The following is a 55874-nucleotide window of genomic DNA, read 5'->3' as shown; positions in this document are numbered from 1 at the left end:
GGCCTCGTCTCCTGGCAGAAAGGCAGCGCGTCCTATGTCGTGGTCGGCCCCTCGGCCGATCCGGCGCTGGAGCGCATCGCCGAAGCGGTTTCCTCGACGATCTGAGCATTCCCGCAGCGGGTGCACCCACGGTTTTCCGGCATCGAAAAAGCCCGACAGCGTCGCTGTCGGGCTTTTTCCGTTCCAGAATTGCCAACGCTTAGCCGCGAACGGCGAGCACGCGGTTGGCGGCCGAGACGATGGCTTCGAGCGAGGCCGTCACGATGTTCGTGTTGATGCCGACGCCGAACAGCTTGCCGCCGGGATGCTCGACCTCGACATAGGCGATGGCCGCCGCGTTCGAGCCATGCTGGAGCGAGTGCTCGGAATAGTCGGCCACCGACATCGGGATGCCCAGATAGATCGAGAGGGCATTGATGAACCCGTCGATCGGGCCGGTGCCCTTGCCTTCGATGCGCTTCGTCTCGCCGCCATCGGTGATCTCGGCGGCAACGATGCGCGTGCCCTTCTGGCCGGCATCATCGGGATAGGTGTGGTGATCGACGAAGCGCAGGCGCGTGCCCGGCTGCGTGACATAGCGCTGCATGAAGCTCTCATGGATGCGCTTCGACGGCAGCTCCACGCCCTCTTCGTCGGTAATGCGCTGGATCTCCTCGCGGAACTCCACCTGCAGGTTGCGCGGCAGGTTGATGCCGTAGTCTTCCTGCAGGATGTAGGCGATGCCACCCTTGCCGGACTGCGAGTTGATGCGGATGATCGCCTCGTAGGAGCGGCCGACGTCCTGCGGGTCGATCGGCAGATAGGGCACTTCCCAGATCGGCTTGTTGGCCTTCTTGATGGCCTTCATGCCCTTGTTGATAGCGTCCTGGTGCGAGCCAGAGAAGGCCGTATAGACCAGTTCGCCGACATAGGGATGGCGCTCGGGAATGGCCATCTCGTTGGAATATTCGTAGACGGCCTTGATGCGCTCGATGTCGGAGCAGTCGAGCTTGGGATCGACGCCCTGCGTGTACATGTTCAAGGCCAGCGTGACGACGTCGACATTGCCCGTGCGCTCGCCATTGCCGAACAGCGTGCCTTCGACGCGGTCGGCGCCGGCCATCAGCGCCAGTTCGGTCGCGGCGATGCCGGTGCCGCGGTCGTTGTGCGGGTGCAGCGAGATGATGACGTTCTCGCGGTTGTCGATGTTGCGGCACATCCATTCGATCTGGTCGGCATAGATATTCGGCGTCGCCATCTCGACCGTGGACGGCAGGTTGAGGATCAGCTTGTTGTCCGCCGTCGGCTTGACGATCTCCACGACCGCGTTGCAGATCTCCAGCGCCACTTCCAGCTCGGTGCCGGTAAAACTCTCCGGGGAATATTCGAAACGGTAGCCGCCGCCGGCCTTGGCGGCCATGTCGGTGATCATCTTGGCGGCATCGGTGGCGATCTGCTTGATGCCAGGAACGTCCTTGGCGAACACGACGCGGCGCTGCAATTCACTCGTCGAATTGTAGAAATGGATGATCGGCTTGTGGGCGCCTTCCAGGGCTTCAAAGGTGCGGGTGATCAGCTCCGGGCGGCACTGCACCAGCACCTGGAGGGAGACATCCTGAGGCACATTGCCCTCTTCGACACACCAGCGGGCGAAGTCGAAATCGGTCTGCGAAGCGGAGGGGAAACCGATCTCGATTTCCTTGAAACCCATATCCAGCAGCAGCTGGAACATGCGGGCCTTGCGGTCGTGGCCCATCGGGTTGACCAGCGACTGGTTCCCGTCGCGCAGGTCCACCGAACACCAGATCGGCGCCTCGGTAATGGTCTTGCCGGGCCAGGTGCGGTCCGCAATGTTGATCGTCGGGTAGGCCTGATACTTGGTTACGGCCTCGGGCATGCCCTGCTTGGGGGAATGGGTCTTCAAAATCATCGTCTTCGTCTCTTCGTCGTCCCGGCATTCGCGAGAACGTCTTAGCGCAAGCACACGGGCTTGGCGACGGCGAATGCAGCGGAATTCATGCATTGGGGGTGAAACGAGGAGCTATTGCCGGACGGGCTTTTCGGCCGCCGGGCGCTCCTCAGCGAACCCGGCAACCGCGCGTAAGGCCGAGAAGAAGAAGCGAGGAGAAGCCGCGCGAACGCTCACGGACAGCTGCGCTGCCGCGAGAAACCCGTTCGATGATCTGTGCGCTGGTCTTCAACATGAGGCGGCTTATAGCGGGGGAGAGACGAAAGGGCAAGCGGGGCGCAGGATTTTTGCCGAAGCGCCCCTCACCTGCCTGCCGGCATCTTCTCCCCGCAAGCGGGGAGAAGAGCGATGGGCTCTCCGTTCTGCCCCTTCTCCCCGCTTGCGGGGAGAAGGTCCCGGCAGGGGGATGAGGGGCAAGGGCGGATCAGATATCCGCCTGCGACGTCACGATGCGCGAGACGAGGCCATAACCCTTGGCTTCTTCGGCCGAGAGCCAGTAGTCGCGGTCCGTGTCCTTGGCGATCTTCTCGATCGGCTGGCCGGTCGCTTCGGCGAAGATCTTGTTGAGGCGCTCGTTCATCTTGATGATCTCGCGCGCCTGGATCTCGATGTCAGACGCCATGCCGCGGGTGCCGCCCGACGGTTGGTGCAGGAGGAAGCGGGTGTTCGGCAGGCAAAGACGCTGTTCCTTCGGTGCGGCGACATAGATCAGTGCACCGGCGGAAGCGACCCAGCCCGTGCCGATCATCCAGACCTTCGGCTTGATGAACTTGATCATGTCATGGATCGAATCGCCCGATTCGACGTGACCGCCCGGCGAATTCACATAGATGCGGATGTCTTCGTCGCTGGCGGCGGCAAGCGCCACGAGCTGCGAGCAGACCTTCTGCGCCAGTTCCTGGTTGATCGGCCCATAGATAAAGATCGAACGCGACTTGAAAAGGTTCGCCTCCGTTTCCTTGCCCAGGGGCAGTTCCGTCTTCTTGTCGTCTTCGTCGCTCATCCAAAGTCTCCGGATTGCTCGTCAATAGTCCTGTCGCTGTCAGATAATGCGACTCACTGGCCAAGACAATGCAACAAAACCAATAGGTGGCGATAGAGCCTCACCGCGCCACCGGAAAACAGGGTAAATACGCCCGGCAAGGTGCGCACTTTGCGTATGGACCCGGCGCCGGCACTGCTCCTACGATCCTTGCCTTACCGACACAGGCGCCGGTCATTCCCCAGACCGGCGGAACAGGGGACACCATGATCAGACGCATCCCGCTGGCGCTGGCTGCGCTCGCCGTCACGGCCGTACCGGCCTTCGCTCATCTCAATCCGGAAGAGCACGGCTCCTTCATGGCCGGCTTCTCGCATCCGCTCTTCGGCCTCGACCATATCCTCGTCATGGTCGCCGTCGGCCTCTGGGCGGCACAGATCGGCGGCAAGGCGCTCTGGGGCGTGCCGGTGGCCTTCGTTACAACGATGGCGGTCGGCTTCGGCCTTGCACTGGCAGGTATCGATCTGCCCTTCGTCGAGCCGGCGATCCTTGCCTCGGTCGTCGCCCTCGGCCTGCTCGTGGCCATGGCGGTGAAACTCGACACGGCGGCCTCGGCCGCGATCGTCGCCACCTTCGCGCTCTTCCACGGCCATGCCCATGGCGGCGAGCTCGGCAGCGCCGGCGCCTTCGAATTCGGCGTCGGCTTCGTCGTCGCGACCGCGCTGCTCCACATTGCCGGCATCGGTTTCGGCCTCGGCATCGCGCGCCTTTCGGGTGGCGCCATCGCGGCCCGCATCCTCGGGGCCATTACGGCGCTCACCGGCCTGGTTCTCGCCTTCGGCTGATGCCTGACGGGCGGCGGGACAAACCGCTGCCCCCCTTCACCCCCGGCCACGATAGGGCTGGACGCCCTGATCCGGGATCCACACACCCTTCGGCGCGTCGCCCGTCTGCCAGAACACATCGATCGGAATGCCGCCGCGCGGATACCAGTAGGCGCCGATACGCAGCCATTTCGGCTCCAGCAGGCCGACGAGGCGCTTGGCGATGTCGATGGTGCAGTCCTCGTGGAAGGCGCCGTGGTTGCGGAAGGAATGCAAATAGAGCTTCAGCGACTTCGATTCGACCAGCCAGCCATCCGGTATGTAGTCGATGACGATATGCGCGAAATCCGGCTGGCCGGTCATCGGGCAGAGCGAGGTGAATTCCGGCGCGGTGAAACGCACCACGAAATCCGTGCCGGCGTGGCTGCTCGGCACCTTTTCCAGAACGGCGGTGTCCGGGTTGGACGGCAGATCAACCGGCTGGCCGAGCTGCGACAGTCCCGATACGTCAGTCTTGCTCATTGTGAACCTCTTCGATCTTCACTCTGATCCCATGCGCCTTTTCCGTCTCCGGCTCGACATGGATGGCGATCTGCGCGCCCGGCTGCACGGCGCGGATGGCATCCTCCAGCCGGTCGCAGATGTCGTGCGCCTCGCCGACGGGCATCCGCGCCGGCACGACGAGGTGGAAATCAACGAAGGTCGCCGCCCCCGCCCTGCGCGTCTTCAGGTCATGCACGCCGAGCGAGCCCGCGCCGTGCGCGGCAATCGCCGCCTGGATGGCCTCCGCTTCCTCCGGCTCCACCGCATGGTCCATCAGGCCATCGACCGAATGGGCGATGACCTTCCAGCCCTGGTAAAGGATGTTCAGCGCCACAAGCACGGCCAGCAGCGGATCCAGCACCGCATAGCCGGTGGCGATGGCGAGAACGAGGCCGACGAGCACGCCGATCGAAGTCACGACGTCGGAGAGGATGTGCTGTCCGTCCGCCGACAGGGCGGGCGAGCGATAGCGTTTCCCTGCACGGATGAGCGTGTAGGCCCAGACCGCGTTGATCACGCCCGCAAGGAAGTTGATGGCAAGGCCCAGCGCCGGCGCCTCCATCTGTGTGGGTGCAAGCACCGCCGGCAACGCCTCGGCAACGATCAGCAACGCCGCCACGACGATCAGCACGCCCTCCAGGACCGCCGACAGATACTCCGCCTTGTGGTGGCCGAAGGGATGCGTCTTGTCCGCCGGTTTCGCCGCATAGGTGATCGCGGCGAAAGCGACGATGGCCGCCACCACATTGACGCTCGATTCCAGCCCGTCCGACAGGAGCGCCACGGACCCCGTCACCCACCAGGCGACGAGCTTCAGCCCCATGACGAAAAGCGAAAGCGGGATGCCCCAGAGCGCCAGCCGCTTGACCCTGTCAGAATTTCCCATGCCACTCTCCATGCGCATGCAACCGAGTTGCAAAAAGCCTGGTCCATCAACGCAAAACCGCGCGCACGGGGTCGTGCACGCGGTTTTCTCTTGGGGTCGATATCGGCCAGTTCGGCCGTTTTGTCAAAGCCTCAGGCGGCTTTTACCTTCGCTTTTTTCGAAAGGTGCGCCACCACGTTCTCGATCATGCGCATACCGGCATCCTGGCCGAGCGTCATGATCGATTCCGGGTGGAATTGCACCGCCGCCACCGGCTCGCTGGCATGTTCGATACCCATGATCGTGCCGTCCTCGCTTTCCGCCGTGATGATGAAATCACGCGGCAGCGTGGCCGGATCGGCGAAGATCGAATGGTAGCGGCCGACCGTCACCTCGCGGCCGAGACCGGAGAAGACGACGCCCGGCTCCAGCACGCGGATGCGCGACGGCTTGCCGTGCATGGGGATGGCGAGCTGGCGCAGTTCCCCGCCATAGGCCTCGGCAAGCGCCTGCAGGCCGAGGCAGACCCCGAAGATCGGCAGGTTGCGCGCCCGCGCCTTCTTGATCGTCGCCTTGCAGTCGAAATCCTTCGGCGTGCCCGGTCCAGGCGAAAGCACGACGAGATCGGGCTTGATGCGATCGAACACCTCCTCGGGAACCGGCGTGCGAACGGTCGTCACCGTCGCACCCGTCTGGCGGAAGTAGTTGGCGAGCGTGTGGACGAAGCTGTCCTCGTGGTCGACGAGCAGGATATTGACACCAGCGCCGACGGCCGCGACGTCGCGCTGGACTTTTGCGGAATTGCCGGACCTGGCGTCGCGGATGGCGGAGATCATGGCGGAGGCCTTCAGTTCGGTTTCGGCTTCTTCTTCCTCGGGGTTGGAATCGTAGAGCAGCGTGGCACCGGCACGCACCTCCGCGATGCCATCCTTGATGCGGATGGTGCGCAGCGTCAGGCCCGTGTTCATGTCACCGTTGAAGCCGACCATACCGATCGCCCCACCATACCACGCCCGCGGGCTCTTCTCATGCGCCTCGATGAAGCGCATCGCCCAGAGTTTCGGCGCTCCTGTGACCGTGACGGCCCAGGCATGCGAGAGGAAGCCGTCGAAGGCATCCATGTCATCGCGCAGGCGCCCCTCGATATGGTCGACCGTGTGGATGAGGCGCGAATACATCTCGATCTGCCGACGGCCGATGACCTTGACCGAACCCGGCTCGCAGACGCGGCTCTTGTCGTTACGGTCGACGTCCGAGCACATGGTCAGTTCGGATTCGTCCTTCTTGGAGTTGAGCAGTTTCAGGATCTGTTCCGAATCGGCAATCGGATCGTCGCCGCGCTTGATCGTGCCCGAGATCGGGCAGGTCTCGATGCGGCGGCCGGACACGCGCACGAACATTTCCGGCGAGGCGCCGACGAGATATTCCTGGTTGCCGAGATTGATGAAGAAGGAATAGGGCGACGGGTTGATCGCCTTGAGCCGACGGGAGATTTCCGACGGCTTGCTTTCGCAGCGCTCGAAGAATTTCTGGCCCGGAACCACTTCGAACAGGTCGCCGCGCCGAAAACTCTCCTTCGCCTTGACGACGAGCTCGGCATATTCGCCGGGGCGATGATCACCATGCGGCGGGATCACGTCAACGGTCTGGAACGGCTCGGGTGCGATCGCCTCGCCCTTGCCTTCCGTCGAAGTGCCGTCCTTGGCAAAATCATAGCGGTCGATCCAGGCCTTGGCGGCGTAGTGGTCGACGACGAGGATCTCGTCAGGCAGGAAGAGTACCATGTCGCGCTGGTCATCCGGCCGCTTGAGCTTCAGGTCGATTGCATCGAACTGGAAGGCGAGATCGTAGCCGAAGGCGCCGTAAAGGCCGAGGCTCGCGTCCTGGTCCGAATGGAAGAGATCGGTGACGGCGCGCAGCACGGTGAAGACCGTCGGCATCTTGGAACGCTCTTCCTCGGTGAAGACCCGGTCGGGCAGCTTCACCTCGAGATCGAGACGGTTTTCCGTACGGGCGCCGAGCGCCAGTTCCGGCACCTCCGCCAGACGGTCGGCGATGAAGGCGAGCAGTATGGTACCGCGGGCGTTGTAGGCCTCGATCCAGACCGCACGGCCGAAAGAGGAGATGCCGAGCGGCGGATCGACGACGGCGGTGTCCCAGCGGGTATAGCGACCGGGATATTCGTAGTTCGACGAGAAAACCGCGCCGCGCCGTTCGTCAAGCTTGTCGACATAGGCGGAAATCGCATGGGCATAGTCGGCGGCGCGGCGACGACGTGTGACGGTGACCCCGCCCCTCGTCTCGTAGGCTTCGGCACCATCTTCCAGAATTTTCGTGGCCATTCCCCAACTCCGTTTCAGGCCCGGTCCCGTGACGGCGGCCCAAAAAGAAAAAGCCGCCTCGAAGGTTCCGGGCGGCTTGTCGTCTCAATCACGCATGACTGGTCAAGGCCGCCTCAGCGAGCCCACCACCAACCAGCGATGTTGATCATCTTTTCCATGAGCGGAGTGTTAGCGTGAAGTGCCGGCGCACGCAAGGCCGATTGCAGCCCGCGCGACACGGTATTCCGGATGTTGCGCCCTCGCATCACCCGGCATCGCACTTGCTGCGCATCGGACTAGGGCGGCGAAACAATCCGTCAATATGGCGAGAATTCGCCATGCCTGGAGGTTTGCCCCTTCCGTGAGCATATGCTAATGGCGCACGATAAACCATCGACATCAAGGCAAGAACCCATGGTCTCCATCATGGTGGAACAGTTCCGCGAAATGCAGATCCTGCTCGCGGAAACGATCGCGGACTATGAAACACCGGAGTTCACAAGGCTGGACGGCAGGATCGCCCGTGCCTTCGACACCCTCTACCGGTACGAACCGCGCAATGCCGACGAGGCCCACACCCTGGTCGGCCTTTTCCTCGACCTCATCGAAGACAACGACGGCGGCGACAGTGTTCACCTCATTCAGCGGGTGCGCACGATCATCGGCGACTATACCGCCCAGTCCCGTCCGCTGATGGAAATCACAAACGGCGCGGGCATCTAACCGCTCCGCCGGCAACCAAATCCGGTTTCCGGCGTTTCCCCGCTGATCTTGTCAGCCGGGAAACGGAACCATCGTCACGCTCCACCGACCAGCCATGCTCGCCGCCCTCCTCATTCTGGCCGGCGCCGCCGACCTGCCGAAGGACGGCCCCCTGCCCGTAGCAAGGCCGGAACAGAAATCCGAAGAAGGCTCCGGAAAGACTTCGGCAGAAGCCGAGCGCAAGGCGGAAGACGATGCGGAGAAGGCAAAGGAACGCCCCCGGGAGGACGACACAGAGGAAGCCGCCTGCCTGGCGGCACTGAAGACCGTCGGGGCCGGTTTCAAGGCGGTGCCCACCGTCAACGACGGCAAGGCCTGCGGCATCGACAGGCCCGTCCTGCTCGAGACCCTGCCGGGCGGCATCAAGGTCGAGCCCGCAGCGACGATCCGCTGTGAGGCTGCGCTACAGCTCGCCCGTTGGATGGAGGGATCGGTGAAACCGTCCCTCGAAGCCGCCATGCCCGGCGAAACCGTCACCATGCTCTCCCAGGCCTCGGCCTATGTCTGCCGCAACCGCAACAACGCCGAGGACGGCAAGATCTCCGAACACGCCTTCGGCAACGCCGTGGACATTGCCGGCTTTACGCTGAAAAGCGGCAAGACCGTCACGATCCGCCCGGCGGACAAGGAGCCGACCCTCGAAGGCGCGTTCCAGCGCACCATCACGGAGGCAGCCTGCCTCTACTTCACCACGGTGCTCGACCCCGGCAGCGACGCGGCGCACCAGAACCACCTGCATCTCGACGTGAAGGACCGGCGCGGCGGCTACCGCTATTGCTGGTAGGAGGATTATATTTCAGCCGGCTCCTGAAAAACCCGGGTGGCAGCCCTATTTCAGGCGGGGCCTTCCGGCCTTTCGTCCTTTCTGCCCAACAAGGTTCCCGCCATGTCCATCACCCCCTACGATCTCTCCATCCCAGCCTTCCAGCGTGGCTTTACCGTGCTCGCCAAGCTGCTCGACAAGGCCGAGGCCTTCGCTGAAGACAAGAAGATCAAACCGGAAATTCTGGTCAATGCCCGCCTAGCACCGGACATGCTTTCGCTTGCCGGCCAGATCCAGCGCATGAGCGACACCGCAAAGGGCGCCGCCGCGCGCCTGACCGGCACGGCGGCACCGAGCTTTGCCGATGACGAAACCACAGTGGCTGATCTGCGCGCCCGCATCGAGAAGACCACGGCCTATCTCGCCAGCGTGCCGGAAGCCGCCTTCGAAGGCGCAGAGGACCGCACCGTCGTGGTAAAGACACGCGGCGGAGAGCTGAGCTCCTCCGGCAGGGACTATCTCCTCACCTTCGCCCTGCCGAACTTCTACTTCCACCTGACGGCCGCCTACGCGATCCTGCGCCACAATGGCGTCGCAGTGGGCAAGCTGGATTATCTTGGGCGGGCGTAGGGCCTTCTGGACCTTCAGATATCCGGTTCTCCCCTCCGTCATCCTCGGGCTTGACCCGAGGATCCATGCAGCGGGTGTAGCGTGGATGGTCGGGTCAAGCCCGACCATGACGGAACAGAGGTGTGCGAGAGCGCCAACACGCCCGCCTCAGAACAGCCCCTCGATAAAACCTTCCTCGTTGAGGAAGATCTTTTCCGACGACGGCACCTTCGGCAGGCCCGGCATGGTCATGATCTCGCCGGTGATGACGACGACGAAACCGGCACCGGCCGAAAGGCGCACTTCGCGCACCGGCACCGTATGGCCCGAGGGCGCGCCACGCAGGTTCGGGTCGGTCGAGAAGGAATATTGCGTCTTGGCCATGCAGACCGGCAGGTTGCCGTAGCCCTGCTCCTCCCAGATACGCAACTGGTCGCGCACCGACTTGTCCGCGATCACCTCGCCGGCATGGTAGATGTCCTTGGCGATGGTCTCGATCTTCTGGAACAGCGGCATCTCGTCGGGATAGAGCGGCGAGAACTGCGACAATCCGGATTCGGCCAGCTCCACCACCTTGCGCGCAAGGTTCTCGATGCCGGCCGAGCCGAGCGCCCAGTGCCGGCAGAGGATCGCCTCCGCGCCGAGCGTCGCGACATAGTCCTTCACCGCCTGGATTTCCGCATCCGTGTCCGAGATGAAATGGTTGATGGCGACGACAACGGGCACGCCGAACTTCTTGACGTTCTGCACATGACGGCCGAGATTCGCGCAGCCCTTTTTCACCGCATCGATGTTTTCCCGGCCAAGATCGTCCTTCTTCACGCCCCCGTTCATCTTCATGGCGCGCACGGTAGCGACGATCACCGCCGCGTCCGGCTTCAGCCCGGCCTTGCGGCACTTGATGTCGAAGAATTTTTCCGCCCCGAGATCGGCGCCGAAACCGGCTTCCGTCACCACATAGTCGGCGAGTTTCAGCGCCGTCGTGGTTGCGACAACCGAATTGCAGCCGTGCGCGATGTTGGCGAAGGGGCCGCCATGCACGAAGGCCGGATTGTTCTCCAGCGTCTGCACGAGGTTCGGCTGCATGGCATCCTTCAGCAGCACCGTCATCGCGCCGTCCGCCTTGATGTCCCGGGCAAAGACCGGCGACTTGTCTCGGCGATAGCCGACGATGATGCTGCCCAGACGTTTTTCGAGATCCTTCAGGTCCGTCGCAAGGCAGAGGATCGCCATGACCTCCGAGGCAACCGTGATGTCGAAACCCGTCTCGCGCGGATAACCGTTGGCGACCCCGCCGAGCGATGCAACGATGTGGCGCAGCGCCCGGTCGTTCATGTCCATGACACGCCGCCAGGCGATGCGGCGGATGTCGATGTTCTGCTCGTTGCCCCAGTAGATGTGGTTGTCGATGAGCGCGGAAAGCAGGTTGTGTGCCGAGGTGATGGCGTGGAAGTCACCGGTGAAGTGAAGGTTCATGTCCTCCATCGGCACGACCTGCGCGTAACCGCCGCCAGCCGCTCCGCCCTTCACGCCGAAGCACGGCCCGAGCGAGGCCTCGCGGATACAGGTGATCGCCTTTTTGCCGATACGGTTGAGGCCGTCGCCGAGGCCGACCGTCGTCGTCGTCTTGCCCTCGCCGGCCGGCGTGGGATTGATCGCGGTGACGAGGATCAGCTTGCCGTTCTTCTTGCCCTTCTGCCCGGCAATGAACTCGGCGCTGATCTTCGCCTTGTCATGGCCATAGGGCAACAGATGCTCGGCGGGAATGCCGAGCTTTTCGCCGATCTCCAGGATCGGCCTCTTCTTTGCGGCGCGGGCTATTTCGATATCGGATTTCACGTCGGCCATGCGGTGTCGCTCCCTTTCGGCACTGCTACCGCAACCGGGCTCCTCCCCCGAAGGCGGCGCTTCCTTCCTTGTCTGGCGCGCCATTTCACCGTGAAGCCCGTGGCGATGCCACACCGGGTTTTGCCGCCCGCTAGACCAGAAGCGACACACGGAGATAAATTTGCGCCTGAAACGAAAGCGGCGCGCGTTATCCGACGCGCGCCACTTTAAAAGCTCTGTCTTATTTATCGCGCCAGCACATCGCGCATTTCGACGAGATTTGAGCGCACGCGCAGAATGTAGAAGCCCATCGTGGCTAGATGCGTCGGCATGATCCACCCGTCTTCGCGGCCGTTCGAAATGATTGCCGGCTGGATGTTCAGCGCGGACCGCAGCTGCTTGATGCTTTCCACCCAGAGCGGCTCGATGCCGCGCGCCTTGATGACGGCGTCGAAATCCGCACCGGCAGCGGCGAGGATGCCATAGTAGCCGTAGAGCTGGCCATAGGCGAACCAGAAACGATCGTCGGCACGCGTATCGAACCAGCCGCCATTGTGGAACTCCGACCGCTCGCGAATGATGGCCGAAGTCGAGCCGATATCGTTGGCGATGCGGTCGAGGAATTCGATCAGGTTGTCCGAGCGGCCGTCGAAGATCGCGTCACAGGCTTCGAGCGAGGCGTTGAACTTGCGCAGGTCCGCCATGGCCGTGCGATAGTAGTTCGGCGTCGGGGTCTTCGGCAGCAGCGAATCCGAGCCGAAATACCAGGTTTCCTCATCGAACTGGATATTGCCGCGGGCGCGCTGGAGATCGGCATTGATGCCCGAAGTGCCGCGCACGCGGCCGAGCGAATCGACGAGCTCCACCGCCGTGCGGCGGACCGCCTGGTTGATGCCGCGCTGGAACGAGGCCTTGTTGTCGAACCAGGGCGTCTTGTCCCAGTCGAGGCCGAAGAGCCCAAGCTTGTAGAGCAGCATGGAGGAGATCCAGGCATTCTGGTCGACATTGTAGTCGATGAGATCGGCCGTTACGTCGACGATCGCCGAGCGCACGCAGGTCTTCGGCTCCGGCTCGGCAACCTCGCCCGTTGCCGGCGTTGTCGCCTGGGCGCCCGAGGCGGCCGTACCGGCATCCTGCTTGCGCTGGGCAAGGTTGTAGCTGTTGACGTAGTCGGGGTTGAAGCCGCTCCACATCTGGGTCTGCCAGATGAAATAGGCGTAGAAGCCGATGAGCACGAGAAGGCCGATGCCGATCGGCCCCTTGATGATCCAGCCCCGCGCCCGATACCAGTTCGTCACCGTCATGAACGGCCAGAGGATCCAGGCGATCACGAGGCCGATGCCCCGGCCGATGGCCGCGAAGATGCGTTGGAAAAACGCGACGATCGGGTCAAGCATGGGCGTCGTCCTCTTTGATACCGAATAGTTTCCTGCGGAAGGCAGCCTTGTCCTGCAGATAGGTCCGCGTCAACGTCGTCACAACATAGGCGCGGAACTTTTCGCTGTATTGTTCGTAGGCGGCGTAGAACCCTTGCTTGTCGAAGACGAAGCGGGAGACGAAGTCGTAGGGAACCATCCGCGAAATCAGGCGGTTGACCAGCCACTGGTCCGGGTGCGCCGGTGCGGCGCGCACCAGCATGAAGCGCCGCTCCGGCGATACCTCGTTGATCTTGATCTCGCCCGTCGACGCGACGGTACGGATCGCCTCCTGCAGGAAGGGGTAGGTCCCGTCGCGCGCCACGAGCTCGGCGTTGCGGTGCATCCAGGTCTGCAGCCAGATGCGGTCGGCCTTTTCGAGATCGGCGGTCGGATCGCCCCGGTTGACGAGGCCGACGACCGTCATCTCCGCGCGATGCTGGAAAAGGCCGGACGGCTCCACCCACGAGGCGCGCGGCAGCTCCAGCCGTTTGGTGGAAGCCAGGAAATCGAAGATGCGCTTGTGATCGTCGAGCGCGATATAGCTCACCTGCCAGGGCCGCGAGCGGCGGAAGCCGGGCACGGAGGGATCGCAGATGACGGTCGTCGTCTTGTCGTCGAGGAAGACATAGACGCCGCCGAAATGATTCGCCCAATAGGCTTCGTGGCGGAAGACGAGCTGGTCCGGCACCAGCGCGTTCTGGCGGATGTCGCCGGTCTGCTTGGCAAGCTCCACCATGCGGTTGAGCATGGCGTCATCCGACCAGGCATTCGGTACGGTCTTCAGCCGATCGACCAGCCCGCGCAGCTCCGCCGCCTTGCCCAGCATGTCCTCGGCAGAGAGCACCTTGAAGCGCACCTCGTTGATCGACAGCAGGTCGTCGATGTCGTTGACGACGGAAACGGAATCCTCGATCTCGCCATAGAGCGCATCGCGGATGGTGATGGCGTTGATCGCCCGCGCATTGGCCGAGAAGAACTCGTGCATCAGGGCGGCGGTGTTGGAAAAGCTCGTATGCACCACCGGCAGGTTCACCTGCTCCGGCGTCATGATGACGAAGCGGCGGTTGACGCGGTTCGGATCGAGGTAGTCCCGGTCGCCGAGTTCGTCGGCGATCTCGGGCGAAAAACCGGTCATGTCGATGCGGAAGCTGGTCAGCGCCGTGCGCTTGATGCCGAAGCCGTCCAGCGCCTTGTTGTAGCGCTCGACCAGATGCGGTTCATCGATCGGCAGGAGCCGGCCATAGATCAATTCGGCTTCGAGGAGGCGTTTCATGGGCGCTCCGCTGCAGGCAGATATGTAAAGTCCGCTGCCGATACGCGCTCGGAAAGACGCCCTTCACACGCTGCCAAAATCGTTTCCAACACAGCCTCGCGCTCTCCTATTACATCAACGTTCCAGAAGCGGGCAACTGACCAGCCATTTATGCGCATGAATTCATTTCGTTTCTGGTCATACTCACTACCGACATGCTGGCTCCCGTCAACCTCGACCACCAGCATTTTCTCCCGGCACGCAAAGTCAGCATAGTATGGCCCGATCGCAAATTGCCGCACAAACTTGAGACCGTTCAGACGACGGCCACGCAAGTCGGACCAAAGCAATGCCTCTGCATCATTGTCGACTTGGCGCAGTCGGCGGGCCTTGACGGTCTTTCGCTCGTTTGCGCCGCGCATTTGCCCCTCACCCTAACCCTCTCCCCGCAAGCGGGGAGAGGGAACATACCCCGCAAAAGGCTGTTGATCGGGAGAACCCATTACCGCAAATCCCTTCTCCCCGCTTGCGGGGAGAAGGTGGCCGGCAGGCCGGATGAGGGGCACTCCCGCGATCACCACCGCCCCTCCGCCTTCATCCTCTCGATCTCGTGGATCGCCTTTTCGCGCTGGCGTTCGCGGCGGATGATGTCCGAAACGGCAGCGTCGTCGGATTTGTCGGTGTAGCGGAATTCGCTGTCGGCGTAGCGGTTGATCTCCTGGAGCACCATCTCCATGGTGATCGGCCCGCGCAGCTCCTCGATCATCGCCTTCTTCTCGTCGTAGCCCTTGTGCATGAAAGCGCCGGCCGTCGCGAACCAGTCGTCCGGTAGCTCCACGTCCATGGCGCGCATCTTGATGGCATCGGTGATGTTCTTGACGGCGCGGCCGGTAAAACGCGGTTCGGCAATCTTGATGCGGTGCAGATAGGCGCCGATATCGGCGAGCGTCTTGATCGCGCCGTGCTCCTTCTCGTGCATCTCCCAGACGGCAAGCAGGCCGTCTTCCTGCGGTTTGGCATGCTGCCCATAGGAGGTGGAGACGGCGCGCTTGATCTCCTGCCCCTCGAAAAGCGTGTGCCCGCCGAGCGGGATCGCATGGTTCTTGCCGACCAGCATGGCGAAGATGTCGATATAGTCGTCCTCGGTCTGCGGCCCGTCGACAAGCCACCGCGCGCCGGCGCGCTGGCGGAGCGCGTCATCGACATTTTCCGGATAGTTGGAGAACATGCCGAAGGTGCAGTTGCCGCGCACCACGGTCGAGGCGCCGGCAAAGCTCTCCATCAAAACGGCGGTGACTTCGTGCTGGCCGGCGGAGGCGCGGTCGTCGGACCGTTTCGCGGCCACCTGGTCGACATCATCGATCGTGCCGAACCCGATCGCCTTGGGATTAATGACGTTGTTGACGAATTCCTTGCAATTCTGGCCGGATTTACCCTGGTAGGACGAGATCTGGTCAACGCCGAAATTCTCGTAGTGGAAGGCATAGCCGGCGGTCTGGCAGTAGCCGTTGACGAGGCCGGCGAGCATCTGGATGAGGATCGTCTTGCCGGTGCCCGGCATGCCGTCACCAATGAAAGTGAAGAGGAAGCCGCCGAGTTCGACGAAAGGGTTGAACTGGCGCTCGAAATCATAGGCGACCAGCATCTTGGCAAGCTTCATCGCCTGGTATTTGGCGATGTGGTTGCCGATGATCTCCTCCGGTTTCTTGAAGGTCATCGTGAGCGGCTTGCGCTTCTGTCCGGGCGCAACGTCGAAACCGGAAAGCGTGAAATCGTCCTGCTCGATGCGGATATGGGCATTCTCGAAGCCGGCAAGGCCGGTGAAGCGCGCGCGACGCCCGATCAGCCCCTCGATGGCAACGCGCGAAAAGGCGCGGGCACGGCTGATGAGCGCCGCATCGTCAGGCGCCCCGGCAAGCGTGCGGTCAAGACCGGCGACCATGCTTTTCAAGGCATCCTGCGGCGTATCGAAGAGATAATCCGGCTCGCCGCCGTCCTCCACCGGCTCCCCCTCGCCCGGCAGCGTCGCGCCGAGATAGGCGGCGAAGGTAAAGGCGGCAATGTAGGCGGAGGCGGAAAGCAGCGCCTTGAACTGGTTGGCCTCTTCGCCCGCCAGCGGCGAAGCGAGATTGCGCGCCTGTAGGCCCTCCAGATTGGTCTGGCGGGAAAACGCATCCGTCACCGCCAGCGCCACCTGCAGCCCACGGCGGGAGCGGAAGAGCACGGCATGCTGCTGCGGCGTCAGCAGCGGATCGGCTGCATGCACGGACTGGATGGTTTTTGCGAGTTCCACCTCACGCGTGCGTCTTGTGCCGGCGGTCGAGACGGTGGAGACGAAACGCCGGCCGGTGCCGGCGAGCGCTGTGCCGCTCTTGCCGTCTTCGCTTTCGAGGATGACGAGCTTTGTGACGAGGCTCTGCGCCGTCGCCTGGTGCTTGGCGATATCGTCTTCGTGGATCGTCGTCAGTCCGGCATTGAGGCTCATCGGTCTCAGTCCTTCCGAAAATTCGGCGACGAAAAGCCACCGAGAGATTTTAGGCTCCGCGGAGCCGTTTGCAGCCGGTGTTCAACAAGGCCGGCGAGGCGAGAGGAGAGCCTAGCCTTCGCTGATCACCTGGTTGCCCGAGATCACGTGCACCTTGTAAGCGCCGAAAATGCCGGCGGTCTCGCCGGCGGCATAGAGCGCCTGATAGGCATCGTGCGGCACCAGCGCGTGTTTCTCGTAGGCGCTGACACCCATGCGGGCGGCCTCGAGATCGTTGGTCTCGATGTGGAACTCCTCCTGCGCCGGGGTGGAACTCCAGAACCCCTTTTGCGCCGGCCGCTCGGCCTTGGAAAAGACCTCCTGCACCGTCCAGGTCAAAAGCCAGGCATTTTCCGGCTTCCTCACCTTGGAAAGGATCTCGTTGACCCGTTCGTTGTTCTCGGTGATTCCGGCCGAATAGAACGGGCCGAGCACGATGCGGCGCAACTGCTTGGGGTGCAGCGTCGGGAAATCCTTGTCGAGATTGGTGGCGATGGTCGCCGGCGTCAGCGAGTAAGCGCTGTTCTTCAGCGCAAAATCGTCGAAGCGGCTGGCAAGCTCGGGATTGAGCAGGCCGCCGACCGGCAGCGGAATGTCCACATCAGGATTGAGCTTGCCGTCTTTCGTCACCAGCATGTTGATGACGTTTTCGCCCGAATCCTCGATGGTCGCCATATAGACCATCGGCAATGTCGCCGTGCCGTCGAAAGCGCCCCAGCACACGACATAGTAGGGCCGCATGGTCTTCGGATTGACCGCCACGCGGATCGTTTCCGGCAGCACGAAGGGCGAGAAGATGTCGCCCTTGCCGATCTGCTCCAGATAGAGCCGTTCGGCCATGCGTGCCTGGAGGTCGCTCGGAAAGACCTTCTGGCGCAGGATGAAATCCGCCATCTCGCCGCGCAGCTGGTCGGCGTTCGGGATCGCAGCAAGCCGTTTTTCCGCGCTCTGCCGGTCGTTTTCCAGCTCCAGCACATTCTGAAACACCGGAAAGCCGCTCTCGGCGCGCGACACGCGGAACTGCTGGACGAAGCCGATGCGGTTTTCCCAGCAGGCGAAGGAGGCCTTCAGCCGGGCAAGATAGGGCACGACGATCTCGCCCACCACGGAATTGCGGTAGAGTGGCGAGTTGCGGTCGGCAAGGAAGATTTCCAGCCCGCCAAGGGCGGCGCGGATGGTGGAGAAATATTGCGCGACGGCGCTGTCGGCGGTGGCGTTCATGGCGCAGCATCCTCGCGGGCGGTCCGCAGTCGCCCCTCATCCGGCCTGCCGGCCACCTTCTCCCCGTAAACGGGGCGAAGGAGATATGCCGCACGCCTTTCCCCAGCCAACAGCCGTTCATGGGGCAAGTCCCCTCTCCCCACTCGCGGGGAGAGGGTTAGGGTGAGGGGCCATGGCATGCCTGCGACCATCACTGCTTCACGTAGTTCGCGGTGTTGTGCTTGTCCATCACGGCCTGGAAGCGCCGCGCGAAAGCATCGTCGGCGAGCTTCTTGCGGCGCTGGATGTCCTGGGTCGACAGCATGTTCTTCTCGTGCATTTCGAGAAGGTCGCCGATATGGCGCTGGGCGGCCGAGCCGATGCCGGCCATGGTCTCTTCCGCTGCGGTATCGACCTGCGAACCGAGCGTGTTGATCTTGTGCGCCACATCCTGCTGGGCGGCCGTCTTCAACGAATCCTCAAGCGCCTTGTAGAGCACGATGCGCTGCTCGGTATCGATGGTCAGCTTGTTGATCAGCGTGTTCTGCGCGGCGATCTGGTTGTTGAGCGAATCGACGAAGGTCTGGAACATCGAGGTGTAGCGTTCCAGCGTCTGGCTTTCGGCAAGCAGCTCCTGCTCCTTCGCCTGCATCATGTTGTACTCGGTCGCGAGCGCCGAGCGTTCGCCTTCCAGTTCCGTGCGGCTCTTCTGGTCGGTCGAGGCGGCGATGCGGTTTTCGAGGTCCATGAGCAGCGGGTTCAGCTCCTCGATACGCTTCTGGGTCGCCTCAAGGTTCACCATCGTGCCCTTGCGACGCTCGATCACCTGCACGAGGCTGGCTTCGGATGTCTTATAGCGCTGGTCCAGGATCGACTTCTGCTCCTTGAGGATGCCGACGATCGTGTCGGACTTGGAGAGCAGTTCCTGCAGGTTGCCGGCGAGCGACATGTTGCGGACACGGTCGGTGCGCATGCGCTGCATCTTCTGCTTGGAGAAGATGCCGATGAACTTTTCGTAGCCCGTATAGCTCTTCATGCTCTCGAATTCGGTGCCGAAGATGTTCGTCGCATCCTCCAGCCCGATGATGAGATCGGCGATATTGCCCTCCATCACCTTCTGCTGGTTGATGACATCGGAAATGCGGGCGTTCTCGATATCGAAATTGACGTCGCCGAGCTTGGTATCCGCCTTAGCGAACTGGTCGAGCACGGCACTCGACTGCTCCATCTTGCCGCGCATCTGGTTGACGACGCTGCGGGTCTTCTCGATTTCCGCATCGAAGTTCTGAAGTGTGGCCATGCTTGTCCCCTTGAAACTCTCCACGGCAGACGTCTGCGCCGCCCGATTTATTCCATCGCGGCAACACTATACGAATTCAGGCAGATAGGAACCTGCCCGCCGCTTTTACCGAACAACATGTGGGACAGCGCAGACGGCCCGCAAGACCGGTGCCGAAAAATTTCGGCACGCGCCTAGTAGCCTGCCGGTGCCTTCAGATAGGCGATGAGGTTGGCAATGTCCTCGATCTTCTTGAGACCTGCGAAGGTCATGCGGGTGCCCGGCACCATCGCCTTGGGCGACAGCAGATATTCGGCGATCAAGGCCTCGTTCCACACCCTGCCGCCCTCGGCGAAGGCTCGCATCCTTGCAGAATATTCATAGTCTGCAACGGAGGCGACCGGCCGCCCGACGATACCGGCGAGCGTTGGCCCGACGCGGTTGACCGGCTCGACGGAATGGCAGGGCGCACATTTCTTGAAGACCATCTTCCCCGCAACCGCATCGCCCTCCGCAGACGCGGGGGCGGCAAGACAGAGGAAGGCGGTCGTCAGGGCAGAAAGATGCTTCATCGTTTATCCCCTCACCGCCCCTTTCGCCGTCAATCGGCGTTCATGATGTCGTCCCAGTGGCGGCGGCAATAGGAAACGTACTTGTCATTGCCGCCGATTTCCACCTGTGCGCCTTCCCGGGCCACCTTGCCGTCGGCGCCGAGCCGGACGACCATCGTCGCCTTGCGTCCGCAATGGCAGATGGTGCGCACCTCGCGCAACTCGTCGGCGATGGCGAGCAGCGCCTGCGAACCGGGGAAAAGCTTGCCCTGGAAATCGGTGCGCAGACCATAGGCCATGACGGGTATGTGCAGCCGGTCGGCGACGCGGGCAAGCTGCCAGACCTGCTCTTCGGAAAGGAACTGCGCCTCGTCGACGAAGACGCAGGCGATCTCGCCCCCGCCATCGCCGTTCAGGTCCTCGACATGTTTGTAGAGGTCGTCGGCATGGTCGAAGGCGATGGCTTCCGAGGTCAGGCCGATGCGCGAGGAGATCCGCCCCTGGCCGGCGCGGTCGTCGAAGGAGGCGATCAGGATCGCCGTGCGCATGCCGCGTTCGCGGTAGTTGTAGGACGCCTGCAGGAGCAGCGTCGACTTGCCCGCGTTCATCGTCGCGTAACTGAAATAGAGCTTGGCCATGATTTTCTCCGTCCTTGCCTCATGACCCGGCAGGGCACGATTTTCCAGTCGAAAAGGCCGGAAAACCACAGAAAACCGCGCGGCCCGCCTTCTGCGACATCCATGTGCAAAATTGCGAACAGGCGCGAAATTTATTGGACCTTTCAGGGGCTTCCAGCTACGCCAAGGTGCTTGAAAGCATGTCGTTTTGATGATTGGCTAAACCACCAGTTATAAGGGGAGCAATAAAATGAAGTCTGCATCACCATTCAAGACCCTTCTTGCCGCAGCCGTATCCGTCCTCGCGCTTGGCGCCGCCAATGTCTCGGCCGCCGAAGCCGAAAGCTGTGGCAAGGTTCGTTTCTCGGACGTGGGCTGGACGGACGTCACCGCCACGACCGCAACCGCAAGCGTCATCCTGAAGGGTCTCGGCTACGAGACGGAAGTAACGGTCCTTTCCGTTCCCGTCACCTATACCTCGCTCAGCAACAAGGACATCGACGTCTTCCTCGGCAACTGGATGCCGACCCAGGAAGCCGACATCAAGCCGTTCCGCGAGAACGGCACGGTCGAGACCGTGCGCGAGAACCTGGAGGGCGCGAAGTACACGCTCGCGACCAACGCCAAGGGCGCCGAACTCGGCATCAAGGATTTCGCCGACATCGCCAAGCAGAAGGATGCACTGGGCTCGAAGATCTACGGCATCGAGCCGGGCAATGACGGCAACCGCCTGATCATCGACATGGTCTCGGCCAACAAGTTCGAGCTGACCGGCTTCGAAGTCGTCGAATCCTCCGAACAGGGCATGCTGGCGGAAGTCGCCCGCGCCGAGCAGGAAGGCACACCGGTCGTCTTCCTCGGCTGGGAACCGCACCCGATGAACGCCAACTTCAAGCTGACCTACCTCACCGGCGGCGACGACATCTTCGGCCCGAACTTCGGCGGCGCGACGGTCTACACCAACGTGCGCAAGGGCTATGTCGCCGAATGCCCGAATGTTGGCAAATTCCTGCAGAACCTCAGTTTCTCGCTGGAAATGGAAAACCAGATCATGGGCAAGATCCTGAACGACGGACAGGATCCGGAAACGGCCGCCACCGAGTGGCTGAAGGCCAACCCGGCCGCCATCGAGCCGTGGCTTGCCGGCGTGACGACCAAGGACGGCAGCGGCGAGGCTCTGCCGGCCGCAAAAACGGCACTCGGTCTCTAACGGACCAGAATAGGGCGGGAAGGAAACTTTCCCGCCCTTCTTGCCTCCGGATACTGCAATTCCCGTAAAGGCGCGCGAGCGGTTTTGCGTTGCGGATTGCGCAGACGTTCCGGCTGCGCATCGTCAACCTCAAGACGAAGGCTTACTGCCGTGGATTGGCTCACCGTCTCAAAAATTCCGATCGGCCCGATCGCCAAGGATGCCGTCAGCTGGCTGACGACGAATGGCAAGGGATTGTTCGACTTCCTGAAAGTCTTCCTGCAAGCCGGCATCGATGCGGTGCTCTTCCTGTTGCAGGGGCCGTTCTCCAGCGCCGGCGGCAAGTTCGGCTATGCGCTGTTCCTCATCGCACTCGTGACAGGTCTCAGCTGGTGGTTCCGCCGTTCGATCGGCGTCGCCGCCTTCACCTTCCTTGGTCTGCTTCTCATCGTGAACCAGGGCTACTGGAAGGAGACGACGGAGACGCTGGCGCTCGTTCTGGCGGCAACCGGCGTCAGCATGGTGGTCGGCGTGCCGCTCGGCATCGCGGCGGCGCGGCGGCCGTGGTTCTATTCGATCCTCCGGCCGATCCTCGACCTCATGCAGACGATCCCGACCTTCGTCTACCTCATCCCGGCGCTGATCCTCTTCGGCCTCGGCATGGTGCCGGGCCTCATCGCCACTGTGATCTTCGCGATCCCGGCGCCGATCCGCCTCACCCGCCTCGGCATCATCTCGACGCCGCCCTCACTGGTGGAGGCCGCCCAGGCCTTCGGCGCAACGCCGGGCCAGGTGCTGCGCAAGGTGGAGCTGCCTTATGCCACGCCGCAGATCATGGCCGGTCTTACCCAGACCATCATGCTGTCGCTGTCGATGGTGGTCATCGCCGCGCTCGTCGGCGCAAAGGGGCTCGGCGTTCCCGTGGTGCGCGCACTCAACACCGTGAACATCTCCATGGGCTTCGAGGCGGGCCTGTGCATCGTGATCCTTGCGATCATCCTCGACCGTCTCTTCCGCGCCGCCGATGATGGAGACGCCAAATGACCGATTCCGTCGTCTTCAAGAACGTTTCCATCATCTTCGGCGACAGCCCGCAGAAGGCGCTCGCCATGGTCGATGCGGGCAAGACCCGCGACGAGATCGGCGCGGAGACCGGCCTGGTGCTCGGCGTGGCGGATGCCACGCTGTCGATCACCGAGGGCGAGATCCTGGTGCTGATGGGCCTTTCCGGCTCCGGCAAGTCGACGCTGCTGCGTGCCGTCAACGGGCTTGCGCCCGTGGTGCGCGGCGATGTGCAGGTGAAGGCCGGTAATGGTGCGGTGAACCCCTACACCGCAACCCCGAAGGCGCTGCGCGATTTCCGCATGCACACCGTCTCGATGGTGTTCCAGCAGTTCGCGCTCTTGCCCTGGCGCACGGTCGCGGACAATGTCGGCTTCGGCCTCGAGCTTGCCGGCGTACCGGATCGGGAGCGCAAGGCACGCGTCGCCGAGCAGCTTGAACTCGTCAACCTCGCCAAATGGGCGGGCCGCAAGGTCAACGAGCTGTCGGGCGGCATGCAGCAGCGCGTCGGACTGGCCCGCGCCTTCGCCACCGGCGCGCCGATCCTGCTCATGGACGAGCCCTTCTCCGCACTCGACCCGCTGATCCGCACGCGCCTTCAGGACGAATTGCTGGAGTTCCAGCGCCGGCTGAAGAAAACCATCCTCTTCGTCAGCCACGACCTCGACGAGGCCTTCCGCATCGGCAACCGCATTGCCATCATGGAAGGCGGGCGCATCATCCAGTGCGGCACACCGCAGGACATCGTCAAGAACCCGGCGAACCAGTATGTCGCGGACTTCGTGCAGAACATGAACCCGATCAACATGCTGACGGCCGGCGACGTGATGCAGCAGGGCGCCTCCAGCGATGCCGGCGTGACGGCAACCGCCACGCCGCAGACCCCGCTTGTCGATATCCTCGATGCCATGGCCCGCACGCCCGGCAATGTCGGCGTCGTCGACAACGGCACGGTCGTCGGCACGATCAACGCGCAGGACATCGTGAACGGATTGACGCGGCACCGCCGGCGCGGCTGACAGGCCTTCGTGAAAGGACTAGATAGAGCAGCGCCCCCCGCGGGCGCTGCTTTTTTCTTGGAAGGACGGGAGCGAGATCATGACCGAGAAGGACAAGCCGAGCGTTCTGCGCGAGACGGACGACGACGCCCGCCGCCTTGCCCGCACGCTCCTGCGCTCCGCCCGCAGTTGCGCACTCGCCGTGAACGAGCCGGAAAGCGGCGCGCCCTTCGCCAGCCGCACGCTCACAGGCACCGACACCGACGGCACGCCCGTCATCCTCGTCTCGGCCCTTTCCGTCCACACCCAGGCGCTCCGACGCGACCCCCGCGCCTCGCTGCTGGCGGGCGAGCCCGGCAAGGGCGATCCCCTCGCCCATCCCCGTCTGACGGTTCTCTGCATGGCGGAGGAAGTCGCCCGAGACAGCGCCGCCCATGCGGCGCTGCGCGAACGCTTCATCCGTCGCCACCCCAAGGCGAAACTCTATGTCGATTTCCCCGATTTCGCCTTCTTCCGCCTCGTGCCGCTGCGCGCCCATCTCAACGGCGGCTTCGGCAAGGCCTTCGTGCTGACGGCGGACGACCTTCTGATTCGCTCTCCCGCCCGCGGCGCGCTTGCAGATATGGAGACCGGCGCCGTGGAACACATGAACAGCGACCATGCCGAAGCGGCCGGCATCTACGCCCGCCATTTCTGCGGTGAAAAGGACGGCGACTGGGTCATTGTGGGGCTCGACGCCGCCGGGATCGACCTTGCGAGCGGCGACAAACTGAAGCGCCTGGAATTCTCACGGGAACTTGATCACGCGACGGAACTTCGCAGCGAGCTTGCGCGTTTGCTTCACGAAGCAAGGGCAGCGGGCTGAACTGCCTGTATTTGCGTGAAATTCGCTTGGCGCACCGTGTTCCGGCCGGAAAAGCGTCTATCGCTATGCGTGCAGGATACCCCCATTTCTGGCTCTTGCTGAGGGGTATTTTGTTTATATGCTAACAAGCGGATTCAAATAAATTCACATAATTTGAAGCGGAAACGCCCAAAGGAGTTTCAGATGGACAAGATTTCAGACGCAGAACATGCGCAGGCCGAGGTTGCATCCGACTTTCTGTCTGCCATGGCAAACCCGAAACGCCTGCTCATCCTGAAGGTCCTGGTCGAGGGCGAAATCGCCGTGGGTACCCTCGCAAACCAGGTCGGCCTCAGCCAGTCGGCGCTGTCGCAGCATCTGTCGAAGCTGCGCGCACAGAACCTCGTGACGACCCGTCGCGATGCCCAGACGATCTACTATTCGAGCAAGTCGGACGCCGTTCTCACGATTCTCGACGCGCTTGACCGCATCTACAGGGTCAATGGCAACGGCGTGACGGAAAAGAAGCTCCGCATCGCCTGACGGACCCAGACGGACCCCGCTTGCAACGCCCCGGCCGAAAGCCGGGGCGTTTTGCTTGGAATCACCCGCTTGACGCCCGGAAGCGCCTTGATAATTTGACCACCGGGTAAAAAATCCATCCGCACCGCCCGTCGGGACGGCCCCCGCTTTCAAAGGCCGAGCATTTCAAGGATCACGGAGAGACCGCATGTCCAACCGCCTCAACACCCCCAACGATCTGCGTGCCTTCTGGATGCCGTTCACGGCAAACCGGCAATTCAAGAAGGAACCGCGCCTCTTCGTCGGCGCCAAGGACATGTATTACACCACCCATGATGGCCGCCAGGTGCTGGATGGCACGGCCGGCCTGTGGTGCGTCAATGCCGGCCACTGTCGCCCGAAGATCACCGAGGCGATCCGCGAACAGGCCGGCGAACTCGACTATGCGCCCGCCTTCCAGCTCGGCCATCCGAAGGCCTTCGAGCTTGCCAACCGCCTCGTCGACATCGCGCCCGAGGGCATGGACCACGTCCTCTACACCAACTCCGGCTCCGAATCGGTCGAGACCGCGCTGAAGGTGGCGCTCGCCTATCATCGCGCCAAGGGCGACGGTGCGCGCTCCCGCCTGATCGGCCGCGAACGCGGCTATCACGGCGTCAATTTCGGCGGCATCTCCGTCGGCGGCATCGTCTCCAACCGCAAGATGTTCGGCAGCCTGCTGACGGGCGTCGACCACATGCCACACACCCATTTCCCCGACAAGAACGCGTTCTCGCGCGGCGAGCCGGAACATGGCGGCGACATCGCCAGCGAACTGCAGCGCATCATCACCCTGCACGACGCCTCCACCATCGCCGCCGTCATCGTCGAGCCGGTTGCCGGCTCGACCGGCGTGCTCATCCCGCCGAAGGGCTATCTCCAGAAGCTGCGCGAGATCTGCACGCAGCACGGCATCCTGCTGATCTTCGACGAGGTCATCACCGGTTTCGGCCGCCTCGGTGCACCCTTTGCTGCGCAGTATTTCGACGTGAAGCCGGACATCATCACCACCGCCAAGGGCCTCACCAACGGCGTGATCCCGATGGGCGCCGTCTTCGTGACCTCCGAGATCCATGATGCCTTCATGAACGGCCCGGAGCACATGATCGAGTTCTTCCACGGCTATACCTATTCCGGCAACCCGATCGCCTGCGCCGCCGCGCTCGGCACGCTCGACACCTACAAGGAAGAAGGCCTGCTGACCCGTGCCGCCGAACTCGCCTCCTATTGGGAGGACGGCCTGCACTCGCTGAAGGACTGCCCTGATGTCATCGACATCAGGAATGTCGGCCTGATCGGCGCCATCGAGCTCGCCTCCATTCCGGGCGAGCCCACCAAACGGGCCTTCAACGCCTTCCTCAAGGCGTACGAAAAAGGCCTGCTCATCCGCACGACGGGCGACATCATCGCACTCTCCCCGCCCCTCATCATCGAGAAGCGGGAGATCGACGAGCTGTTCGGCAAGCTGCGCGAGGTGTTGCAGAACAACATCTGATCCGGGAAACCGATGGGCAGGATGGGATGGCGGCTACCGCCGCCATTTCCGTTTTGATCACAGCCGTCGCAGCCGGCCGGAATAGTGCACGACTTCGCCGATGCCCGGCAGCGCGATCGGCACGTCGAAGCAGAAATCCTCCCCGTCGGCCCATTCGCGTGCCACGCTGCGCGGCGCCAGAGCCAGCGGCACCGGAAGGCCGAAGACGGACCAGCCGCGCATCACCATGGTGAGGCCGGCGGCATCCACCGGCAGGTCGAACGAAAACCGCATCGGCCCGAACCGCTCGACGAGCCGCGTCCCCTTCTCGCTGAGTTCGCTTGAAAAGGCGCGGCCGGCAAAATCCCGGGTCCAGCGCTCGACGCCGTCCCGCTCCTCGAAGGAGACATGCAGTTCGTGCTCGCCCTCAGGCGGAAAGCGCATGACGTTGCAGACAAGCCGCGCCAACAAGGAACGACCCCGGCGCACGCGCGCCCGGCCGGCGGCACCGGCATCGCCGATCACGTCATGCATCTCCCGCACCGGCTGTGGCATTGCATCATAGGCCGGGCCGATGACACGGCGGTAGAGCGGCACATAAGACCGGCTGTCGATCGCCCGGTGGACCGCAAGCCTTTCGAAATGCGGAGCGAAGTCTTCAAGACGCACCGTGCCGGCCGCCGGCCGTGCACCAGGCGCAAGGCACCCTGCCGCAATGGCATTGGCCAGAACATGGGCCGCGATGGTCGGGATTTCGGGGCCGTCGCCGTTTTCCGCAATCAGCGTGCAGCGGCGCTTCGTCGGCACATCACCCACGATCCCTTTCACCTCCACCGCCATCGCCGAGCGGTCTGTGCCGAAGCGGGCGCTCAGCTTCTGCAGCGGCAGCAGCCAGCGGGAGAAGGGCGAAAGCGAGCGCAGCCATCCCCATTTTACCGGCCAGCTCAGGAGCCAGAGCGTCAGGAGCTGAAAGGAGAATTCAGGGCCCGCACGAAAAATGCCCGCCGGCCGGCCAGGGAGCGATGCCGGGACGATATCGTGGTCCGGCACGTCCGCAAGCGCCACCCGCCGCCGGATGGATGGGCGGCCGGGAACCACGTAGTCCTGCCGGTGCAGCCGGTGCCAGCCCGTCTCCTGCCGCCAGCGTCCGCCGCGCCAGAGACGCACCGGCTTTCCGACATAGCTGAGGATTGCCGCCGCCACGGACGCACCGGCCGTCGCCCGGTTCGAAGCGCTGATCGACATTTCGACCGAACACACACGGCGCATATCTGTCGCAAGCTCTGCGATGAGCGCTCCCGAAAGCGCCGGCACGCTGGAACCGCCGGAGATCACCACGACGCCCGCCGCCCGCGCCGCGGCATCCAGCCGGCCGATGCCGCAGACGAAATCCCGCGCATCGGCAAGATCGACATAGTGCACGCCCCGCGCGATGCATGCCTCCGCAACGTGGTCGCCGCTGCCCTGAAAGGGGCCTGCCGCATCGATCAGCAAAAGCGGATAGTGGTCTTCGAGGAGGGAACCGAGATCGCCATTGCGATCGGCCACCAGCCCCACGGCATTTGGCAAATCCGCGGCGAGACGCGCGGCAGACCCGCCGTCACGGCCGGCGATCAGCACTTCCCAACCGTCCGCCGCCAGCCGCCGCGAGAGCCGGGCGCCGAAACCGCCATAACCGCCGAGAACGATGACGCGCCTCACAACACCCGGTCCGCATCCTCCGGCGCGGGTATCCAGCAGGCATCCCGCCGCCCGAACAGCCGGTAACGGTTGCGCGCCAGCCAGCGGTAGACCGGGTCCCGCAGGGCGCGCGGGATGAACCGCAGCAAGGACAGGGCCTTCCAGGGCCAGCCGAGCCCGGCATAGATCGCCAGCACCGCATCGCTGTCCTTCAGCAACCGGTCGCCGTCCACGATGATCATCGATTCGGGATTGGCGGGATCGATGCCGAAGCGACGATAGAGCGCCGCACCGACAGCATTCTGCATGGAGGCAAGGCGGAACCGCCGGGCACGATCGTGCCGCAGCACGAACTGCGCATTGGCCGAGCAGAGAATGCACTCCGCATCGAAGACGATGATCGGGCCTGCCGCGTCGTTCCGGGTCATACCCTCAACATAGGATGGCGGCGACGCGCCATCAATCCGCAACCGCTGCAGAAAGCTGCTTTTCATAGCGCCAGACCTCCAGGTCAAAAGGTCCTTCGGTCGTGCCCAGCCGATGGACGACGGTCGCGGCAAGGTGCCAGCCGCATTTCTCGTAAAACCGCGCGGCACGGTGGTTGCCGATCGCGCAAGCGAGCCAGGCGGTCGTCATACCATGGGCGGCAAGGCGCCGTTCGGCATCCGCCACAAGCGCCGCAGCAACCCCGCTGCCGCGCCCCGCCGGCGCCACGAAGAGCTGGTCGAGTTCGTCATGCCGGATGGTGCAGAAGCCGAGCACGGTGCCGGGCTCCCCGATGACGCGCGTATCCGCAAGCATGGCTGGCAGGCGGTCGGCAAAGCTCTGCTGCGTGCGCAGGCGGGCCAGCGCGGCCGGAAGCACCGCCGCATGTGCGTCCTGCCACCCCTCGAACCAGAGCTGCGCCAGCGCCCTGATTTCGGAAGATCCCGGTACCCTCGTGGTCCATGCCGGCTGCACCAGTTTCCTCCTCGCTGGCGCAGGCGCACCCAAACCACATTGCGATCGTCCAGGGCCCGACGCCGGTCACAGAGCCAGCGCACCCATTTCCCGGCATGCTTTAGCCATGGCCGGATAGGCCTTGCAAGTCCGGCCGCTTTTGGGGCTATTGTGCGCGCCGGAAACCGAGAGGACGAGCCGATGCCGACCATGACCCGCATAGAGAACGACCATCTGTCGGTCGATGTGTCTTCGCTCGGCGCAGAAATGCAATCGATTACGACCCGAGACGGGGCGGAATGGCTATGGAACGGCGACGCCGCCTTCTGGACGGGCCGCTCGCCCGTGCTCTTCCCGATCGTCGGCAAGGCACCCGACGACACGATCCTCATTGACGGCAAGCCCCATGCGATGGCGCAGCACGGTTTTGCAAGGCGCCGGGAGTTCTCGCTGACCACGGCAAGCGACACGCTCTGCCGCTACAGCCTGGAGGCTTCTGACGAAACCCACGCCGTGTATCCGTTCGATTTCCTGCTCACCGTCGAGCACAGCCTCGACGGCCCGACCCTTACCGTGGCCGCAGAGGTCGAGAACCGCGGCGCGTCCGCCATGCCCTTCGGCTTCGGCTTTCATCCCGCCTTCATCTGGCCCCTGCCCGGCGCAGCGGGAAAGCCGCATGTCGTCACGCTCGACAATGGCGGAGAGCCGCAGCGCCAGCCACTGGAAAAAGGCCTGCTGTCGCAAGGCCGCACCGCCTCGCCCTTCTCAGCGGGCCGGCTCGTGCTCTCCCCTGATCTCTTCATCGACGACGCCCTGGTTTTCCCCGAAGGCGCGGGCAGCGGCCTGACCTTCCAGGCCGAAGGCGGCCCCGCACTGGCCTTCCGCTTCGAGAACCTGCCGAACCTCGCGCTGTGGACCAAGCCCGGCGCACCGTTCCTCTGCGTCGAGCCCTGGCATGGCACGGCGGCGGAATATGGCGGATCGCGCGAACTGAAAGACAGGCCCTCTACGACAATGCTTGCAGCGGGCGCGCAGGCGCGCTTCGCCTTCACCGTCACCTTCCCGGTCTGAGCCGACACACGCACAATTCGAAGCAACGGCCCTTTTTTCTTGCCGCTACCCCGCTAGAGTCTTCCCGCAATGGAATCGGGAGACTTCGCCATGACCGACTTGGAACGCTTCATCGATCAGGGGACAGGCCGGGAGCCCGCCGATATCGTGCTGAAGGGCGGGCGGTTCTTCGATCTCGTGACGGGCGACCTCGTCGCCTCCGATATCGCCATTTCGGGCGACCGCATCGTCGGCACCTGCGGCGGCTATGAAGGCCGCGAGGAAATCGACATTTCAGGCCGCATCGTCGTGCCCGGTTTCATCGACACGCATCTGCACATCGAATCCTCGCTCGTCACCCCGCACGAATTCGACCGTTGCGTGTTGCCCTATGGCGTGACGACCGTGATCTGCGACCCGCACGAGATCGCCAACGTGCTCGGCACGGAAGGCATCGAGTTCTTCCTCGACAGCGCGCTGGAAACAATCATGGACATCCGCGTGCAGCTATCGAGCTGCGTGCCGGCGACGCATCTGGAGACATCGGGCGCCGACCTTCCGATCGAACGCCTGCTGCCCTTCCGCGACCATCCGAAGGTCATCGGCCTTGCAGAATTCATGAATTTCCCTGGCGTCATCCACAAGGATCCCGTCTGCCTCGCCAAGCTGGAGGCCTTCCAGGGCGGTCATATCGACGGACATGCGCCGCTGCTCTCCGGTAAGGATCTCAACGGCTATCTTGCCGCCGGCATCCGTACGGAACACGAGTGCACGACCGCCGAGGAGGCGCTGGAGAAAATCCGCAAGGGCATGCATATCCTCGTGCGCGAGGGCTCGGTCTCCAAGGACCTTCTGGCGCTGCTGCCCGTCATCACCGAGCGTCTCTCACCTTTCATCGCACTGTGCACGGACGACCGCAATCCGCTCGACATCGCCGAACAGGGCCATCTCGACTACATGATCCGCACCGCCATCGGCCATGGGCGCGCGCCGCTCGCCGTCTACCGCGCTGCCTCGATCTCGGCAGCCAAAGCCTTCGGGCTGCGTGACCGCGGCCTCGTCGCGCCCGGCTGGCGCGCCGACCTCGTCGTCATCGACACGCTTGAGAACTGCAAGGCCGAGATGGTCCTTTCCGCCGGTCGCAGGGTGGACGATACGCTCTTTGCGACACGCCGGCCCGTCGCGCCGGTCGGGCTCGACAGCGTCAAGGCCCGCCCGGTCAACGCCGCCCATTTCGCCGTACCCGTCACCGACGGCGAGACGCCCGTGATCGGCGTCCTGCCGGGCAAGATCATCACCAAACATCGCCGCTACCGGTTGCCCGCCAGGGGCAACCAGACGACCGTCGATCTGGCGCAGGACATCATCAAGGTCGCCGTCATCGAGCGCCACGGCAAGAACGGCAACCACGCCAATGGCTTCGTACAGGGCTTCGGGCTGAAGAAGGGCGCCATCGCGTCGACGGTCGGCCACGACAGCCACAATATCTGCGTCGTCGGCGTCGACGAGGACGACATGGCGCTCGCCGCCAACCGTCTCGGCGAGATCAAGGGCGGCTTCGTGGTCGTGGAGGACGGCAAGGTAACGGGCGAGATCGCACTGCCCGTCGCCGGCCTGATGAGCCTGGAACCCTACGAAACCGTCCGCGACACGCTGCACCACCTGCGCCAGGCCGCCTTCGCGCTGGGCGCCACACTGGAGGAGCCCTTCCTCCAGCTCGCCTTCCTGCCGCTGCCCGTGATCCCGCATCTCAAGATTTCGGACCGTGGAATGGTGGATGTGGACCGGTTCATGCTGATGGATTGAAATGCAGCTCTCGACTTTCCGGGAGCCACTCCTTCGCCCAAAAGCGGCCGTTGCGACAAGACCAGCCGGATAACGGATCGCGCTGAAGACGACTGCACGGAACTCGGTAAATTCTGCGGCAAAACCGATCCGGGAGGCCAGAATGCCGACCGTATTTACTTACAAGGACCTCAAGTTCTTCTTCTATTCGAACGAAGCGATCCGAGGGACCCCTTGCACATACATGTCAGGGGCGGCGGCGCCATTGCGAAAGTATGGTTGGAGCCGTCGATCGGCGTCGCGGAAAGCCATGGCTTCAACAGCGAGGAGCTTTCTTCCATCCTGCGCCTTGTCATCGACAACAGACAGCTTATCGAGACGACGTGGCGTGAATATTTCAGCAACTGAGATTCACCTCAACGATGATACGATGTTGGTATCGCTGGATGATGGCCGGACGCTTGGTACTCCCCTTGCCTGGTTGCCTCGCCTTCTCGCTGCAAACAAAGCCGCACGTCTAAGCTACGAACTCAGCACGGGCGGCATTCACTGGGATAGCCTGGACGAAGACATCTCGATTGCCGGGCTCCTTGCCGGCCGCGGCGACCGGACACTGAAACGCCCGGCCGCCCAATCTTCACAGCCGCACGCATGCCATATCGAGCCCGTCCAGCTCGATCGCCCCGTCCTTCAGCTTTGCACCGAAGCCCGGCACCGAAAGCGGTGCGCCAAGCTTCAGCGACTTGGCCGGCACGAATTCGGCCTTTTCATGCGTCAGGTTGAAGACGAAGAGCAGTTTCTCGCCGCCCTTCTCGCGGGTGAAGGCAAGGATGTCGTGGTTGGAGTGCAGGAAGGCCATGTCGCCGTCGTGCAGAACCTCGTGCTCCCTGCGGAAGGCGAGTGTGGCGCGGTAGTGGTTGAGCACCGAACCGGCGGTCTTCTCCTGCAGGTCGACGGCAAGCCGCGCATGGTCCTCCGGCACCGGCAGCCAGGGTTTTCCGGCGCTGAAGCCGGCATGGGCCTCGCCATGTTGCCAGGGCATCGGCGTACGGCATCCGTCGCGGCCCTTGAAGGCTGGCCAGAAGCGGATGCCATAGGGATCACGCAGGTCCTCGAAGGCGAGGTCGGCTTCGGTGAGGCCGAGTTCCTCGCCCTGGTAGAGGCAGATCGAACCACGCAAGGTCGACAGCAGGGTAATGGCGAGCTTGGCGACGCGTTCGCGCTCTTCCGGCGCCCGGATGAAGCGGCTGACATGGCGGTTGACGTCGTGATTGGAAAAAGCCCAGCAGACCCAGCCATCTGTTACCGCGCGCTGAAAGCCCTGGACGCATTTGCGAACGTGATCGGCGGTGAAATCGGGCCCGAGAAGATCGAACGTGTAGCACATGTGCAGCTTGTCGCCACCGCTCGTGTAATCGGCGACGGTCTTCAGCGAGCGCGCACCATCGCCCACCTCGCCCACCGTCGCACGACCTTCGTATTCATCGAGCAGCGCGCGAAAACGCTTCAGGAAATCGACGTTCTCCGGCTGCGTCTTGTCGTAGCGATGGGTCTGCATTCCGTAGGGATTGACATCGGGCGCATCGAGGCCGGTCGCCTCCGGGTCGGGCTCGTGCGGCGGGTTGTCGCGCAACTTCCTGTCGTGGAAGTAGAAATTCACCGTGTCGAGGCGGAAGCCGTCCACGCCGCGATCCAGCCAGAAGCGCACGGTCTTCAAAAGCGCGTCCTGCACATCCGGATTGTGGAAGTTGAGATCGGGCTGCGAGGTCAGGAAGTTGTGCATGTAGTATTGCTTGCGCACGCCGTCCCATTCCCAGCCCGGCCCGCCGAAGATCGACAGCCAGTTGTTGGGCGCCGTGCCGTCCGGCTTGGGATCGGCCCAGACATACCAGTCCGCCTTTGGATTGCCCCGGCTGGAGCGGCTTTCGACGAACCAGGGATGCTGGTCCGACGTGTGCGAGATCACCTGGTCGATGATGACCTTGAGGCCGAGGCGATGGGCCTCCGCCAGCATCGCGTCGAAATCGGCGAGCGTGCCGAACATCGGATCGACGTCGCAATAGTCGGAGACGTCATAGCCCATGTCCGCCATCGGCGACTTGAAGAAGGGCGAGAGCCAGATCGCATCAACGCCGAGCGAGGCGATGTGCCCGAGCCGTTTCGTGATGCCCCGGAGATCTCCCATACCGTCGCCGGTCGTATCCTGGAAGGAACGGGGATAGACCTGATAGATCACCGCGCCGCGCCACCAATCGTCGACCGTCCTACGGGGCTTCGCCATGCCTTTTCGCTCCGGTTACCAGTTGCCTTCGGCAAGATGTAACGCGGCCCCCGCGGGCCGTAAACGGCAGCCTCCCGATTTTTCGAAGGTTGACGCAAGCCGGGTCGATCGGGATGATGCCGGCAAATTCCAGAGAGAAGGTTGACCCCATGACCGATGCCGTCACCCTTTCCCCGCAGGACGCACGCGACCTTGCCCGAACGGCGCTGATACGCGTCGGCATGGTGGAGACCGCAGCCACGGCCCTTGCCGACGCCACCGTGGATGCCGAAATGGCGGGCAAGAGCGCGATCGGCTTTGCACATCTGACGGATTACCTGCGCGGCCTTGTCGATGGACGGATTACCGGACGGGCGGAACCGCTCCTCACCTCCCCGGTTCCCGCCATCGTGAAATGCGACGCGATGGGCGGCGTGGCCCAGCATGGCTTTTCGATCGCCCACGAGGAACTGGTAACGAAGGCGAAGGCGTTCGGCGTCGCCGTCTTCACCGTCCAGAACAGTTACACCACCGGTGAACTCGGCTGGTACGCCGCGCAGCTTGCCCGGGAAGGTCTTGTCGCGATCGCGGCAACCAACGGGCCGGCGTTGCTGGCCGGCGCAGGCAGCCGCCTGCCCGTCTACTGCACCAATCCGCTGGCCTTCGCCGCCCCACTCGCCGACGGGCGCTTCCTCCTGGTCGACCAGGCTTCCAGCGCCACCGCCTATGTGAAGATCCGTGAGGCGGCCGCCCGGGGCGAAACCATTCCCGCGGGGTGGGCGCTCGACCAGGAGGGGGAGCCGACCACCGATCCCTTCGCCGCAATGAAGGGAGCCCTGCTCGCCTTCGGCGGAACGCGCGGCGCCAATGTCGCCCTCATGGTGGAGGTGCTCGCCGCCGGCCTCACCGGCGCAAACTGGTCGCTGGATGCCCCGGACTTCCAGGCAGGCGAGGCTTCCCCCGGCGTCGGCCTCTTCATCCTCGCGCTCGCCCCGCAGCTTCTCGCCGACGGTTTTTCCACCCGCTTCACCGACCAGGTGGAACGGCTTTCCAGCATCTATGGCGTGCACATCCCCGGCCTCGACCGCGTGGAGCGGCAACGGCAGGCGGAAAGCGGCGGTATCGTCTTGCCCCGCCAACTCTTTGACAGTATTTCCTCTTTCCGGCGCAACTAGAGCGTTTTGTAGTGACCGTATTTTCCAGGACAGAAGCAACGCCGCTTCATTCGGAAATGCGCGGGTCGGGAGGACTTTCGGATATGGCGGCACGCCTGCTGACGATCGGCGAATGCATGGTGGAACTGATGCAGGCCGAAGGTGGCCTCATGCGCAAGAGCTTTGCCGGCGACACGTTCAACACCGCCTACTATGCCCGCCAGTACCTGCCGGCCGACTGGAGCGTCGATTATTTCTCGGCCATCGGCACCGACATGATCTCCGACGAAATGCTGGCCTTCATGGATGGACACCACATCGGCACGCAGCATATGGCGCGCATCGAGGGCCGCTCGCCCGGCCTTTACATGATCCACCTGAAGGATGGCGAACGCAGCTTCTCCTACTGGCGCTCCGTCTCGGCAGCAAAGCTTCTGGCGCGCGACGGCGACCGGTTGCGCACCGCCATCGACGCCTCGGACATCGTCGTGTTTTCCGGCATCACGCTGGCGATCCTGCCGGAGGAAGATGTCGAAACGCTGCTCGCCGAACTCAGGCGTGCCAAGGCCGCAGGAAAACGCGTCGCCTTCGACCCGAACATCCGCCCGCGTCTTTGGGACGATGCCGAGCGCATGCGCGCGACGATCACCGCGGGCGCGCGCGCCGCTACGCTGGTCATGCCGAGCCTCGACGACGAGACGACGCATTTCGGCGACGCCGGCCTCGAGGAAACCATCGCGCGCTACCGGGCGCTCGGCGTCACCGAGCTGGTCGTGAAGGACGGTGCGGAAGGCGCAACCCTTATCTTCGGCGAAAAGCGCAGCCATGCCCCCTCCGCCCGGGTGGAAAAGATCGTCGATACGACCAGTGCCGGCGACAGCTTCAACGGCGCCTTCCTCGCCCGCCTTGCGACGGGTGCATCGCCGGAAGAGGCCGCCCGCTTCGCCGCGGATGTCGCAGCCGCCGTCATCCAGCATCACGGTGCCCTGGTGGCAAGGGACAAGCTGCCAAACGGCTGATTGATCGGATCGGTGCCAAAATCGATCGGTCGGGCGCCGACACGGGCACAAATCCGCCCTAGTCTTTTCCTGTCTCTCATCAAGGACAGGATCGATCCATGACGAAACCACGCTTCGTCGCGGCGCTTGCCGCCACGCTTTCCCTTTGCTCACCGGCAGCACAAGCGGCCGATTTTACCGTTACCAGCAAGGCCTTCGCCTCCGGAACCGTCCAGCCGCCCCAATTCGCCGACATCATGGGCTGTACCGGCGAAAATCTCTCGCCGGACATCCAGTGGTCGAACGCACCGGAGGGCACCCGCAGCTTTGTCGTGACGATCTACGACAAGGATGCACCGACCGGCTCGGGCTGGTGGCACTGGGTCGTTGTGGACCTGCCTGCCGACGCCACGTCGCTTGCCACCGGTGCGGGAAGCGGAAAGGCCGCACTGCCCGCGGGCGCGCGCATGACACCAACGGACATGGGCACATCGGGCTTTCTTGGCGCCTGCCCGCCGCAAGGACCGGAACACGACTATACGATCACGGTGAAGGCGCTTGGCATCGACAAGCTGCCCGTACCGGACAATGCCACGCCCGCCATGGTCGGTTTCGTCAGCACCATGAACGCACTCGCCACCGCCACCCTCTCGGCGAAGGGCAGACGCTGACGGCAGGCGTCTTGTCCGGGCCCGCCGAGGCGCGATAGGCTCGGACACGAGACTGGATGGACCAGATGAAGATCGCCATACGCCCCGATATCGGCGCCTCGGCCCGCATCGTGCAGTACAACCGGCTGCGATACGCCAATATCCTGATCAATCGCCCACTCCTCATCCTCGTCGAGCACGGGACAAAAATCCTGCGCAGCGGCGAGGAGGAATGGGTGGTGCCGGCGGGCGGCTGCATTGCACTTGCGCAGGGCGAGACCTTCGACGTGGTGAATGCCGCCGATGGCGAGCGCGCCTACGAGGCCCGCTGGATCGCCTTCGAGCCCGACACCGTCGCGGCCTTTGCCGGAAAGCCCGGCAAAGGCCAACCCTTCCCGCGCGCCTTCCCTGTCCTGAGCCCGCACACGGGCTTTCGCGGCGCCTTTGCCGATTGCGCACGGGCAATCGGGGACCCCGACAGCACCCCCGCCGAGATCGTCCGCCACCGTATCGATGAACTCCTGCTCTGGCTCGATCTTTCAGGGGCGCGATTTGCGATGCCAAGGCCGGCTCTCTTCAGCGAGCGCGTGCGCGACCTCATCTCCAGCGATCCGCAGGGCGACTGGACGAGTGCCCGCATCTGCACGTCCACCGGCGTCAGCGAGGCAACGCTGCGGCGCAGGCTTGCAGCAGAAAAATGGTCGTTCCAGACGCTCCTGATCGACGTGCGCATGTCGATCACCATGCAGCTCCTGCAATCGACGGAACTCTCGGTCCTGCGCATCGCGGACGCAGTCGGCTATGAATCGCAATCCCGCTTTGCGGCGCGGTTTCGCGCGCGCTTCGGCTTCGCACCGAGCGCAATCCGCGGGCACATCAGGCCAGGTCCGGACGTCAGCGCTTCTTCTTCGCCTTTGACGCGAACGGATTGTCCGTCGCCCTGAAATGGATGCGGATCGGCACGCCCGGCAGATTGAAGTCGTTGCGCAGGCCGTTCGTCAGGTAGCGGATATAGGATTCCGGCAGCGCATCAGGGCGCGTGCAGGAGATCATGAAGCCCGGCGGACGAGCCTTCACCTGCGTCATATATTTCAGCTTCAGGCGGCGGCCGGAAACGGCCGGCGGCGGATGTTGCGTCTGCTGCGCATCCAGCCAGCGGTTGAGCTTGGCGGTGGAGATGCGGCGATTCCAGGTGCGGTCCGTGTCGATGACCGCCTGCATCAGCTTGTCGAGACCGCGGCCGGTCTGGCCGGACACCGGCACGGCGCGGATGCCGCGTGCCTGCGGCAAGAGGCGGTCGGTCTTCTCACGCAGCTCCGCAAGCACGGCCTGCGGGTCGTCGATCAGGTCCCACTTGTTGAAGGCGAGCACGGCGGCGCGGCCCTCGCGCAGCACAAGGTCGACGATCTGGAGATCCTGCTTCTCGAAGGGAATGGTCGCATCGAAGACGATGACGACGGTCTCGGCAAAGCGGATGGCGCGCAGGCCATCGGCGACGGAAAGCTTCTCCAGCTTTTCCTGCACCTTCGCCTTGCGCCGCATGCCGGCCGTGTCGAACATCTTGATCGTCCGGCCCTTCCAGTCCCATTCGACGGAAATCGAATCGCGCGTGATGCCGGCCTCCGGGCCGGTCAGCAGCCGGTCCTCGCCGAGGAAGCGGTTGATCAGCGTGGACTTGCCGGCATTCGGGCGGCCGACGATGGCGACGCGCAGCGGCTTCGTCTCGTCATATTCCGGTTCGAAATCCTCGTCCTGCTCTGCGCCTTCGGCGGCAGCTTCCGCACGCACGTCAACATCGGTGACGGCCTCGTCGTCTTCGGGATAGGCGCGCTCCTCGCCGATCGCCGCGACGATGGCGTCGCGCAGGTCGAGCATGCCCTGACCGTGCTCGGCAGAGATCGCCGTCGGTTCGCCGAGGCCGAGCGTGTAGGAATCGTAGAAGCCGCCGTCGGAGCCACGCGCTTCCGACTTGTTGGCGACGAGCACGACGGGCTTGCCCTTGCGGCGCAGCATGTCGGCGAGCGCCGTATCGACGGGGGTCAGGCCCGTCTTGGCATCGACGACGAAGAGCGACAGGTCGGCCTCGTCGATCGCCGCCTCCGTCTGGGCACGCATGCGGCCCTGAAGCGTCTCGGGCGCAGCCTCTTCGAGGCCGGCGGTGTCGATAATGCGGAATTTCAGGTCGATGAGGCGCGCATCGCCCGGGCGGCGGTCCCGCGTGACGCCGGGCGTGTCGTCGACAAGCGCGAGCTTCTTGCCCACGAGCCTGTTGAACAGGGTGGACTTGCCGACATTGGGGCGTCCGACAATGGCGACGGTGAAGCTCATGGATGTGTTCCGTTTCGGTGGCCGGCTAAATCAATTCCGGTAAAAGGGCGAAGCGGTCTTTCATCCGGAACTGCATAAAAACGATACGAGATCAGGAGGACAGCTTGCCGCTTGCGGCGATCAGGTCAAGCAGCATCTGCGCCCGGTTGGCGACATTGCGCGGGCTTTCGCTGTCGGCGATGATTGCGTCGAACCATTCCTTGGCCCGCGCATAGTCCTCGTGCTTGAAGGCGGACAGGCCGAGAACCTCGCGTGCGGAGTGGCGCAGCGCGCTCTGGGGCGTCGCAAGCTGCTCGGCTTCGGCGGAAACCTGATCATAGGTGCCGCTATCGACGAGAAGGTAGGCGGCACGAAGACGCGCGGCATCGCGCAGCGCCTGCGGTACGGAGCTGTCCTTGGCGATTGCGGTGAAGGCATTGACGGCACCCTGTGCGTCCGTCGTCGCCAGCAGCGAGGCAGAGCGCATGCGTGCCAGCACCGGATAGGAGCCGAAGCCGTCCTTTTCCAGCGCGGTCAGCGCGGCGAGCGCCTCTTCGTTCTTGCCGTCGCGGGCGAGCGTCAGGGCAGCCAGGAAGCTGTCGCCGGCGGCAGAAGCCTCGCTGTCGCGCCAGTAATCGTAGCTCACCTTGCCGATCGTGCCGAGGACGACGAGGACGGCGGCGCCGATGAGGATGCGACCGAAACGCTTCCACACCAGACGCATCTGGTCGGAGCGCAGTTCCTCGTTCACCTCACGGATAAAGCTGTCGTCCTGATTTGCCATGTTCTGCCCGGCTCGAATTCACGCTTAAAGTTAGCGCCTTCTACCCCATTTTGATGGCGTTGTAAGGGGGCAGGCGCGAAAAGCCGGGGATCAGGCGATGATCACGGCAGGGGCGGAACGCCGATCACCCATTCGTGAAGCTTGAAGACGATCGCGACATAGAGCGCGAGGCCGACGACGATGGAGATCAGGTCATATTTCGCCGAGACGAAAACCGGCAGCTTCGTCTCCCCGGCGGCGATGCGCTTCTTCAGCGTGATGCGCAGGATGACTGCCCAGGCGAGGATCGTCACGAAGAGCAGTACCGAATGGCTCTCGCCGTTCGCCAGAAGATGCGCCAGCGCCCAGGTCTTGATGGCGATGAGCAGCGGGAACTTCAGCTTCGTGCGGATATGCCCCGCCGGCAGCAAGCCGGCGACGAGACAGATCGAGGCGATCAGCATCAGCGTCAGCGCGATATGCGACAGGAAGGTCGGCGGGAAATAAAGCATCTCGCCGCCGTTCTCGCGCGCGTCGACGAAGCCATAAGCAATAAGCACGAGGCTGAGCAGCGAGACGATGCCATGCAGGGCCATCCAGCCCGGCTTGCCGAGGGCGGCGATGCCGGCATTGCGCAGGCCCGGCGCAAAGGGCCGCAGAAGATGGGTGGCGATGAAAAGAACAAGACCGGCGATGAGCAACGTCATGAAAATGCCCCTTGAAGAAAGCGCGGCCCGCGGCCGTTTCTTCTGGAATAGCTTCCGCAAGGCGACAATTCCAGCCCGATCAAAGGATTGCCGCATTCGCAAACCATGAAAACCCCTTTGCAAATTGTCGCGGGTAGCCATGTCGTCCTCAGTCTCGTCCCGAATTGTCCTCCTTCCCCTCGCCGCAGCGCTTGCCGCCGGCCCGGCCCTTGCCAAGGACGACGCAGTCGAGACCGCAAAGCCCAAGCAGCTCGTCATCGTCTCCTTCGACGGGGCACACGACAATCTCCTGTGGGAGAAGAGCCGCGCCATGGCGAAACGCACCGGCGCGCATTTCACCTATTTCCTCTCCTGCACCTTCCTGTTCCCGAAGGACGAGCGCGCGACCTACCAGGCGCCGCATGAAAAGCGCGGGCGTTCCAATGTCGGCTTCTCCCAGGACCGGGAGGAGACGATCCTGCGCCTCGGCGAGATCTGGCTGGCAAAGCTCGAGGGCCACGATATCGGCAGCCACGCCTGCGGCCATTTCGACGGCGGCAAATGGAGCACGGAGGACTGGAAGAGCGAATTCACCTTCTTCCACGAGACGCTGAAGAACGCCTGGCAGAATGCCGGTATCGGCGAACGGGAGCCGGCGGACTGGCAGCGTTTCGTCACGGAGGACATCAAGGGCTTTCGCGCGCCCTATCTTTCGGCCGGCAGCGGACTGGTCAAGGCGCTGGAGGCACATGGCTTCACCTACGATGCCAGCCTCGTCTCGAAGGGGCCTGCCATGCCGGTCGCTAGCGGCACGGTCGCTCGTTTCGCCCTGCCCCTCGTGCCGGAAGGCGCGGCACGGCGCCCGGTCATCGCCATGGACTACAATCTCTATGTCCGCCACTCCAAGGGCAAGGAAGCGCCGGAAAAGAGCGCCGCCTTCGAGGAAAGCACGCTTCAGGCCTACCGCGACGCCTTCACGAAGCAATATGACGGCGGGCGCATCCCCCTCCAGCTCGGCTTCCATTTCGTGGAGATGAATGCCGGCGCCTACTGGCGCGCGCTCGACCGTTTCCTGACGGAGACCTGCGGCAAACAGGACGTCGCTTGCGTCAGCTATGTTGAGGCGATGGACATTCTCGCAAACGAGAAGAAGGCGGCCGGAGCCGCCCTCTGATCGTCGACCTTACTTCGCCAGCTCCTCATTGCCGCCGACGTCAATGAACTGCCGGTCAATGCTCGGCAACTCCTGCCCCTCAATCGCCGCTTCGAAGGCGCGGAGGCGCTTGTGGATCGACTGCAACTCGATGATCGTCGACCACGAATTCACAAGATACTGGAACGAGCTGGAGACCTGGCCGAAGGCCGTCAGGATCTGTTGCAGGATACCATAGGTGATCTTGCCGCCAACGATGGTGGGCACAAGGATGAAATAGACGAAGAGATTATCCGCCTGAATGTAGAACATGCGGGCGACGTTGAAATAGAGATAGTGGAAATAGAGCCGGAAATAGTTCGTCCGGACATTGTCGAACAGCTCCCGCACGGTGGGCGGCTGGGCCCGCGCTTCGTCGTCCTCGCCGTAGACCAGCTCCTTACGATAGGCTGCCTCGACACGCTGGTTACGGAATTCGAGGCCCGGCAGCTTGATGCCGACAAAGGCAAGCAGGAAGGTGCCGAAGGCCGACCAGAGGATCGCGGCCCAGAACAGGGCATGCGGGATTTCGCCGATGAACGGCATCGGCCCGATATGGACGGAGAGCGCAAAGAGCACCGGCAGGAACGCGACCAGCGTCATGACGGCGTCGATCAGGCTGACACCGAGGCCTTCCGTGATTGACGCGAAGCGCATCGTGTCTTCCTGCACACGCTGCGAGGCGCCTTCAATGTGGCGTACGCGCGTCCAGAGCGACATGTAGTAATTGTTCATCGCCGTGCGCCAGCGGAAGACGTAATGGCTGACGAAGAAGCGCGTGATGACGTAAACGAAAACGCTGATGAAGGCGATCTGGCAGAAGATCAGCATCAGGTCGAAGAAATTCGCGACTGTGACGGTGCTGTTCGGCTGGAAAGCGCCCATCAGCGTATCGCCGAAGGGGCGACGCCAGTTATTGATGGCGAGCGAGACCTGCACGCTGAAATAGGTCGAGAAGATGATGAAGGCCGAACCCCAGATCGACCAGTTGGTCCAGGGATGATCCTTCGCCCGGATCTGCCAGAACAGGCCGAAGAGGCCGGTGCAGATCATGAAATAGAGATAGAACCAGATATTGTCCGTCGTCACGAAGTAGCCGAGGCCCACCGGGGGCTCCGTACCGGCCGGCAGAGGCGGAAGGCCGATCAAGGCACCGAAATCGGCACCGACCGTGTACCAGACCGCAATCGAAAGCAGCGTCCAGATGACAAGGGAGGAAAAGAACAGCTTCGGCTGCGGGAAGAAGGAATGGAACAAGGTGCGAAACTCTCGTTTGCATGGGGCGGTAGTGCCGCCGGTTCGCGCAGAACCTAGAGGAGTTTACGCATCGCAACAATCGCCAAGCGCCCGGATTACCGAGATTTAATGGAAGGCGCTCCACCGGGAACGGTGATGCCGAAGACGGTATTCCGCCGACGCGGCCGGCTTGCCGGCAAGGAAAATGTCCCTTGCTGCCAACCAGTTCCTGCACGCACCCGGTCGGCAGTGTGCTGGTGGGATGCACGCGGCCAAGGCCGCCTGTTGCAGCGACAAGGCCGGCAAAAGCCGGCCTTTGATCCTCCGGATCAACCCGGCAGCGTCACCACGAGCGGCCCGTTGCGGGTGGCAACGACGGTGTGTTCGAACTGCACCGTCGGTGCGCTCGGCTCGCTGTAGAGCGTCCATTCGTCGTTGCTGCCGCCCTCCGCCCAGTTGGCGCCCAGCGAGAGGAACGGCTCGACGGTGAAGACGAGACCTTCCGTCATGCGGCGCTTTTCCTGCGGGTCCGGCCAGGTGGCGATTTCCGTCGGCTCCTCGTGCAGCGAGCGGCCGACACCGTGGCTGGCGAGATTGGCGATCAGCGTGTAGCGGTTCTTGCGGGCGAATTCGCCGATGGCATTGCCGACCTCGGCGAGCGGCCGGCCGGCCTTCACCGACTTCAGCCCGACCCAGAGCGCCCGCTTGCCGTCACGGCAGAGGCGCTCGACGGCCGGCGTCGACCGCCCCACGGTAAAGGACGCGCCGGTATCGGCGAAATAGCCGTCGAGCGCGGCGGAAACGTCGATATTGACGAGATCGCCGTCGCGGATCACCCGGTCGCCCGGAATACCGTGCGCCACCTCTTCATTGACGCTGATGCAGGTCGCGCCCGGAAAGGCATAGCAGCTTTCCGGCGCCGAACGCGCGCCCGCCGCCTCCAGCATGCGCCGGCCGATCAGATCGAGTTCGGCCGTCGTCATGCCCGGCTGAATGGCCGTCGACATGTGCTGCAGCACATTGGCGCAGATCCGGCCGATGGCCTTCAGGCCGTTGAGGTCTTCGTCGTTTTCCAGGGTCATCGCATCTCTCTTTCGCGAGCCTCTTATCACGCCCGCGCGCCGCTGTCAGGCAGAAGCGGCCACGGCGTCCTCTGCTGCATCCGCCAGCATCTCGCGCACCAGCGGGGCGACCTTCGTGCCGTAGAGCTCGATGCCGCGCAGCACCGCGTCATGCGGCATCGGGCCGATCGCCATCTGCAGCAGGAACCGGTCGTTGCGGAAGATCCGGTGGTGATCGGCGATCTTCTTTGCCACCGTCTCGGGATCGCCGAGGAAGAGATGGCCGGCCGGCCCGGTCGACTGGTCGAATTGCACCCGGCTCGTCGGCCCCCAGCCGCGCTCGCGGCCGATGCGGTTCATCACCTCGGCCTGCGGACCGTAGAAGGTGTCGGCCGCAGCGGCTGTGGTGTCGGCGATGAAGCCGTGCACGTTGATGCTGGTCTTCAGCTTGCCCGCATCCTGACCCGCACGGCGGGCAGCCTCGCGGTAAAGATCGAAGAGCGGTGCATAGCGTGACGGCGTACCGCCGATAATGGCAAGCGCCAGTGGCAACCCATAGGCCCCCGCCCGGGCCACCGATTGCGGCGTGCCGCCGACGGCGATCCAGACCGGCATGCGGCCATGCACGGGGCGCGGATAGACGCCGAGCCCCGGCAAGGGCGGACGCATCGTCCCGTTCCACGACACCGTTTCGCTCTCGTTGAGCGCCAAAAGCAGGTCCAGCTTCTCCTCGAAGAGCCGGTCATAGTCATCGAGCGCATAGCCGAAGAGCGGGAAGGATTCGACGAAGGAGCCCCGTCCCGCCATGATCTCCGCCCTACCGCCGGAGATGAGGTCGACCGTCGAGAACTGCTGGAAGACACGCACCGGATCATCCGAGGACAGCACCGTCACCGCGCTCGTCAGCCGGATGCTCTTGGTCCGCGCGGCCGCGGCGGCCAGAACGACGGCCGGCGCGGAGGCGGCGTAGTCCGCCCGGTGGTGTTCGCCGAGCCCGAAGACGTCGAGCCCGACCTGGTCGGCAAGCTCGATCTCTTCCAGGAGATGCTTCAGCCGCCGCTCCCCTTCCCGCCCCTTGTCGGCAGCATTCGGATCGACGTCGGCAAATGTATAGAGGCCAAGTTCCATGGGATGTTCCAGGCAAGAGGGATTTGCCCAGAGATATGGCCGGCGCAAGCGGCTTGAAAGGGCCGTTCGGGAAACAGTGTGTTCACGAAGATGAAGAGAACGGATGCAGCGCGCCCGTCCCCGCACATCTGTCAAAGCCGCGCGGCCACTGCCTCCAGCTGCGTCGCCACCTGGCCCCAACCCTCGTGGAAACCCATCTTCTCGTGCATCTCGCAATCCTCGACGGACCAGTGACGGGCGATCGCGGTGTAGCGGGTCTTGCCGTCGCCGGCGTCGTCGAACAGGATCTCGGCGCTGAAGAAGGCCTTTTCGGTGGGCTTCCAGTCGGGGCCGAAGGCATCGGTCGTAATGATGCGCCTGTCCTTCTCCACCTTCAGGAAGATGCCGGTGCTGTCCATATGGAAGCCGTCCGGGCCGGTCATCACCGTGCGGAACTTGCCGCCGTCGCGCGGCTCGATCTCGATGACCGGCGTCTCGTAGGGTTTTGGCGCGAACCACTCCTTCATCAGCTCCGGCGTCGTCCAGGCCTTGAAGAGCTGCGCGGGTGTGGCGTTCAAAACGCGGGTGAGCACCAGTTCGCGGTTGTTGGCGGGCTTGATCTCGACGTCGGTCATGTCTGTCTCCTCGTTGGGTATGTTCTCTGGTTCGTCTCAAGGACGCCTGTCAGGCGACCAATCCGACATCGAAAGCGGATTATTTTTCGGCCGCTGCCCTTTCGCGCTGCATGCTGTCGAGATGCTGGCGGATATGGGCGGCCTCGGCCGAGGAGGTGGCGAGCGCGATGGCGCGGTCGAAGGCCTCATGCGCTTCGCCATAACGGCCGAGCTGCTTCAGAAGACCGCCACGCAGGCCGTGGAAATAGAAGTAGCCGTTCAGTTTTTCGGCAAGCGGCTCGATCAGCGCCAGCGCCGCCTCCGGCCCTTCCCGCTTGGAAACGGCGACGGCGCGGTTGAGCCGCACCACCGGCGAAGGCTGCAGGCGCTCCAGCGTCTGATAGAGCAGGTCGATCTCGAGCCAGTCCGTCTCACCGGCCGTCTTCGCACGGGCATGCAACGCGGCGATCGCCGCCTGGATCTGGAAGGCACCGGGTGCCCGGTGGCGGATCGCCTTGTCGATCAGCACCAGCGCCTCGTCGATCAGGCCCCGGTCCCACAGCGCGCGGTCCTGGTCCTCCAGCAGGACGATCTGCCCGTCCCCGTCGAAACGGGCCGCAAGCCGCGAGTGCTGGAGCAGGAGCAGCGCCGTCAGGCCCATGATCTCCGGTTCGGCGGGAAAGAGCTTCAGGAGCAGGCGTGCCAGCCGGATCGCCTCGGCGCAGAAGGGCGTGTCCGCCTTGTCCGGCGCGCCGGCCGAATAGCCCTCGTTGAAGACGAGATAGATCATCGCGGCGACAAGGCCGAGCCGCTCGGCCCGCGCCACCGCATCCGGCGTCTCGAAGGGAATGCCGGCGGCACCCACCTTTGCCTTCGCACGGGTGATGCGCTGCTCCATCGCCGCCTCCGAGACGAGGAACGCACGGGCGATCTGCCGGACGGACAGGCCCGAGACGATGCGCAGCGCCAGCGCGATCTGCTGCGTCGCCGGCAGGTCCTTGTGGCAGCAGACGAAGAGCAGGCGGAGAATGTCGTCGCGGTAATGCGCACCGTCCAGCCGGTCCGCGAGATCGCTTTCCGTATCCTCCAGATCGGACAGCACCTCCTCGGGCGGCAGCGGCTGGTGTTTGGCACGCTTGCGCACCTGATCGATACCGCTGTTGCGGCCGACGAAGATGAGCCAGGCAGCCGGATCGCGCGGCGGGCCCTTGTCGGGCCAGGTCTTCAGCGCGCGAAGACACGCCTCCTGATAGGCCTCCTCCGCCATGTCGAGGTCACGGAAATAGCGCAACAGCGCCCCCATGGCCTGCGGCCGTGCCGAGGTCAGCGCCAGATCGATCCAGGCAAGCTCTGTCATGTGATGGGTACTCCCGGATTGAAATACTGCAACGGCCGGACCTCATAGGTGCCGTTCGCCGGATTGACCGCGGAAAGCTCGCGGGCGAAGGTGATCGCCTCCTCCAGCGTCTCCACGTCGAGCACGAAGAAGCCGAGGAACTGCTCCTTGGTTTCGGCAAAGGGGCCGTCCATGACGATATCGTCCGTCGCGCCCTTGCGCACGGTGACGGCCGCCGTCGTCGGCATCAGCCGTGCGACGGGACCGAGCTTGCCGGCCTCGGCATACCGCTGGTTGACCGCACCGAGATCGGCCATGACCTGCGCGTCGAGTTCCTTCGACCAGGCGTTGACTTCACTTTCGGCATCGTAACAAAGAACGGCATACAGCATGGTGATCTCCCATTGGTTGATAGACGTAGGAGTAGCTGCTCCGCCGACAGGGCGCACCGGAATATTTTTGACCATCGGCAAGAAACGGACGGGCAATGCCGGTCTCGCGCGCCGGTTCCGTCAAATTTGCGCAATCGGGCCGGGAATATCTTAATTCACAAATGCTAGGAAAGGTCGAAACGGAGACCCTTTCCATGGTGGCGGAGAACGAACGCGCAAGGCTCATCGATGAGTTCCGCGCTTGGAAATCCGGGATTTTCTCCCTCACCAGAGAGATCGTGGATCGCCGTGCCTTTGCAAACGGCAAGGACCAGCTGACCGCACTCCTGAAGGACCTGCCCACCCGGAATTTCGATCCCGTCTTCACCCTTCGCATCGGCGACGAGGCCGGCGAAATCCAGCGGGCGACGCATGCCGCCTTCCGCCATGCCGGCCACCAGCCGGGAATGCCCGAAACCTTCAGCGGTCTCGGTTTCGATCTCTCGGCGCATGAACGCGCCGTCGACGCGACGAAGCGTTTCCACCAGGGCATCGAGATCAGCCTCTACAATCGCGGGGTCTACGATTTCCTGGCGAAGTCCGATGCCGAGATCACAAGCGAATGCAATGCCGTCGGCAGCGCCTGGCAGGGCGCCTTCGACACGCTCGAATCCGCTCCGATCGACGGCATGCACGATGTGCTGGCGCTGGCGGCAGCCATCCCGCGCGGCGATCACTACCACTATGGATTTTCGACTGGCGTCACGGCCTCGGGCGGGAGAACGGCGACGAGTGACCCGGTGGCCTATGCAGAGGTGGTTTTCAACGCGCTGATCGCCGTCGAGTTTCATCGTTTCATGCACGACCACCTGCCGACGCTCGCGCTGCCGCACGGCATGGTCGCGATCGTCGCGGAGCACGATCTTCTCTTCGTGCCGCACACGCATTATCGCCTGCCCGGGCCGACGGCATGCAGGCAGGAGCCGTCACCGCCTCCAATCCGTCAGGCCGCCCCCATACCCGGGAAAACCGCCGTCTTCGGGCGCCGGACCCAAAGGCCATAGCGCACCGTCACCAAGGGCGAACAACCGGGCGTGGCTGCCGATCAGATCTTGAACACGTCGTCGCGCCAGAAGACGATGACATAGCCGCCCGAGCGCTCGGCCTCACGCGCCCATTGACGCAATTGCGTGTGGTAGGGTTCGCTTCGCCAGATGTCCGGGTGATCCACATCGACGAGGACCGTCATCTGCGGCCCCTGCCGATAGATCATCATGTGCGCGCGGGCTGGCTCCCACTCGTCCCCAAGCGTTTCGTCGACCATCCAGAGGCAGAGGAAGTCCCGGCAGACCGAGGGGCGGTCGGCATAGATGGAACAGCCCGCCCCTTCGACGCAATGCGTGCACCACGCGTTGGCCGGTTTGTCGAACAGGTCGATCTCGGGCAAACGACAACAGAGCGTGCACGAACCGCAGGATCGGCCTTCGACGGTGGGAGAGGATAGCTGCATGCCATGGCCATAGCATCTGGAGGCGCCGCACCGAAAGGCCGCCCGTATCGAGAGCATGCCGGCTTCGGCAGGAATGCCTACCTGTCGCTCAGCGTTCGCCGAACCGCATCCTTCCAGCCCTTGATCTTCACCGCACGGGTCTTCTCGTCCATTTGAGGCTCGAAACGCGTGTCCCGCGCCCAGGACTTGGCGAACCCCTTGCGGTCCGGCCACACGCCCGCGCGCTGGCCGGCGAGCCACGCGGCGCCGAGGGCCGTGGTCTCCAGGATGGTCGGGCGATCGACGGGAGCATCGAGGATGTCGGCGAGGCGCTGCATGGTCCAGTCGGATGCGACCATGCCGCCATCGACGCGCAGCACCGTTTCCTTGCCGTTCGCCTTCCAGTCCTTGTGCATGGCGTCGAGCAGGTCGCGCGTCTGGTAGCAGACGGCCTCGAGCGCGGCGCGGGCGAATTCCGCCGGCCCCGTGTTGCGCGTCATGCCGTAGATGGCAGCGCGGGCATCCGGATCCCAGTGCGGCGCACCGAGGCCGGTAAAGGCGGGCACAAGATAGACGTTCTGCGTCGGATCGGCCTTGGCGGCAAGCTCGCCGGTGTCGGGCGCGGCCTTGATGACCTTCAGCCCGTCGCGCAGCCACTGCACGGCCGCACCGGCGATGAAGATCGAGCCTTCCAGCGCATAGGTCGTTTCGCCGTCGAGCCGGTAGGCGATGGTGGTGAGCAGGCGGTTCTTCGAGCGCACCATGTCCGTGCCGGTGTTGAGCAGCGCGAAGCATCCGGTACCGTAGGTCGACTTCATCATGCCCGGCTCGAAGCAGGCCTGACCGATGGTGGCCGCCTGCTGGTCGCCGGCAACGCCGAGGATCGGGATTTCCGCGCCGAACAGGGTCTTCTCCGTCACGCCGAAATCGGCGGCGCAGTCCAGCACGTCGGGCAGCATGGCCTTGGGCACGCGCAGGATGTCGAGCAACTCCTCGTCCCAGGCGTTCGTGCCGATGTTGTACATCAGCGTACGGCTGGCATTGGTGGCGTCGGTGACATGGGACTTGCCGCCGGTCAGCCGCCAGATCAGGAACGTGTCGATCGTGCCGAAGCAGAGATCGCCCTTGGCGCCCCGCGCCCGCGCGCCCTTCACGTTGGAGAGCATCCAGGAAAGCTTCGTGCCGGAAAAATAGGGGTCGAGCAGCAGGCCTGTCTTCCGGGTGAAGGTCTTTTCGAGATCCTGCTTCTTCAGCTTCTCGCAATAGGAGGCGGTGCGGCGGTCCTGCCAGACGATGGCGTTGTGGATCGGCTTGCCGCTCTCGCGCTCCCACACGACGACAGTCTCGCGCTGGTTGGTGATGCCGATGGCGGAAATATCGGAAGCGGCAAGGCCCGCCTTCTTCAACGCGGCCTTGACGGACCAGACGACGCTGTCCCAGATTTCCTCCGGATCATGCTCGACCCAGCCGGATTGCGGAAAATGCTGCGTGAATTCCTTCTGGCCGGAACCGACGACCTTCTGGCTACCGTCGAAGACGATCGCCCGGCTCGATGTCGTGCCCTGATCGATCGCGAGAACATATCCGCCCATCTTTTCCTCCCAGCTGCAGGTCGCTCCCAGACCCTTCGGAATCTTCAATACGATACTAAAACGAATGTCAAAGGAAAACAAAACGCAAGCCATGCTCTGCTTTCAGCGGGACTGTACCGCGCGGAAAACGCAATTGTCATCGCGCGAGTTTTAGGCGTAGGCTACCGCAACGCAGCATGATCGGGAGACAGCAAGCATGAAAAGCGTCGTCGTAACGGGCTCCACCAGCGGCATCGGCCTTGCCATTGCCACCGCCTTCGCCGAAAGCGGCGCCAATGTCGTCATCAACGGTTTCGGCGCAAAGGACGAGATCGAGGCAACCCGCGCAAAGCTCGACGGCCTCGGCAAGGGGCGCGTGCTCTACCACCCCGCCGACATGACGAAGCCGCACGAGATCTCCGACCTCATCCAGACGGCCGTGGAAGAGTTCGACGGCGTCGATGTCCTCGTCAACAATGCCGGCATCCAGCACGTCGAGAAGATCGAGGATTTTCCGGTGGAGAAATGGGACCAGATCATCGCGATCAACCTTTCCAGCTCCTTCCACACGATCCGCGCCGCCATTCCGCACATGAAGCGTAAGGGCTGGGGCCGCGTCATAAATGTCGCCTCGGCGCACGGCCTCGTCGCCTCGCCGTTCAAATCCGCCTATGTGACGGCCAAACACGGCATCATGGGCCTGACGAAGACCGTCGCGCTGGAAGTCGCCGAGAACCGCATCACCGTCAACGCCATCTGCCCCGGCTATGTGCTGACACCGCTCGTCGAAAAGCAGATCCCCGACACGGCCAAGGCCCGCGGCATCAGCGAAGCCCAGGTGAAGTCCGATGTCATGTTGAAGTTCCAGCCGACCAAGGAATTCGTCGGGGTCGACGAAGTCGCGGCCATCGCGCTCTTCCTCGCCTCCGATGCGGCAAAATCGATCAACGGCACCCATATATCGGTGGATGGCGGCTGGACCGCCCAATAGAAACGGACATGCTGGGCACCCGCTATGCCCACAGATCACCGGCGGCGGAGCGCCTTGCTCCGCCAGAGGCCACACACGCCCGAAACGCGTGTATCGGCCATCGGACGGCCAGGGGCCGTCGAAGAAGGATGACATGAACTTTCTGCAGGACAGTCTGGAGGGCTTTCTCGCCCGGGAGCACCGCATCGTCATCGTCGAGATCACGGCGGCGAGCGGGTCGACCCCACGCGACGAAGGCACGTTCATGCTGGTTGCGCCGACCGAAATTCACGGCACAGTCGGCGGTGGCCAGCTTGAATATGACGCGATCGAGAATGCCCGCAAGATGCTGGCGGGTGCCGGCGGTGAGGCAAGACTCGATATCCCGCTCGGGCCCGAGATCGGCCAGTGTTGCGGCGGGCGTGTCGAACTCGCCTTCACCATCGCCGACGAGGCGGCCCGCCGGACCCTCGACGCGCGCCTTGCGGAAGAGGAGCGGCGGAAGCCGCAGGTCTGGATCTTCGGTGCCGGTCACGTCGGCCGGGCACTGTCGGATGCACTGACCATGCTGCCGCTCAACGTCTTCGTCGTGGAGGCACGCCAGAGCGAGCTCGACCAGCTCACCTCCGAGGTGCACCATCGCCTCGCCGCCCTGCCGGAAGCGCTTGTCGCCGATGTTCCGCCGGGTTCGGCCATCGTCATCGTCACCCATGACCATGCGCTGGATTTCCTGATCGGGCAGGAAGCGCTTGCCCGCACCGACCTTGCCTATGTCGGCATGGTCGGATCGAAGTCGAAACGCGCCTCCTTCCTGCACCATCTGGAACGACAGGGCATCGACCGAGGCGCGGCCGACCGGCTGGTTCTGCCAATCGGCGGCACAGAGGTAGACGACAAGCGCCCGGAGGTCATCGCCGCCATGACCACTTCGGAAGTGCTGCTTGCCTTTGCCGCGTGGCGGCATAGGGACAGCGCACCCACGGCGGACTAGCCACGACCGTCGAGAAAACCGAGATCGCGCTTCATGTAGTCGGAAAGCTCGCACGGATCGAGGCGGGGGCGACGTCTGTGCTGCCGCCAATGAAAGACACGGGAGAGCTTATGCCAAAGGCCTTCCTTGCGAAACGGCAGATGTGCCATCGGGGCCTCGTTGACGATGCATGCCATGGTAAAACCTCGTAAATCCCAATCCATTGCTTGCAGGATGCGCGCAAAAATGATGGAATTCCAATCGAAGCTTCGTCTGCACCCATAAAGAGAACTCAGCCTTGAAGATGTCGCGCAACTTCCCGCTCAATGCGCTCCGCGTCTTCGAGGCGGCCGCCCGGCATGCCAGCTTCACCCGCGCCGGCGACGAACTGGGCATGACGCAGACCGCGGTCAGCTACCAGATCAAGCTCCTGGAGGAGACGCTCGGCGAGACGCTGTTCCTGCGCCAGCCAAGGCAGGTCATCCTGAGCGAGGCCGGCGAGCGACTGGCGCCGAAGGTAGCCGAGGGGCTGACGAAACTCGCCGAAGCGGTGGCGGACCTGCGCGGCGCGGCCGAGCAGAAGCTGCACATCCACTCGACGCCCACCTTCGCCACGCAATGGCTGAGCCGCACGCTCGGCGACTTCCAGCTCAAGCATCCGACCATCGCCGTCCGGCTTTCCACGTCACAGGACCTGATTGACTTTGCCCGGGAAGAGGCGGATGTCTCGATCCGCTGGGGCAAGGGCGACTGGCCGGGCCTCACCTGCCACCGCGTCATGCGCATGGACTTCGCCCCCATGCTGAGCCCGGCACTGGCCGAGACGATCGGCGGCATAAATGAGCCGGCCGACCTCCTGAAGCTACCGATCATCAGCCCGCTGGACATCTGGTGGCGCACCTGGTTTTCCGCGGCCGGCATCGACAACCCGGGCCTCGAACGGTTCCCCCCGAACGAGCTCGGCGTGCAGACGATCGACGCGCAGGTGGCGATGGCCGGCCAAGGCGTCGCAATCCTCAATCCCGGCCACTTCCGGGCGGAGGTCGCCGCCGGCCAGCTCTATCAACCCTTCACGCTGACCTGCAACGACGGCCGCGACTATTGGCTCGCCTATCCGGAAAACCGCCGCAACATCCTGAAGATTCGCGCCTTCCGCGACTGGATCCTGGCGACAATGCCGACGGCGGTGTGAGCACTACACCCTGAAACCCGGCTCGGGGCGGGCATGGAAACCGCCGGTAGGCCGCCCCCTTTCCTCGCCCGCGATTCTTGCGCAATGTGCGCCTTGCAAAACGACGATGAGGGAGCGCACCGATGTATGAATACGCCATCGCCTGGGAATGGCTGACCTTCGCGGTCCGCTGGCTGCACGTCATCACCGCCATCGCCTGGATCGGTTCGTCCTTCTACTTCATCGCGCTCGATCTCGGCCTCGTGAAGCGGCCGCATCTGCCGGCCGGCGCCTATGGCGAGGAATGGCAGGTGCACGGCGGCGGCTTCTATCACATCCAGAAATATCTGGTCGCACCGGCCCAGATGCCCGAGCACCTCACCTGGTTCAAATGGGAAAGCTACGCGACCTGGCTTTCCGGTTTCGCGTTGCTCTGTCTGGTCTACTACGGCGGCGCCGACCTCTTCCTCGTCGATCGCTCAGTGCTCGACGTCTCGACGCCGGTCGCCATCCTCATCTCGCTCGCCTCGCTGGCGCTCGGCTGGATCCTCTACGACCTTCTCTGCAAGTCCCCGCTCGGCAGGAACACCTGGGGTCTGATGCTCGTTCTCTACGGCATCCTCGTCGCCATGGCCTGGGGTTACACGCAGGTCTTCACCGGCCGGGCCGCCTTCCTCCATCTCGGTGCCTTCACGGCGACGATCATGTCGGCCAACGTGTTCTTCATCATCATGCCAAACCAGCGCGTCGTCGTCGCCGACCTCATCGCCGGACGCACGCCTGATCCGAAATACGGCGTCATCGCCAAGCAGCGCTCCACGCACAACAACTACCTCACGCTGCCCGTCATCTTCTTCATGCTGTCGAACCACTATCCGCTCGCCTTCGCGACGGCCTTCAACTGGATCATCGCCGCGCTGGTCTTCCTGATGGGCGTGACGATCCGGCACTGGTTCAACACGACCCATGCCCGCAAGGGCAAACCCACCTGGACCTGGCTCGTCACCGCACTCCTCTTCCTCCTCGTCATGTGGCTTTCCACCGTGCCGAAGGTGCTGACCCGCGAAAGCGCCGAGGCCGGCCTGCCCTCCTCCGTAGAGCGTTTCGCTTCGAACGGGCATTTCCCGGCGGTGCGCGATCTCGTCTCCACCCGTTGTTCGATGTGCCATGCCGCCGAACCCGTCTGGGAAGGTCTGCGCGCGGCGCCGAAAGATGTCGTGCTCGAAAGCGAAACGGCGATTGCCCTCCACGCCCGCGAGATCTATCTGCAGGCGGGGCGCAGCCACGCCATGCCGCCGGGCAACGTCACCGGCATGACGGCGGAAGAGCGGGCCCTCATCGCCGCCTGGTTCGAAACCGCAGCAGAAGGAAGCTGACCGCCATGACGAAAACCCTCATCCGCGGGCGCCTGCTCTCCTTCCACCGCCGCCCGGTCGCGATCGACGATGCCGCAAGCTATCGTTACGAGGAAGACGGCGGCCTGCTGGTGGAGGACGGGAAGATCACCGCCGTCGGCCCCTACGCGGACCTGCGCGCCAGCACGCCCGCCGACGTGGAGGAGATCGATCATCGCCCGCACCTCATCCTGCCGGGCCTCATCGACACGCACCTGCATTTCCCGCAGATGCAGGTGATCGGCTCCTATGCCGCGAACCTGCTGGAATGGCTGAACACCTATACCTTCCCGGAAGAGTGCCGTTTTGTCGAAAGCACGCATGCCGCCCGCATCGCCCGCCACTTCTACGACGAGATGATCCGCCACGGCACGACGACCGCGGTTGCCTATTGCTCCGTGCACAAGGCTTCCGCCGACGCCTATTTCGCCGAGGCACTGAAGCGCGGCATGCGCATGGTGGGCGGCAAGGTGATGATGGACCGCAACGCGCCGCAGGGCCTGCTCGACACACCCGAAATGGGCTATGACGAGACGCGCGCCGTGATCGCCGAATGGCACGGCAAGGGCCGCAACCATGTCGCCATCACCCCGCGCTTCGCGATCACCTCGACGCCGGCACAGATGGAGATGGCGGCGGCTCTGGCCCGCGAGTTCCCGGACCTCCATATCCAGACGCACCTTTCCGAAAACCACGACGAGATCCGT

The 55874-nt window shown here is 63.7% G+C and carries 55 protein-coding genes and 1 pseudogene (2 of these 56 cut by a window edge); 26 read left to right on the top strand and 30 right to left on the bottom strand.

Translation table 11 applies throughout. The features are described from left to right. Nucleotides 1-105: the final stretch of an anti-sigma factor gene (locus tag EXZ48_RS17465; RefSeq protein WP_023517262.1), read on the top strand. 753 nt of this gene lie to the left of the window's left edge; the window shows 105 of its 858 coding nt (coding positions 754-858); the start codon falls outside the window, past its left edge; its stop codon occupies nucleotides 103-105. Between the two features lie 94 nt (nucleotides 106-199). Here EXZ48_RS17465 and leuA read toward each other — a convergent pair whose 3' ends face one another. Beyond that, nucleotides 200-1909: a 2-isopropylmalate synthase gene (leuA, locus tag EXZ48_RS17460; protein ID WP_024270160.1), complete on the bottom strand. Its 1710-nt coding sequence runs from the start codon at nucleotides 1907-1909 to the stop codon at nucleotides 200-202. A gap of 463 nt (nucleotides 1910-2372) precedes the next feature. Continuing rightward, on the bottom strand, nucleotides 2373-2951 hold the full coding sequence (locus tag EXZ48_RS17455) for an ATP-dependent Clp protease proteolytic subunit (RefSeq protein ID WP_024270161.1): 579 nt from the start codon (nucleotides 2949-2951) through the stop codon (nucleotides 2373-2375). Between the two features lie 245 nt (nucleotides 2952-3196). Here EXZ48_RS17455 and EXZ48_RS17450 point away from each other — a divergent pair, with 245 nt between their 5' ends. After that, nucleotides 3197-3775 (top strand): HupE/UreJ family protein, encoded by a 579-nt coding sequence (locus tag EXZ48_RS17450; RefSeq protein ID WP_130517309.1) that lies wholly within the window; start codon nucleotides 3197-3199, stop codon nucleotides 3773-3775. A gap of 36 nt (nucleotides 3776-3811) precedes the next feature. Here EXZ48_RS17450 and queF read toward each other — a convergent pair whose 3' ends face one another. The 3 genes from queF to EXZ48_RS17435 all read right to left on the bottom strand — a co-directional run bounded on the left by queF (nucleotide 3812) and on the right by EXZ48_RS17435 (nucleotide 7504). Continuing rightward, the gene (gene queF, locus EXZ48_RS17445) at nucleotides 3812-4276 is read right to left on the bottom strand and encodes a preQ(1) synthase (protein WP_023514855.1); all 465 of its coding nucleotides are present in this window, start codon (nucleotides 4274-4276) and stop codon (nucleotides 3812-3814) included. Continuing rightward, nucleotides 4263-5183: a cation diffusion facilitator family transporter gene (locus tag EXZ48_RS17440; protein WP_130517307.1), complete on the bottom strand. Its 921-nt coding sequence runs from the start codon at nucleotides 5181-5183 to the stop codon at nucleotides 4263-4265. The genes queF and EXZ48_RS17440 overlap by 14 nt, the downstream gene beginning before the upstream one ends. 131 nt (nucleotides 5184-5314) lie before the next feature. Continuing rightward, nucleotides 5315-7504, bottom strand: a complete 2190-nt coding sequence (locus tag EXZ48_RS17435; RefSeq protein WP_130517305.1) for an anthranilate synthase — start codon at nucleotides 7502-7504, stop codon at nucleotides 5315-5317. 393 nt (nucleotides 7505-7897) lie between these two features. Here EXZ48_RS17435 and EXZ48_RS17430 point away from each other — a divergent pair, with 393 nt between their 5' ends. From EXZ48_RS17430 to EXZ48_RS17420, 3 genes are all read left to right on the top strand, one after another. Continuing rightward, nucleotides 7898-8206 carry a hypothetical protein gene (locus EXZ48_RS17430; RefSeq protein ID WP_024270162.1) on the top strand — a complete coding sequence of 103 codons (309 nt, stop codon included), beginning with the start codon at nucleotides 7898-7900 and terminating at the stop codon, nucleotides 8204-8206. 94 nt (nucleotides 8207-8300) lie between these two features. Next, entirely contained in the window at nucleotides 8301-9029 is a 729-nt protein-coding gene (locus EXZ48_RS17425) for an extensin family protein (protein WP_130517303.1), read from the top strand. Nucleotides 9030-9131: 102 nt separating this feature from the next. Continuing rightward, the gene (locus EXZ48_RS17420; protein WP_130517301.1) at nucleotides 9132-9638 is read left to right on the top strand and encodes a DUF1993 family protein; all 507 of its coding nucleotides are present in this window, start codon (nucleotides 9132-9134) and stop codon (nucleotides 9636-9638) included. 147 nt (nucleotides 9639-9785) lie between these two features. Here the strand turns inward: EXZ48_RS17420 and EXZ48_RS17415 are convergent, their stop codons facing one another. The 9 genes from EXZ48_RS17415 to EXZ48_RS17375 form a co-directional block, all read right to left on the bottom strand. Next, complete coding sequence (locus EXZ48_RS17415) at nucleotides 9786-11465, bottom strand: formate--tetrahydrofolate ligase (protein ID WP_023514037.1); 1680 nt, start codon at nucleotides 11463-11465, stop codon at nucleotides 9786-9788. 224 nt (nucleotides 11466-11689) lie between these two features. Further along, the gene (locus EXZ48_RS17410; RefSeq protein ID WP_023514036.1) at nucleotides 11690-12841 is read right to left on the bottom strand and encodes a DUF2333 family protein; all 1152 of its coding nucleotides are present in this window, start codon (nucleotides 12839-12841) and stop codon (nucleotides 11690-11692) included. Next, nucleotides 12834-14135 carry a DUF6638 family protein gene (locus EXZ48_RS17405; protein ID WP_130517299.1) on the bottom strand — a complete coding sequence of 434 codons (1302 nt, stop codon included), beginning with the start codon at nucleotides 14133-14135 and terminating at the stop codon, nucleotides 12834-12836. The genes EXZ48_RS17410 and EXZ48_RS17405 overlap by 8 nt, the downstream gene beginning before the upstream one ends. Beyond that, nucleotides 14132-14536, bottom strand: coding sequence for an endonuclease domain-containing protein (locus tag EXZ48_RS17400; RefSeq protein ID WP_023516032.1), 405 nt, complete (start codon nucleotides 14534-14536; stop codon nucleotides 14132-14134). The genes EXZ48_RS17405 and EXZ48_RS17400 overlap by 4 nt, the downstream gene beginning before the upstream one ends. A 152-nt stretch (nucleotides 14537-14688) precedes the next feature. After that, complete coding sequence (locus EXZ48_RS17395; RefSeq protein ID WP_130517297.1) at nucleotides 14689-16599, bottom strand: AAA family ATPase; 1911 nt, start codon at nucleotides 16597-16599, stop codon at nucleotides 14689-14691. 111 nt (nucleotides 16600-16710) lie between these two features. Continuing rightward, nucleotides 16711-17859 carry a hypothetical protein gene (locus EXZ48_RS17390; protein ID WP_130517295.1) on the bottom strand — a complete coding sequence of 383 codons (1149 nt, stop codon included), beginning with the start codon at nucleotides 17857-17859 and terminating at the stop codon, nucleotides 16711-16713. Nucleotides 17860-18049: 190 nt separating this feature from the next. After that, nucleotides 18050-19138 (bottom strand): hypothetical protein, encoded by a 1089-nt coding sequence (locus EXZ48_RS17385; protein ID WP_130517293.1) that lies wholly within the window; start codon nucleotides 19136-19138, stop codon nucleotides 18050-18052. Nucleotides 19139-19311: 173 nt separating this feature from the next. Continuing rightward, a complete protein-coding gene (locus EXZ48_RS17380) occupies nucleotides 19312-19689 on the bottom strand; it encodes a cytochrome c family protein (protein ID WP_130517291.1) in 378 nt (125 codons plus the stop codon). 29 nt (nucleotides 19690-19718) lie between these two features. Then, nucleotides 19719-20306, bottom strand: a complete 588-nt coding sequence (locus EXZ48_RS17375) for a thymidine kinase (protein ID WP_023515621.1) — start codon at nucleotides 20304-20306, stop codon at nucleotides 19719-19721. Nucleotides 20307-20535: 229 nt separating this feature from the next. Here EXZ48_RS17375 and EXZ48_RS17370 point away from each other — a divergent pair, with 229 nt between their 5' ends. From EXZ48_RS17370 to EXZ48_RS17345, 6 genes are all read left to right on the top strand, one after another. After that, nucleotides 20536-21495, top strand: a complete 960-nt coding sequence (locus EXZ48_RS17370; protein WP_130517289.1) for a choline ABC transporter substrate-binding protein — start codon at nucleotides 20536-20538, stop codon at nucleotides 21493-21495. Nucleotides 21496-21645: 150 nt separating this feature from the next. Continuing rightward, on the top strand, nucleotides 21646-22518 hold the full coding sequence (choW, locus tag EXZ48_RS17365; RefSeq protein ID WP_023515623.1) for a choline ABC transporter permease subunit: 873 nt from the start codon (nucleotides 21646-21648) through the stop codon (nucleotides 22516-22518). Beyond that, nucleotides 22515-23555: a choline ABC transporter ATP-binding protein gene (choV, locus tag EXZ48_RS17360; protein ID WP_023515624.1), complete on the top strand. Its 1041-nt coding sequence runs from the start codon at nucleotides 22515-22517 to the stop codon at nucleotides 23553-23555. Before choW ends, choV begins: the two co-directional genes overlap by 4 nt. A 79-nt stretch (nucleotides 23556-23634) precedes the next feature. Further along, nucleotides 23635-24399, top strand: a complete 765-nt coding sequence (locus EXZ48_RS17355) for a HugZ family protein (protein ID WP_023515625.1) — start codon at nucleotides 23635-23637, stop codon at nucleotides 24397-24399. A gap of 183 nt (nucleotides 24400-24582) precedes the next feature. Continuing rightward, nucleotides 24583-24921 (top strand): helix-turn-helix transcriptional regulator, encoded by a 339-nt coding sequence (locus tag EXZ48_RS17350; protein WP_024270165.1) that lies wholly within the window; start codon nucleotides 24583-24585, stop codon nucleotides 24919-24921. A gap of 187 nt (nucleotides 24922-25108) precedes the next feature. After that, nucleotides 25109-26434, top strand: coding sequence for an aspartate aminotransferase family protein (locus tag EXZ48_RS17345; protein WP_130517287.1), 1326 nt, complete (start codon nucleotides 25109-25111; stop codon nucleotides 26432-26434). A gap of 57 nt (nucleotides 26435-26491) precedes the next feature. On the opposite strand, the gene EXZ48_RS17340 is transcribed toward EXZ48_RS17345, so the two are convergent. Genes EXZ48_RS17340 through EXZ48_RS17330 form a run of 3 tightly spaced genes read right to left on the bottom strand, consistent with a single transcriptional unit; the run spans nucleotide 26492 to nucleotide 29053 of the window. Continuing rightward, nucleotides 26492-28114 carry an SDR family oxidoreductase gene (locus EXZ48_RS17340; protein WP_130517285.1) on the bottom strand — a complete coding sequence of 541 codons (1623 nt, stop codon included), beginning with the start codon at nucleotides 28112-28114 and terminating at the stop codon, nucleotides 26492-26494. After that, entirely contained in the window at nucleotides 28111-28521 is a 411-nt protein-coding gene (locus EXZ48_RS17335; RefSeq protein WP_130517283.1) for a thiol-disulfide oxidoreductase DCC family protein, read from the bottom strand. The genes EXZ48_RS17340 and EXZ48_RS17335 overlap by 4 nt, the downstream gene beginning before the upstream one ends. Nucleotides 28522-28552: 31 nt before the next feature. Next, nucleotides 28553-29053, bottom strand: a complete 501-nt coding sequence (locus tag EXZ48_RS17330; protein ID WP_130517281.1) for an N-acetyltransferase — start codon at nucleotides 29051-29053, stop codon at nucleotides 28553-28555. A gap of 180 nt (nucleotides 29054-29233) precedes the next feature. On the opposite strand from EXZ48_RS17330, the gene EXZ48_RS17325 reads away from it, so the two are divergent. The 4 genes and pseudogenes from EXZ48_RS17325 to EXZ48_RS35935 form a co-directional block, all read left to right on the top strand. After that, nucleotides 29234-30103, top strand: a complete 870-nt coding sequence (locus tag EXZ48_RS17325) for an aldose 1-epimerase family protein (RefSeq protein WP_130517279.1) — start codon at nucleotides 29234-29236, stop codon at nucleotides 30101-30103. Nucleotides 30104-30193: 90 nt separating this feature from the next. Further along, a complete protein-coding gene (gene ade, locus EXZ48_RS17320; protein WP_130517277.1) occupies nucleotides 30194-31888 on the top strand; it encodes an adenine deaminase in 1695 nt (564 codons plus the stop codon). 213 nt (nucleotides 31889-32101) lie between these two features. Then, the gene (locus EXZ48_RS17315) at nucleotides 32102-32275 is read left to right on the top strand and encodes a DUF4160 domain-containing protein (RefSeq protein WP_245462159.1); all 174 of its coding nucleotides are present in this window, start codon (nucleotides 32102-32104) and stop codon (nucleotides 32273-32275) included. A gap of 22 nt (nucleotides 32276-32297) precedes the next feature. Continuing rightward, a pseudogene (locus tag EXZ48_RS35935) lies at nucleotides 32298-32408 on the top strand (DUF2442 domain-containing protein); the annotation flags it as partial. Between the two features lie 96 nt (nucleotides 32409-32504). Here the strand turns inward: EXZ48_RS35935 and EXZ48_RS17305 are convergent. Further along, a complete protein-coding gene (locus tag EXZ48_RS17305) occupies nucleotides 32505-34148 on the bottom strand; it encodes an alpha-glucosidase family protein (protein WP_130517275.1) in 1644 nt (547 codons plus the stop codon). 149 nt (nucleotides 34149-34297) lie between these two features. On the opposite strand from EXZ48_RS17305, the gene EXZ48_RS17300 reads away from it, so the two are divergent. The 4 genes from EXZ48_RS17300 (at nucleotide 34298) to EXZ48_RS17285 (ending at nucleotide 37873) form a co-directional block, all read left to right on the top strand. Beyond that, entirely contained in the window at nucleotides 34298-35302 is a 1005-nt protein-coding gene (locus EXZ48_RS17300; RefSeq protein WP_130517273.1) for an Ldh family oxidoreductase, read from the top strand. Nucleotides 35303-35385: 83 nt separating this feature from the next. Further along, nucleotides 35386-36300 (top strand): sugar kinase, encoded by a 915-nt coding sequence (locus tag EXZ48_RS17295; protein ID WP_130517271.1) that lies wholly within the window; start codon nucleotides 35386-35388, stop codon nucleotides 36298-36300. Nucleotides 36301-36398: 98 nt separating this feature from the next. Next, nucleotides 36399-36950 carry a YbhB/YbcL family Raf kinase inhibitor-like protein gene (locus tag EXZ48_RS17290; protein ID WP_130517269.1) on the top strand — a complete coding sequence of 184 codons (552 nt, stop codon included), beginning with the start codon at nucleotides 36399-36401 and terminating at the stop codon, nucleotides 36948-36950. A 56-nt stretch (nucleotides 36951-37006) separates the two neighbouring features. Beyond that, the gene (locus tag EXZ48_RS17285) at nucleotides 37007-37873 is read left to right on the top strand and encodes a helix-turn-helix domain-containing protein (RefSeq protein ID WP_130517267.1); all 867 of its coding nucleotides are present in this window, start codon (nucleotides 37007-37009) and stop codon (nucleotides 37871-37873) included. Here the strand turns inward: EXZ48_RS17285 and der are convergent. From der to EXZ48_RS17270, 3 genes are all read right to left on the bottom strand, one after another. After that, a complete protein-coding gene (der, locus tag EXZ48_RS17280) occupies nucleotides 37824-39257 on the bottom strand; it encodes a ribosome biogenesis GTPase Der (RefSeq protein ID WP_023515065.1) in 1434 nt (477 codons plus the stop codon). The genes EXZ48_RS17285 and der overlap by 50 nt on opposite strands. 91 nt (nucleotides 39258-39348) lie before the next feature. Beyond that, on the bottom strand, nucleotides 39349-40020 hold the full coding sequence (locus EXZ48_RS17275; RefSeq protein ID WP_023515064.1) for a tetratricopeptide repeat protein: 672 nt from the start codon (nucleotides 40018-40020) through the stop codon (nucleotides 39349-39351). Nucleotides 40021-40121: 101 nt separating this feature from the next. Beyond that, nucleotides 40122-40706, bottom strand: coding sequence for an NnrU family protein (locus tag EXZ48_RS17270; RefSeq protein ID WP_130517265.1), 585 nt, complete (start codon nucleotides 40704-40706; stop codon nucleotides 40122-40124). A gap of 139 nt (nucleotides 40707-40845) precedes the next feature. Here EXZ48_RS17270 and EXZ48_RS17265 point away from each other — a divergent pair, with 139 nt between their 5' ends. Beyond that, nucleotides 40846-41859 carry a polysaccharide deacetylase gene (locus EXZ48_RS17265; protein ID WP_371687664.1) on the top strand — a complete coding sequence of 338 codons (1014 nt, stop codon included), beginning with the start codon at nucleotides 40846-40848 and terminating at the stop codon, nucleotides 41857-41859. Nucleotides 41860-41868: 9 nt separating this feature from the next. On the opposite strand, the gene sbmA is transcribed toward EXZ48_RS17265, so the two are convergent. The 6 genes from sbmA to EXZ48_RS17235 all read right to left on the bottom strand — a co-directional run bounded on the left by sbmA (nucleotide 41869) and on the right by EXZ48_RS17235 (nucleotide 47623). Then, nucleotides 41869-43134 carry a peptide antibiotic transporter SbmA gene (sbmA, locus tag EXZ48_RS17260; RefSeq protein WP_130517263.1) on the bottom strand — a complete coding sequence of 422 codons (1266 nt, stop codon included), beginning with the start codon at nucleotides 43132-43134 and terminating at the stop codon, nucleotides 41869-41871. 308 nt (nucleotides 43135-43442) lie between these two features. After that, a complete protein-coding gene (gene map / locus EXZ48_RS17255) occupies nucleotides 43443-44195 on the bottom strand; it encodes a type I methionyl aminopeptidase (protein ID WP_130517262.1) in 753 nt (250 codons plus the stop codon). Nucleotides 44196-44240: 45 nt separating this feature from the next. Next, on the bottom strand, nucleotides 44241-45302 hold the full coding sequence (locus tag EXZ48_RS17250; protein WP_130517260.1) for an LLM class flavin-dependent oxidoreductase: 1062 nt from the start codon (nucleotides 45300-45302) through the stop codon (nucleotides 44241-44243). Between the two features lie 131 nt (nucleotides 45303-45433). Next, nucleotides 45434-45916 (bottom strand): SRPBCC family protein, encoded by a 483-nt coding sequence (locus tag EXZ48_RS17245; protein WP_130517258.1) that lies wholly within the window; start codon nucleotides 45914-45916, stop codon nucleotides 45434-45436. A gap of 79 nt (nucleotides 45917-45995) precedes the next feature. Then, complete coding sequence (locus EXZ48_RS17240; RefSeq protein ID WP_130517256.1) at nucleotides 45996-47252, bottom strand: RNA polymerase sigma factor; 1257 nt, start codon at nucleotides 47250-47252, stop codon at nucleotides 45996-45998. After that, nucleotides 47249-47623, bottom strand: a complete 375-nt coding sequence (locus tag EXZ48_RS17235; protein WP_024270168.1) for a YciI family protein — start codon at nucleotides 47621-47623, stop codon at nucleotides 47249-47251. Before EXZ48_RS17235 ends, EXZ48_RS17240 begins: the two co-directional genes overlap by 4 nt. Before the next feature lie 194 nt (nucleotides 47624-47817). Between EXZ48_RS17235 and EXZ48_RS17230 the strand changes: the two genes are divergently transcribed. Then, nucleotides 47818-48666 (top strand): hypothetical protein, encoded by an 849-nt coding sequence (locus tag EXZ48_RS17230; RefSeq protein ID WP_130517254.1) that lies wholly within the window; start codon nucleotides 47818-47820, stop codon nucleotides 48664-48666. 41 nt (nucleotides 48667-48707) lie between these two features. Here EXZ48_RS17230 and EXZ48_RS17225 read toward each other — a convergent pair whose 3' ends face one another. Both EXZ48_RS17225 and glpK read right to left on the bottom strand, forming a co-directional pair. Then, on the bottom strand, nucleotides 48708-49049 hold the full coding sequence (locus EXZ48_RS17225) for a YkgJ family cysteine cluster protein (RefSeq protein ID WP_245462158.1): 342 nt from the start codon (nucleotides 49047-49049) through the stop codon (nucleotides 48708-48710). 140 nt (nucleotides 49050-49189) lie between these two features. Further along, nucleotides 49190-50683 (bottom strand): glycerol kinase GlpK, encoded by a 1494-nt coding sequence (gene glpK, locus EXZ48_RS17220; RefSeq protein WP_130517248.1) that lies wholly within the window; start codon nucleotides 50681-50683, stop codon nucleotides 49190-49192. A gap of 196 nt (nucleotides 50684-50879) precedes the next feature. On the opposite strand from glpK, the gene EXZ48_RS17215 reads away from it, so the two are divergent. Both EXZ48_RS17215 and xdhC read left to right on the top strand, forming a co-directional pair. Next, complete coding sequence (locus tag EXZ48_RS17215) at nucleotides 50880-51653, top strand: 3-hydroxybutyrate dehydrogenase (RefSeq protein ID WP_130517246.1); 774 nt, start codon at nucleotides 50880-50882, stop codon at nucleotides 51651-51653. Between the two features lie 133 nt (nucleotides 51654-51786). After that, a complete protein-coding gene (gene xdhC, locus EXZ48_RS17210; protein ID WP_130517244.1) occupies nucleotides 51787-52623 on the top strand; it encodes a xanthine dehydrogenase accessory protein XdhC in 837 nt (278 codons plus the stop codon). Here xdhC and EXZ48_RS17205 read toward each other — a convergent pair. Further along, on the bottom strand, nucleotides 52620-52799 hold the full coding sequence (locus tag EXZ48_RS17205; RefSeq protein ID WP_130517242.1) for a hypothetical protein: 180 nt from the start codon (nucleotides 52797-52799) through the stop codon (nucleotides 52620-52622). The two genes, xdhC and EXZ48_RS17205, sit on opposite strands and share 4 nt — an antisense overlap. Nucleotides 52800-52900: 101 nt before the next feature. Here EXZ48_RS17205 and EXZ48_RS17200 point away from each other — a divergent pair, with 101 nt between their 5' ends. From EXZ48_RS17200 to guaD, 3 genes are all read left to right on the top strand, one after another. Then, nucleotides 52901-53794, top strand: a complete 894-nt coding sequence (locus EXZ48_RS17200) for a LysR substrate-binding domain-containing protein (protein ID WP_037405748.1) — start codon at nucleotides 52901-52903, stop codon at nucleotides 53792-53794. Between the two features lie 122 nt (nucleotides 53795-53916). Next, nucleotides 53917-55149 (top strand): urate hydroxylase PuuD, encoded by a 1233-nt coding sequence (locus tag EXZ48_RS17195; protein WP_130517240.1) that lies wholly within the window; start codon nucleotides 53917-53919, stop codon nucleotides 55147-55149. A 5-nt stretch (nucleotides 55150-55154) separates the two neighbouring features. After that, on the top strand, nucleotides 55155-55874 hold the 5' portion of the coding sequence (gene guaD, locus EXZ48_RS17190) for a guanine deaminase (protein WP_023513849.1). The gene runs 588 nt beyond the window's last position; 720 of the gene's 1308 nt are visible here — the first part of the coding sequence; the start codon lies at nucleotides 55155-55157; the stop codon falls past the right edge of the window.

It is taken from the genome of Shinella sp. JR1-6, from assembly GCF_004284735.1.
GTDB lineage: Bacteria > Pseudomonadota > Alphaproteobacteria > Rhizobiales > Rhizobiaceae > Shinella.
This window is presented reverse-complemented; position numbering and strand designations above follow the sequence as displayed.

Bases quoted from the DNA above. Each gene is read 5' to 3' on its own strand.
- leuA (WP_024270160.1), bottom strand. From the start codon at position 1,909: ATGATTTTGAAGACCCATTCCCCCAAGCAGGGCATGCCCGAGGCCGTA.
- EXZ48_RS17455 (WP_024270161.1), bottom strand. From the start codon at position 2,951: ATGAGCGACGAAGACGACAAGAAGACGGAACTGCCCCTGGGCAAGGAA.
- EXZ48_RS17450 (WP_130517309.1), top strand. From the start codon at position 3,197: ATGATCAGACGCATCCCGCTGGCGCTGGCTGCGCTCGCCGTCACGGCC.
- queF (WP_023514855.1), bottom strand. From the start codon at position 4,276: ATGAGCAAGACTGACGTATCGGGACTGTCGCAGCTCGGCCAGCCGGTT.
- EXZ48_RS17440 (WP_130517307.1), bottom strand. From the start codon at position 5,183: ATGGGAAATTCTGACAGGGTCAAGCGGCTGGCGCTCTGGGGCATCCCG.
- EXZ48_RS17435 (WP_130517305.1), bottom strand. From the start codon at position 7,504: ATGGCCACGAAAATTCTGGAAGATGGTGCCGAAGCCTACGAGACGAGG.
- EXZ48_RS17430 (WP_024270162.1), top strand. From the start codon at position 7,898: ATGGTCTCCATCATGGTGGAACAGTTCCGCGAAATGCAGATCCTGCTC.
- EXZ48_RS17425 (WP_130517303.1), top strand. From the start codon at position 8,301: ATGCTCGCCGCCCTCCTCATTCTGGCCGGCGCCGCCGACCTGCCGAAG.
- EXZ48_RS17420 (WP_130517301.1), top strand. From the start codon at position 9,132: ATGTCCATCACCCCCTACGATCTCTCCATCCCAGCCTTCCAGCGTGGC.
- EXZ48_RS17415 (WP_023514037.1), bottom strand. From the start codon at position 11,465: ATGGCCGACGTGAAATCCGATATCGAAATAGCCCGCGCCGCAAAGAAG.
- EXZ48_RS17410 (WP_023514036.1), bottom strand. From the start codon at position 12,841: ATGCTTGACCCGATCGTCGCGTTTTTCCAACGCATCTTCGCGGCCATC.
- EXZ48_RS17405 (WP_130517299.1), bottom strand. From the start codon at position 14,135: ATGAAACGCCTCCTCGAAGCCGAATTGATCTATGGCCGGCTCCTGCCG.
- EXZ48_RS17400 (WP_023516032.1), bottom strand. From the start codon at position 14,536: ATGCGCGGCGCAAACGAGCGAAAGACCGTCAAGGCCCGCCGACTGCGC.
- EXZ48_RS17395 (WP_130517297.1), bottom strand. From the start codon at position 16,599: ATGAGCCTCAATGCCGGACTGACGACGATCCACGAAGACGATATCGCC.
- EXZ48_RS17390 (WP_130517295.1), bottom strand. From the start codon at position 17,859: ATGAACGCCACCGCCGACAGCGCCGTCGCGCAATATTTCTCCACCATC.
- EXZ48_RS17385 (WP_130517293.1), bottom strand. From the start codon at position 19,138: ATGGCCACACTTCAGAACTTCGATGCGGAAATCGAGAAGACCCGCAGC.
- EXZ48_RS17380 (WP_130517291.1), bottom strand. From the start codon at position 19,689: ATGAAGCATCTTTCTGCCCTGACGACCGCCTTCCTCTGTCTTGCCGCC.
- EXZ48_RS17375 (WP_023515621.1), bottom strand. From the start codon at position 20,306: ATGGCCAAGCTCTATTTCAGTTACGCGACGATGAACGCGGGCAAGTCG.
- EXZ48_RS17370 (WP_130517289.1), top strand. From the start codon at position 20,536: ATGAAGTCTGCATCACCATTCAAGACCCTTCTTGCCGCAGCCGTATCC.
- choV (WP_023515624.1), top strand. From the start codon at position 22,515: ATGACCGATTCCGTCGTCTTCAAGAACGTTTCCATCATCTTCGGCGAC.
- EXZ48_RS17355 (WP_023515625.1), top strand. From the start codon at position 23,635: ATGACCGAGAAGGACAAGCCGAGCGTTCTGCGCGAGACGGACGACGAC.
- EXZ48_RS17350 (WP_024270165.1), top strand. From the start codon at position 24,583: ATGGACAAGATTTCAGACGCAGAACATGCGCAGGCCGAGGTTGCATCC.
- EXZ48_RS17345 (WP_130517287.1), top strand. From the start codon at position 25,109: ATGTCCAACCGCCTCAACACCCCCAACGATCTGCGTGCCTTCTGGATG.
- EXZ48_RS17335 (WP_130517283.1), bottom strand. From the start codon at position 28,521: ATGACCCGGAACGACGCGGCAGGCCCGATCATCGTCTTCGATGCGGAG.
- EXZ48_RS17325 (WP_130517279.1), top strand. From the start codon at position 29,234: ATGCCGACCATGACCCGCATAGAGAACGACCATCTGTCGGTCGATGTG.
- ade (WP_130517277.1), top strand. From the start codon at position 30,194: ATGACCGACTTGGAACGCTTCATCGATCAGGGGACAGGCCGGGAGCCC.
- EXZ48_RS17305 (WP_130517275.1), bottom strand. From the start codon at position 34,148: ATGGCGAAGCCCCGTAGGACGGTCGACGATTGGTGGCGCGGCGCGGTG.
- EXZ48_RS17300 (WP_130517273.1), top strand. From the start codon at position 34,298: ATGACCGATGCCGTCACCCTTTCCCCGCAGGACGCACGCGACCTTGCC.
- EXZ48_RS17295 (WP_130517271.1), top strand. From the start codon at position 35,386: ATGGCGGCACGCCTGCTGACGATCGGCGAATGCATGGTGGAACTGATG.
- EXZ48_RS17290 (WP_130517269.1), top strand. From the start codon at position 36,399: ATGACGAAACCACGCTTCGTCGCGGCGCTTGCCGCCACGCTTTCCCTT.
- EXZ48_RS17285 (WP_130517267.1), top strand. From the start codon at position 37,007: ATGGACCAGATGAAGATCGCCATACGCCCCGATATCGGCGCCTCGGCC.
- der (WP_023515065.1), bottom strand. From the start codon at position 39,257: ATGAGCTTCACCGTCGCCATTGTCGGACGCCCCAATGTCGGCAAGTCC.
- EXZ48_RS17275 (WP_023515064.1), bottom strand. From the start codon at position 40,020: ATGGCAAATCAGGACGACAGCTTTATCCGTGAGGTGAACGAGGAACTG.
- EXZ48_RS17270 (WP_130517265.1), bottom strand. From the start codon at position 40,706: ATGACGTTGCTCATCGCCGGTCTTGTTCTTTTCATCGCCACCCATCTT.
- EXZ48_RS17265 (WP_371687664.1), top strand. From the start codon at position 40,846: ATGTCGTCCTCAGTCTCGTCCCGAATTGTCCTCCTTCCCCTCGCCGCA.
- map (WP_130517262.1), bottom strand. From the start codon at position 44,195: ATGACCCTGGAAAACGACGAAGACCTCAACGGCCTGAAGGCCATCGGC.
- EXZ48_RS17250 (WP_130517260.1), bottom strand. From the start codon at position 45,302: ATGGAACTTGGCCTCTATACATTTGCCGACGTCGATCCGAATGCTGCC.
- EXZ48_RS17245 (WP_130517258.1), bottom strand. From the start codon at position 45,916: ATGACCGACGTCGAGATCAAGCCCGCCAACAACCGCGAACTGGTGCTC.
- EXZ48_RS17240 (WP_130517256.1), bottom strand. From the start codon at position 47,252: ATGACAGAGCTTGCCTGGATCGATCTGGCGCTGACCTCGGCACGGCCG.
- EXZ48_RS17235 (WP_024270168.1), bottom strand. From the start codon at position 47,623: ATGCTGTATGCCGTTCTTTGTTACGATGCCGAAAGTGAAGTCAACGCC.
- EXZ48_RS17230 (WP_130517254.1), top strand. From the start codon at position 47,818: ATGGTGGCGGAGAACGAACGCGCAAGGCTCATCGATGAGTTCCGCGCT.
- glpK (WP_130517248.1), bottom strand. From the start codon at position 50,683: ATGGGCGGATATGTTCTCGCGATCGATCAGGGCACGACATCGAGCCGG.
- EXZ48_RS17215 (WP_130517246.1), top strand. From the start codon at position 50,880: ATGAAAAGCGTCGTCGTAACGGGCTCCACCAGCGGCATCGGCCTTGCC.
- xdhC (WP_130517244.1), top strand. From the start codon at position 51,787: ATGAACTTTCTGCAGGACAGTCTGGAGGGCTTTCTCGCCCGGGAGCAC.
- EXZ48_RS17205 (WP_130517242.1), bottom strand. From the start codon at position 52,799: ATGGCATGCATCGTCAACGAGGCCCCGATGGCACATCTGCCGTTTCGC.
- EXZ48_RS17195 (WP_130517240.1), top strand. From the start codon at position 53,917: ATGTATGAATACGCCATCGCCTGGGAATGGCTGACCTTCGCGGTCCGC.